Below are 57671 nucleotides of genomic sequence, written 5' to 3'. Positions count from 1 at the left end.
ATTGCTCCTAGCATATAAATCCCTCCAAACCAGAAAATATAATAAGTCTGTTCAACTTAATTTATGTTCGCACCCTCATTTTGACGTTCGGCTTTTTCCATATCAAATAAAGAGTGGGAATCATGAGTACATATACAATCGGAAAAATACTGAACGAAATAGGCAGCAGGGCCTCCAGGTCAAAATACTTCCTCATCGTTAAAAATAACACCACACCAATCATCCTGCCAACTCCCAATGGAATTTCACGGATAATGATGTAATCAAGTCTTTTTTCCCGATAATCAGGATCTCGTTCAATCGACTCGTAAATCATCGCATTCATCGAGGTGCTGATCATATTCATGGCGATCGGTGACAGAATTCCAAAGATCACTAATGAAATAAATACAGGATACGCTGAAATCAGTATAGAGCTCAATAATATTGTAACTGAACCAATCGCAAAAACGTTAATCCGGTCCTTGGCTTTTGAAAACTTTGCAAGCATATAAAAGGCCGCAATCGACATGATTTGTGCACCGGTATTATACAATCCAAGGTTCAACTCACCGCCAGCCACCTTGAAGGTCATCATCGTGATTAAAAAAGTGGTGAATGCACCGGATACGATTCCATCAGCAAACATGATCGAGTACATCTTTTTCCACTCTTGGGATGGATTTTTAATGACTTCCCAAAAATGACTTTTGGTCGTAACCGGGTTCCCTTTTACACGCAGGGAAACGGTAAAGGCCAAGAACAGAAATACGCAAGTTGCCATAAAGACAACGTAATAGCCAATCATCCCCGCAAAACGTGAGATCATTAGACCGGATAGAAGCGGTGCAATCACTCCGCCAATCGTAAATAGGATTCCCTGAATATATAAAAACTGATCGCGCTTATCATTTGTCGTCAAATCCAGCACGGCCATATGCATACCGACATAATACAGACTCATGGCCAGTCCATTGGAGATGCCAAGCAGCATGATATGCTTATCCAATGTGTCATGGAAGAAAAGCATGATCAAATACGTAATCAGGTAAAACACAAACCCAAGGCGCATGGTGATCATCGGGCTGGTCTTTCTGGCCAGCCATGCACAAAGTCCGAAGCTGATGATGATTGCAACCGACCAATACATGCTGTAATAGGCCAACAGGGAATACGTTTTATCAAGCTTCCATAAAAACACACTTTGGAATATACCAGATAAGGATGTGCCAAACGCAAAAAGTGCATTCATCAGCAGATAAAACTTCAATTCTGTTGAAAAAGATTTAAAAATAGAAAGCATCTATTATCACCCTCTAAAAACGAGGGCTTTCACCACCTCTGCTGATTTTCAATCCCTGCAATGCAGCTGCTTTCATCATCATCGGGCCTCAGTCATCTTCGTTGTTACACTATTAATTGCTTTTACTTTCAAGGTATCCCACGGAATATCTTTCCCTTGAGCCTGGCTGACTTTAATCGTTGCCGCCACATTAGGCTGCAGGTCAAAAAAGTTATCCTCAAGTACAAGCTGTTCGATATCCATCTCAATTGTAACCATCCGCGCCAGAGCATTAGTTGATAGCGTAATTTCATTCTTTTCCATGCTGAATTCTACAGTCAGCTCAGCACCTGGCAGCGTTACATCCTTTTGATCACAGAAGTAATAAGTATTTTCATAGGTTTTATCCTGCAATGAACGGAGAACGATCACTGCCTCTTCCGGTTTTAATCCTCCTAAAGCTTCCTCCTCGAGAACCGTGTCTAACTGATAAGCAACATTTGCCTTAACAGAGACATTCCATCTTTTCGAAAAAGCTTTTTTCCCATGAAAGTCATATACAGCAAGCTCGATTTCATCCTCATAGCCTGCTAATCTGTCATTCACGATCCATACATTCAGATCAGAACCTGGCTCATGATCGATGGTTAATAAAACAGGATGATAGAATTTTTTCGCATAATGATAGGAAGCCTTCGGAAGCAAGTAATAGTCAATGACAGACCAGCTTGTTCCAGGCCAGCAATCGTTCAGCTGCCAGAACAGCGTACCGCTCGTTTTCGATTTATTCCGGCGGTAATGCTCAATGCCATATTTCAGCCCTTCCGCCTGCGTCAGCATCGAATAGGAAATATACTCATCCAAGTCGTTTGGCACTCCGGTGTACCCTTCCATCAGCAAAATCCCTTTAGGATGATGGATATCTTTATTCCGGTAGGCCATTTCTTCACTGCCCCAGAAAAATTGGTCATTAGGGATATTTCGCTCCAGTGTATAGCGGTTAGAAGACGCATGCATGCCAAACTCACTCACAAATGCCGTATGATCGTTTTTAAAGTTTTTAAAAGAAAGGCCTTCGACGGTGTAGTTCACAGTCTGCGGCTCGCCAAAGGTCCGCGGCTCAATGTTGCCGTGCCAGACCTGCCAGTTATGTGTATCTCCCTGTTCCCTTGAGTTATGGTCATTCCCTCCGAATGGAGAGCTTGGCCAAAACAGCCGGGTAGGATCCAATTCTTCCAGGATTTCCGGCATCAGTTCATGATAGATTTTTTCCCCGTAAAAAGGATCGGTGATTTCACCTGAAGAAAACAAGGCTTCATAAAGCCAGTCGTTCTCATTATTCCCGCACCATAACGCGACAGATGGATGATTGCGCAGCCGTTTGACGACCTGAATAATTTCATTCCGGACATTGTCCATGAAATTTTTATTGTAGTCGGGGTAAAGAGCGCATGCAAACATGAAATCCTGCCAGACCAAAATCCCGAGGCGATTGCACTCGTCATAAAAAACATCTCGTTCATAGATGCCGCCGCCCCAAACACGAAGCATATTCATGTTCGCGTCCTTTGACAGCTTGATTAAGTGCTTGTATCGGGAATCCGGAACAGACGCTATGAAGCTGTCAATCGGAATCCAGTTCGCGCCCTTGGCAAAAAGCTTTTTACCATTGAGCACAAAGGTAAAGCAATGATCCCCTTTCTCATCAACGCGGAGGACTTCGATCGTCCTGATTCCAAATTCTTCTTGCCTTTCATCGATTTTATCGCCATCAGCATACAATTCCACATTCAATTGGTAGAGATTCGGCGTACCCAGGTCATGTGTCCACCAGAGCTTCGGATTGTCAATTCCAAGGGTGACTATAGCCTTTTTTCCTTGAACCGCCGCACTGCCAGTGAATTTTTCTTCTCCGAAAGAGAGCTCTACCCCAACTTGATAGTCTTTTCCTCTCCTAAAAGAATCCACCTCAATCTCGATGTCCACAAATGCCTTGTCTTCAGTAATCGAGGTCGTTTTAGCAAATACAGAATCAATGCTGGCATTCATCCGTTTCTTCAAATGGACATCCTTCCAGATACCCGCTGTCACAAGACGCGGGCCCCAGTCCCAGCCCCAATGGCTTTGGTTCTTCCTTGTCCAGATCCGCTCCTTGCTGAACCCTGACCAATAATATTGGACCTTCTCCTTGACATGCACATCAATCGGATCGAATTTTACAGCAAGGACGTTCTTGCCCTTCTTCAATTCCCTTGTCACTTCAAAGCCATGACTGATAAACATATTATCCGTTGAACCGAGCTCGACGCCATTCAGATAAACTGTCGCAAACGTATCGAGACCTTCGAAAAGCAAATCATACCGCTCATCTTTATGGTCTGCTCCATTGAATTCAAAGGTGGTTCGGTACCACCAGACCTTTTCCTCTACCCACTGGCATTTCAAATCATTATGGCCATAGAAGGGATCGTCGATCAGCTTGCGCTGTATCAGGGTTGAATGGACGTCACCCGGAACCGCAGCCGTCATCCAAAAATAATCAATATATTCCGGGGAGGCCACTTCCAGGTCACGTGCAGCACCCACATCGAAATGCTTAATCTTCCAGTTTTTATTAAGCTTCATAGAAACCGAACCTTTCATCAAAGAGTCTCGACAGAACACAAAACCTTTACTAAGATAAAAGGCCAAAATCATTACCCGATTTTGGCACTAATAGTGGAATTATTTTATATAAGTTAATGAATCCAGGATTTCCTGCAAACTTAGCTCAGCGCATGCCATTGAAGTATCGGCAACACCGTAATACATTTTTACAACATCGCCTTCAACGACCGCGCCGCATGAGAACACGACATTTCCGAAGAATCCTTCGACTTCATAGTCTGCTTCTGGCTCAAGGATTGGCTTGTCAGAGCGAGCAATGACCTTTGTTGGGTCTTCTAGGTCAAGCAATACAGCACCCATGCAATAGCGATGATCCGTCGTTGCGCCATGGTAAAGCTCGAGCCAGCCTTTTTCCGTTTTGAACGGAACAGCTCCGCCACCCATGCGGGCACTATCCCACATGCCCTCGCGCAGGCCTAATAAGTATTTGTGATTTCCCCAGTGCAATAGATTAGTAGATTCAGCAATCCACATCTCCGGCTCACCAACACTTCTTGGTACTGGGCGATGAAGGGCATAGTACTTGCCGTTGATTTTCTCAGGGAATATTAACACGTCCTTATTTTCCGGCGCGAAAATCATGCCATGGTGCTCTGTTGTGACAAAATCCTTTGTTGAAACCATGGATTCGCCAACACCAACAGGTGATACAGCACTGAAATAAATATAATAAGTATCTTCAATCTTTGTAATCCTTGGGTCTTCAATTCCAAATGTCTCAAGCTCATTTGAAGGGTACACAAAAGGCTTTTCGTCAATCGTAAAGTTGTGGCCATCCTTACTGCGTGCAATCCTCAAATACGATAATGAAGTCAGATAAGCGAGACGGTTCGACTCTCCTGCCTTTTGAATCGTCCGCGGATCTGAAAAATTATAAGCAGGATCATTTAAATTGAATTCCAAAATTTCAAGCTTGTTTGTTTCTGGATTGTAAACAGGTGATTTCACAATTTCAGGATCCTCACTGATCGGACGCTCTGCGACACGCAGCAGCATGATGATTTCATCATTAAATGTCGTAATCCCCGCATTGAATGCGCCAATCACTTCAAAGTCTTCACGATGCGGTTTTACATCCATCGGTGTCACTAACGGATTCTCTTCATATCTATATACATTCATGTTGTAATCCCCTCAATTCAGTCAGTTTTTTTGCTCGTATTGTAAAAATGGGTCTGCAATCGTGATTTTTTGCGCTTCGGCATCACTGATTCCTGCATAGATATCAGCTGTGCCGTCCGCTTTCCGGACAATTCCGCCGCTGAACACAACATCAGCCAAGTCTGGTCGCTTTGAGGCACCCGGAAGGAAATTGCTTCTCGTTGCGATCAGCTCCATATCTGAAAATACGCCTGTTTCCGGATCAAGCGCGAACATCATCGGATAATAATGGCGGTCTCCTGCTTCATCGAACGAAGCAATGTGGCCAAGTACACCAACCAGGCCATTTGCAAGCAGGTGTGGCTCGTTCGCTCCACCCCACTCTTCATCAATGAACTGATCTTCAAATATAGGAGCCTCATTGATGACCTCGAGCGTCAATTCCTCCAAGGAAGAAATGCGTGCCCAGCCAATCTTCCCTCTGCCGCCCTTTTCACCCTGCGGTCTTGTCAGCACACCAATGCTGCCATCAGCCAGCTCAACAAGGCGCAGATCCTTCATGCCATCCGGCCCCTTCGCAAACTCCTTTAAACTTGCAATGTTCTTTCCTTTATAAAACACTGTACGCCATCCAAGTGCATCTTCGATTGCCGGATGCGGGAAAATCTGTACGCCGCCGAGGACCAGCTCACCAGCAATCCTTGTGTAAAAAGGATCCTGCAATTCAAATACAGGTGCGTTTTCTCGCGGAACCCATTCACCGCTTCTTTGGACGAAGAAATAAACGCTGGAATGCTCGCTGTCACGTGATTCCACGCGTCCTGCAATGACAAGCTCACCCTCATCTTCAAAAGGAGCTGAAATATTATAGACATCCTTATCACCAACACCGGTGAAAACGATTTTCTCCGGATTAACCGGCTGTACTTTTGAAGAAAACTCCTCCAAAAGCTGTTTGCAAGTTTTTACCTTACCTTTCGTTAAGACCATCATTCCCAGCATCCTCCTTTAAAATAATGACTTCATTTGCTGATATTGTAAGTACATCATTGTCTCCAAGCGTTGACCGCTTGTTCGAAATCAGCAGTTCCTTGTTTTTCAGCTCTAACTCAAGAGATTTCTCTTCCTCAGAAAAGTTCAGAGCAACAAAGGTCCGTTCCTTGTCGTTGCTTCTCATATAAGAAATCATCTTATCCTCATAGCGCAAGAATTCATACTCTCCCGTTTGAAGGGAAGTATGTTCTCTACTCAGCTTCAACATTCTTTTATAGAAAGAAAGCATGGAATCAGGATTGCCCTCCTGGATTTCCACGTTTGTATGGACAGCATCCTCAGGCACCGTAATCCAAGGTACTGTTTCAGAAAAGCCAGCATGTGTTCCCGAACTCCATTGCATTGGAGTACGAGATTTATCACGGCATCGTTCGTTTGCGGCAACCAGAGCTTCCTCTTGGGATTTACCAGCCTTCAAGGCCTCTTCATAGACGAGGCGCCCCTGGACATCAATCATCTTCGCAATATCATCTGTCACCCAATCCCTCATGCCAAGCTCATCCCCCTGGTAAAGGAACGGCACGCCCTTTGCCGTAAGCATCAGCGCAGCAGCCAGCTTCGCACGCTCCTCATCACCGCCAAATCGTGAAATATGGCGTGACATATCGTGACTAGAGAAGAACAGTGTAGCAATTTGCTCGGAATCATATGCTTTCTCTGTTTCCACTAATTGCTCGAAAATCTTTTCTGCATCAAACTCGGCAATACTTCCAATGTTGAAATTAAAGGATACATCAAGCTTGTTCCGCCCTGAGTACCGTTTTAATATCTCAATATCCTCAGAACCGACCTCACCAACGAGGAATTTATTCTGATATTGATGGACCACCTGGGCAATTTCCTCAATAACGGTTAAGATCCCGTCCTGGTCCTTATCGTACAAATGGATTTGCTCATTCTTTTCATGGTCAAAAGGATTATCGATAAAGGAATCGTTGATGGTCAGGAAGTTGATGACATCAAGCCTGAATCCGTCCACACCTTTATCCAGCCAAAACCTCATGACATCATACATGGCATTCCTGACTTCGGGGTTTGCCCAGTTTAGGTCAACCTGCTCTTTCGCAAAAGCATGGTAATAATATTGGCCGGTCGCCTCATCGTATTCCCATGCTGAACCGCTGAAAAACGATTCCCAGTTATTCGGTTTGTCTCTCCAGATATACCAATCACGCTTTGGATGATCCTTCGATGACCTTGATTCCTTGAACCATTCATGCTCGGAAGAAGTGTGATTCAAGACAATATCAACAATGACTTTGATATCGCGCTTGTGCGCCTCAGATATAAAAGCTTCAAAATTCTCCATCGTCCCATAAGCGGGATCGATTGAATAATAATCAGAAATATCATAGCCGTTATCCACTTTTGGAGAAGGATAAAAGGGAGTGAGCCACAGCCCATCTACTCCCAGATCCTTGAGGTAATCCAGCTTGGAGGTGATTCCCGTGAAATCCCCCAGGCCATCTCCATTTCCGTCCTTGAAACTAGGCATATATATTTCATAGAAAACTGATTGCTTCCACCATTTAACCATTTGCCAGAACTCCAATCCCTGGTTACTTAAGTGTGAATTGCATTCCCTCTCGGAACTTCTTCGCGAAAAGCAAGAAGATGATGATGATCGGCAATGTCAATAATACGGATGCCGCATACATCGGTCCTGGATAGCCGCCATAAGGGCCAAACATTTGTGATAAGAGTACGTTTAGCGTAAGCATGTTATCGCTCTTTGCAACAAGCATGTCCCATAACAGCTCTGTCCATCTTTCCATGAACAAGAACAAGAATATAACCGTAGTGATTGACTTTGACATCGGCAGGACAATTTTGAACATGATTTGCAGTTCGCTCGCACCATCCAATTTTGCCGCTTCAATGAATGTATCCGGGATTGCCTTGAAGAAGTTCGTATACATGAACACTGCCCATAGACTCATCGCTTTTGGCAGGATCATTCCCCAGTAGGAGTCGTACATTCCAACCTTTTGAATCACTAAGAAAGTAGGAATCAGCAGGATGATCGCCGGGAAGAACATCTGGAACAAGATTACGTTGTTGACTGTGTCTCTTCCTTTAAATTGAATTTTAGCTAATGCATAAGAAACCATAACCGCTGAGACCATCATTAAAATGGTCGAGCCGGCAGATACTAGAAAGCTGTTAAAAAAGGCGTTAATCCATGGACGCGGGATGACAGATTCCCCGCCGCCAAGCAGCCATTCCCATGACTTTAACGAGTATTCAGTCGGGAAGAATTTCTTATCGACCTGACTCCAATCAGCAAAGGAATTCAACACCATGTAGATATATGGGTAAATCATAATCAGCAATAGGACAATCGCAAACAGGTAACGAAAAACCAATCCTTTTTTCTTAGGTCCAACCATTTCGTTTCCCCCACAGTTCCAAGAGTTTTCTAATGATGTAAATCGCAATGAACGTTACAATCGATGCGATGATGGCAATAGCAGAAGCATAGCCGGCTTGCAGGTTAGAGAAGGCTTTTGTGAAAATCTCCATCTGCCATGTATTCGTCGCAAAATTCGGTCCGCCGCCAGTTAATTGATAAACCTCTGTGAAAATACCAAACGTAACACCAATCGATAAAATCAATACAGTAAATAACGCTGGATAGAGAAGCGGAAAAGTAATTTTCCAAAAACGCTGCCAAGGCGTCACTCCGTCAATCAGCGCAGCTTCATAGACATCTTTACTGATGCTTTCAAATCCAGATGTTAAAATCAGCGCATAATATCCGGTGAATTTCCAGGCAATGATCAACGCTACAACAAATAGTGCAGCGAATGGTGATCCAAGCCAGTTAATATCAATGCCAAATCCTCGCAGGAATTCATTCAGCGGACTATTGTAGGACAAAATCCCTTTCACGATCAGAGAGGAAACAACCCCTGATGCCAAATAAGGAAGGAAAAATCCGATTAAGAACAGTCCTTTGAATCTTGGAAGCCCCTGGACAATCAGGGCGACAATGATGGAAAAGGCAATGACTAAAGGTACAAATACAGCCATGAATTTAAAGGTTACAAAAAAGGCACTCTGTACACCCTGGCTTTTCAAGGCTGCGGTATAGTTATCAATTCCAACAAAGCTGTAAGTCGGTGATATTAAGTTCCAGTCCGTCACAGATAGAAACAGTGACCAGACGAGTGGTAACAGAAAGAAAATGATCGCGTATAAAAGATAAGGACTGGCAAAAAGCCAGCCCAACCATCCTTGGTTCTTACTCATTATTTGAGAGCCCCCTCAATGGCCTCTTGCATATCCTTCCATGCAGTTTTCGGATCTTTCTCTCCTTTTACAACTGGATTGAAGGCATGCTGGCCAATAAATGTCTGGATATCATTGTATTTAGAGTTATCCATTGGCGGTATTGCATTTGGAACGGCAGCAGCATATGGCTGTAATTCTGGGTTGTTTTCAAAGAACTCTTTGAAAGTGTCATTTGTTGTCAAGTCATCACGTGCTGGCGGCAAGCTAGTCTTTTCAAGCCATTTCAGGTCATTTTCAGGATTTGAGTAGACCCATTTAATGAATTCTGCAGCCGCTTTTTGCTGCTCTTTCGTTGCTGAAGCATACACAACAAGACCTTTTGTATCTGCGAATGTCTTAACGTTTTCTGTATCCATTCCGTCTGGAACAGGAGGCAATGCTAAGGCATACGTTTCATTCAATTTCATTTCAGGGAATTTATCAGCCCAATAAGGAATTGTCCAAGGACCAATATCCGTAAAGATTCCCAATCCGGTTTCGAATGGATCTTTAGACTGTCTAGTCATTAACGCATCTGCTTTTTGCAGCTCTTCCACAAATCCAAGAACTTGTTCCCCTGCCTTCTTATCGCCAGTGAACTCAGTTCCCTCTACGAATTTGTTGCCATCAGATGCTGCATTATAAAGCATGAAGAAGTCGAACCATCTCTTCCAAGCTGTAGGGTCAGCAAGGTCCGGTTTAGCCCATACATATTTGTCCGGGTACTTCTCTTTCAATTTCTTCGCTACTTCAAGCATTTCACTGTATGTTTTCGGCGGCTCATTAAAGCCAAGTTCCTTCAGGACATCCAATCTCCAGCCAAACAACATCGCATTCGAGTAGATTGGCAATACGTATTGGTGGCCGTCAGCAAACTCCCAGCCCTTCATTGTATCTTCCATATTTCTGTTCTTCTTGATTTCATCCCAGCCCTCTAGCTCGTCCAATGGTAAAAGCGCTTTACTTTCAGACAGCTGAGCCGCGAAACCACGGTTAATGTTTTCTGACATCGTTGGTGCGCTGCCCCCGGCAATCGCTGATTGAATTCCAGCTTCAGATGTCGGGCTTTCCTTCATCGGGCTTACGTTCACCTTGATATCCGGATTTTCTTTTGTGAACTCTTCCGCTATTTCCTTCCAATACACTTGCTGTGTTGGGTTTGGAGCCGCCCAGAATTCAATTGTCGTTACGCCGTCTTTCGTGCTTTCATTGCTCTTATCGCCATTACTACAAGCTGCAAGACCTGAAACAGTCAATGATGCAGCAAGGACTAGAGAAGCCGCTTTTTTGAATTTCATCCGATATTCCCCCAATTATTAGTATGATTTCCTAACTTTGTGTTTTCAGTAATGATTCTTGAAGAAATGTAAAACTATGAGTCTAGCTTTCTTGAAACGGATGTTATGGCAGCGCTATCATAACCTTACAAAAAAAAGTATAATTAATTGTATCCGGGTTGCGTTTTATAGATAATTTACCTTACCCCTCATTTCTAAAGATTTTTTAAAAAAATCATTACAAACAAATAAGTAATTAATAAGTAATGCGAATAGTAACTTTACAAATACATTATTGCACCTTACTGGTTTTATGTCAAACAGAAATTACATAAATTTTAAATTGTTAAAAAATATATGCTTTTATACATAGTTGTTGATTTCCGTTCCAGGCGTTTGACATACTTGGAACGCATTCGCCTGGCTTCCTTTTCGTTGTGTTTCTGCGAGGTCAACTGAACTGATAATCCCTCAAGAGTTAAGCGCCTCCCACTGATCAACAGGTTTAGTTACCTTATTTGCATTAGAAATTGAATACCATGATAATAATATTGCTAAAACCAAATTGTAACGTTACAATATAATTACAAGCAAAATTACAACTATTCACTTTCATTAAGGAGAAGTTTTATATATGAAGAAAAAAGTGACCATGCAAGATATTGCGGATCGCCTGAATATTTCTAAAAATTCCGTTTCGCAGGCTTTGACGGGTAAGCCAGGGGTAAGTGAAGAAACACGGCTAATGGTTCAAAGAGCTGCAGATGAACTGGGGTATACGTATTCAAACAATCGAAACAGCCAAAAGCTCGTCAAGAAAAAGGGTATCAACATTGCGCTTATTGCTTCTGACTATGCTTTTTCGCTCAAAAGCTTTTTCGGGGAGATCTACCTGAGCGTAGAAAAGGAAGTAAGGGCACGGGGATGGAACTTATTCATTGAATCGATCGACAAGGATGCCAAGGATCAGTTAACCCTTCCTTCCCTGCTTTCGAATCATCAAATAGATGGAATCTTAATTCTATCTCATATCAGCACCGAGTATATCTCCAAGATTATTGAGACTGGAATCCCGACTGTGCTGATTGACCACCATTCACCTTACCTGCAGGTGGATGCAATCTTGACGAATAATCGCTTTGGGGCTTATAAGGCCGTTGAACATCTGATCCAATTAGGACATCGGGACATTGCCTTTGTTGGAGACATCGAGGTTTCCCCAAGCTACCAGGAGAGACTCGAAGGCTATATGCTTGCCATGAAGAAACATGGGATTGAACCAAACCACTCTCTGTTATTTACAAGTGCAAAGGAAACCCAGGAAGAAATAAGCGGGTTTGCAGATCAACTTCCTGAAATGCCTACTGCATGGTTTTGTGTGAACGATGGCCATGGATTCCTTGTCCAGTCGGTCCTTCTTCAAAAAGGATACAAGATTCCGGAAGACATATCGATCTGCAGCTTCGACAATGGGCAGCTATCGCAAATTGCTACACCAAAAATAACAACAGTTAATATCGATTTAAATTACTATGGTAAAAAAGCAGTCGAACAGCTGAGCTGGAGGATAAAACATAAGGCAGAACCAATCCATGAAATCCTCCTGCCGACTACTTTGATTGTCAGAGAATCTACCGCTGCTAATAAATAATGGAACCAAAGGGACCTTTCTCTTGCTTCCCTTTGCTTTATACAGGAACTAATTAACTAATTCAGGCCTCTCAGATTCAACTGAGAGGCCCTTTTACATTGGCTGTTTTCGAATGGAGGAGTTAAAATGTTGATTCTAATTACTTCCTTATTAGATGACACTAAATTTCTTATTCTTTCACTTCAATACTGAATTCAGTAACAAGACTTTCTCTGCCATTAATCATGACAAGCTCTTCCTTACGGTTCAATTCATCGGTTTTCGCCATCCACGGCTCTACACAAACAAAATCTTTTCCACTTTCCGTCCATAAAACGATGTATTTAAAAGGCTCTCCATAGCTTAACTTAATCCTCTTCTTCAATGCTGGACCACCAAATGAAATAGAAGGATCCTCAGAACCTAAAAACACGACTGATTCTTTTAAGTCAGTTAGATCAACCTTGCCGGTAAACTGTTTTACTTTATCGTCATTGTAATCATAGTATTCCGTGGCATCTGTTTCATAGGCCAGATTCTTTTCACTTGTTTTGAAATATGGATGAAAGCCTGGATAAATCGGCATTGATGTGTTGCCAGTATTGTTATATTCCTGCTTTATCGTAAGTTTCCCGCCCACTAGTACATATGTAAAAACAACAGTAAAGTCAAAGGGATAAGAGCGTTTCGTCTGTTCATTGCTTGTAAGCCTGATCGACAGAGACGCCCTGTTATCCGCCTCCTGGCCAATCACTTCCCATGAAGCATTGCGCGCAAAGCCATGGTTCGCCATCGTATATGTTTTCCCATTCCACTCATACGTCCCGTTGGCCAGCTGACCTGAAATCGGGAACAGAATCGGAATGCCGCCTCTTACGTTTTTGTCTTTGTTAAAAAACGTTTCTTCATTCAGGTACAGCAGCTCTTCACCTTTTACTCCATAAGAAAAGATGATTCCGCCACGTTCAGGCGCGACCTTCACCCATGAATTGGTCTCAGTATCGATTAGTTCATAAATTTTATATTTCTGTTCGAAAGACTCTTTGACATTGTACATTTTGCCACTCCTTTTGATAAAAAAGTAAGGCTGTTTTCGCAAAGTTAGTTGCTATTTATATTATATTTACTGAGTTGATTGTAGTGGAAGGTGCGAGATCTTCTAAAATGCATTCGCATTTTCTTCGTGCGGTGTTTACTCAAGGTAGCCTATTCAACGTCCTACGGGAGTAGCGGGACAGGTGAGACCCCACAGACGCGCAGCGTCGAGGATGCTCACCGCCCGCCCCATGGTTCGCTGAGCATCCTCTCACTGCAATCAACGGACAACATTAATAAGCGAAAACAACTATTTATACGAAAAGAGCCAAAAGTAAAAAGGCACCTTCATGAACAATCCGGCTGATTTTCAAGAAGGGCCTTTTCTAATAATTATGCTAAGACTTCATTTACCTTGTTCATGACTGCTTGCTGCAATGCTCTCAATTTAACCTGGCTCTCTTCAAAGCTTTCAGCCTTAACCCCAAAATAAAACTTCGCCTTAGGCTCGGTTCCCGATGGGCGCAGGCAGAACCATGATCCATCTGCTAAATGATATTTAAGGACATTCGATTCCGGTAAATCAATCTGGCTATTGAAGTTCTCCTTCAAATCCATCCTAACCTGATTCAAATAATCCTCGATGACAGTTACCCTACTGCCTGCCATTTCAGTAATTTTCTCTTCACGGAATGCATTCATGAGCATGGCGATTTTCTCTGCGCCGTCTTTCCCCTTTAGGGTAATTGTTTGCAGCCCTTCTTGATAGAACCCGTACTTTTCAAAGAGATCAAGCAGACCCTCATATAATGTTTTCCCTTTTGCTTTATAATATGCAGCAACCTCAGCTGCAAAAATCGCCGATTGAACCGCATCCTTATCACGGACAAAGTCACCAATCAGGTACCCGTAGCTTTCTTCATAGCCAAAAAGGAAGGTGTGCTCCCCAGTTTGTTCAAATTCATTAATCTTTTCACCAATGAATTTGAAGCCAGTCAGTGTATCAATCGTCGGAATCCCATATTGATCTGCAATCGCGCGGCCAACTTCAGAAGTAACAATCGTTTTAATGACAACACCATTATCGGGCAGCGTGCCTTTTTCCTGCTTCTGAGAAAGCAAATACTCAAGCATTAATGCTCCCATCTGATTACCGGTAAGCACAATATATTCACCCTGAAGGTTCTTCACTGCCACACCTAAACGGTCTGCATCCGGGTCTGTCGCCATCAATATGTCTGCGTCGATTTCTTTTGCATAACGAATGGCAATTTCAAAGGCCGCATGCTCTTCCGGGTTTGGCGATGCAACGGTAGAAAAATTGGCATCAGGAAGCTCCTGCTCCTTTACCACCGTGACATTTTTAAAACCGAAAGCAGCAAGCCCATTCCTTACCGGCTTATTACCTGTCCCATGCAATGGAGAAAAGACAATTTTTAAATCCTTCGCCACGCTGCTCACAACATCTGCATTCAATTGCAGCGTTGTCAGTTTAGCGGTATATTCACGGTCAATTTCTTCACCAATATACGTCAATAATCCGTTACGCACTAACTCTTCTTCAGACGCAACCTCAATCGTCAGTTCATTTTCAACGGCATTCACATAGCCGATGATGGTGTCTGCAGCGAGAGGAGGAATCTGGCCGCCGTCTTCACCATACACTTTGAACCCATTGTATTCAGGCGGATTATGGCTTGCTGTCACAACAACACCTGCAAATGCATTTAGGTACCTGACGGCAAAAGATAGTTCGGGTGTCGGTTTCAATTCTTCAAACAAATAGGCTTTAATCCCATGCTTCCCTACTGTTTTCGCAACCTCAAGCGCAAATTCGGGAGACTTGTGGCGAGAATCATAGGCGATTGCCACTCCGCGGTTTTTCGCAGTTTCTCCCTGCTTCGAAATGTAAAGAGCCAAACCCTCAGCCGCGCGACGGATCGTATAAATGTTCATCCGGTTCGTGCCAGGACCGATCTCCCCGCGCATGCCGCCAGTACCGAACTCTAGATGCTTATAAAATACATCTTCTAGTCCCTTTTCAGATCCATTCATTCCCTTCAATTGTTCCGCCAGTTCCTGGTCCATAGCTGAAAATGAAGTCCATTTTTCTGCTGCTGTTTTCCAATCCATATGTTTTCCCCTCAATTCTATTTGTCTTTTCTTCGCCAATCGTTTGAAGTTAAGCAAGTTTGCTTCCCTTCTTTTCATCTAGTGATTTGTTACCTGGCTTATTTCTGACCCGGACGTATTCTTCGTGATTTCTAAAGTAATGCCCTCATTTTCTCGCTTGATGATTAAATCAAACTGTCCATTTCCTGCATGAATTCCTGTGAATTCCATCCAATCAATGTTTTCAGGTAAAATCGGATTCAAGCGGATGACCTTGTTTAGCGAATCGACTTGCAATCCCAGCAATGCCTGGGCTAAAGCGAATGGTGTACCGGCTGCCCAAGCTTGAGGGGAACAGGCTACAGGATAAGGCACAATCGTCTCTTCCTGATCAACTCCATATCCACAGAATAACTCTGGAAGTCGATTATCTTCAAATTGCTCTGCGCTGGCAAATAAGGCACTTGCAAGTTGATTCACCTGTTCTTTAAATCCATATTTCGCTAGTCCCAAGGCAATGATTGAGTTATCATGCGGCCAAACCGTCCCATTGTGGTAGGCAACAGGACTATATACCTTTTCATCCTTACTCATTGTCCGGATTCCCCAACCTGAAAATAACCCTTCACCTAGTAACGTATTAGCGATTTCAATACCTTTTTCAGGAGGGACAATTCCTGACCATAGAGCATGTCCGGGATCTGAAGTAATCGTTTGGACCTGCTTTTTCTCTTTATCGAGTGCTAAGGCATAATACTTTTCATTTTCCATCCAGAATTTAGCATTAAATTTTTCTTGTAGCTCCACTGCTTCTTTTCTAAGCTGATCGGCTTGTTCCATGTTCCCCATATAGTCATAAAGCTCTGCCATTTTCTGTTTGGCGTCATAGAGGTAACCTTGTACTTCAACAACTGCCATTGGCGATTCTGAATGGGTTCCATCCTTATGGACCATAGAGTGGGTGGAATCCTTCCAGCTTTGTACCGCAAGTCCCCCGCTTACTTGATTGTGATACTCAATAAACGTATCGCCATCAAGATCAGCATACTCCTCTAAATAAGCAAGGGCTCTTTCCACTGAAGGCAAGAGTTCATTCAACAAATTCTGATCCCCTGTCCACCGTATTGTTTCTGTAAACAAGACAATAAATAATGGGGTAGCATCAATGCTTCCATAATATCGTTTATACGGAACTTCCCCTAAGTTTGCCATTTCCCCATTGCGCATTTCATGAAGAATCTTACCTGGAGCTTCCTCATTGGAGCTATTTATTGTTTCTCCTTGCACGGCTGCCAACGTTCGCAGCGTATTTTTGGCTAAAGAGGGGTCCAACACTAGTGTTTGGATAGCTGCAAGTATGGAATCACGGCCAAATGGGACACTGTACCAGGGAATACCTGCTATCGGAAAATGGCCATGGCCGGTATCAGTCGATAACATATATAGATCCAACTCAGCTTGTTTTAATGTCCTATTTATGGTTGGATTGCTGGTTGTAATTTTGGTTTGGCGGGCAAACCAGGCGTACAGCTTTTGCTCAAGCTTATATCTGGCATCCTGATAACTTAATGCTTCATTCGCAGGTTGGGCATCTAGTAAGACTTCGATTCTAAGCTCAACTATATCCTTCTCTCCGGGAGCAAGGGACACATTGAATTTTATTTCATTTTCAGTTATTTGAACGCCATTTGTTCCAGTAATATGAAGCTTTCTTTCCAGCCCGTCCAGTCCTCTATAAGAAAATAGCAGTGTATTTTCGGTTATTGAACACTCTTTCATTTTTCCTCGTTTTTCTCTTTTTGCTCCTCTTACTTCGAAAATATCTTCAAAAGCCGCTTCTACAGAAAAGCTTAAACAGCAATTGATATCCTTTTGACTTCCATTAGCTACTTCTACTTTGTCATAAAAAGTTTCATTATAGATTAATTGGGATCTATTAATCTCAAGATCCATCTTTTCATAACGAGAATCCCCATTTTGAATATCGCTATTACTAAGCTTAAAGCTATTTTCAATGCCTTTGGTCTGTTTTTTCGTCAGAAAAATACAAGGCTGATTATTTACTTTCATTACATAACGTTTTAGATATCGAGTATCTTTATAATAAATACCTGTACCATTCAGTGTTTCTTCGATATCACCATAATGGTTAGTAACGGAAAATGTTTCACCATGTTTTAAAGATATATACGACATCTAAACTCCCCCATTTAGAAAACCCTTACAAAAGGACTCATAAAATCACCTATGAAGCTGATATTTACCCAAAATCGTATAAAATGCTAATAAAAACCCACTGGAATCTTGCGCACATTTGTCAAGTTAATGTAAAGTTACAATACTTGAATTATATTTTCCTTCGTGTATTTTTGTCAATTAGAAATGAGATACAGCACAAAGAATTTGAGTTTTAAAAAAATCCTAAGAAAACCCGCCAGGCAACCTTCCTTGGCGGGTTCTTGAAAAGACACTCCGAATACATCCTTTTTTAGGAATGCAGGCTTCAACTCTTCTTTCGCACAGTCTCCCTCTCAATGAGTTCCGTCTTCAATAAAATCTTTTCAAAAACAGGAGTCGGCTGCTGCATCCTAGTATATAGCTGAATCACAGAACGCTTAGCAAAATACTGTTTATCGATTGACATCGTTGTTAAGCGGGGTGCTGCGATCGTGGCGTACAGCGAGTCATCAAAGCCGCATATGGCTGCTTGCTCCGGAATGGCATATCCCATTCCAGATAGAACTTGTGTCAGCAAAAAACCATAATGGTCATTCACACAAAACCATGCATCTGGAAGAGTAGATAGCGTCCGGATGTACTCAGCCAATTCCTCCACGATTTCATCCTGGTCGCTGATGATGCACGAAGTTTCTATCGATATGCCTGCCTCTTTTAAGGCTTCCGTATACCCCTCGAACCGTTCCTTATAACTAGGTGATTTTTCCACTCTGCCAATAAATCCTACAGATCTCGCACCTTCTTGAATGAGGTGTTTAGTTGCAAGATAACTTCCTGTACGGTTATCGGTCAATACAGAGTCAACCTCTAATTCAGGATCATGGTGATCTACAAGCACGACCGGAATTTCCAAAGCAAGAATCTTCTTTAGGTACTCCGTTCTTAAATGGGACAAAACAATTAACCCATCTACCTTTTGGTTTTGTAAAAAGGAAGGCAGCAGCAGTTCTCTTTCACTATCTTTATCCACAGCATGAAGCAGAAGATTGCCCCCCCTGCTTTTAATCTCTTTTTCAATGTGCAAATTAATTACGCCAAAAAATTCATGTTCTGAAAAGACTTCTTCTCTTGCGATCAATCCAATGAAATGAGAATCCGATGGCTGATTCTTTTTATGAATGTGATAACCTAACCGCTTCGCTTCTGCGAACACCCTTTCACGCAACTCAGCACTTACTCCCGGACGGCCTGATAAAGCAAGGGATACTGCATTTTTTGAAATCCCTAAATTCCCGGCAATGTCCTGCATTGATGGTTTTTTCATATCATTAGCCCCAATATCATCATAATGATAATAGCTTAATCCCCTTGTCAAGTAGTTGTCAAGTAAGTGTTCAAGGGTTGAGTGGCGATTTTTAAAAAAAAGCGACTTTCCAATGAGAATCGCCCAAACAACATCTAACATTGCCTTAATAACAGATACATCATTGGCTTTTCGTTTATTTAAATAAGATTTTGTTATTCACTCGAAATATATTAGTATTTAATATGACAATCGTACTTGAAGGATGTGTTAACTTGCGTATTAATAAATATATAAGTGAAGCCGGAAAAGCTTCTAGACGGGGTGCGGATAAATTAGTAGCCGATGGAAGGGTTACAATTAACGGGAAGCGTGCCGATATAGGCACCCAGGTTGAGCCTGGAGATGACGTTAAAGTAGATGGAAATCCAGTCCGGGTAGCGAGGAATAATGTCTATATTGCTTTAAATAAACCTGTAGGCATTACAAGCACAACAGAAAAAGGTGTCAAAGGAAATATCGTTGACTTGGTCAACCACCCATTAAGAATATTTAATATTGGGCGTCTGGATAAAGACTCGGAAGGCCTGATACTTCTTACGAACGATGGCGACATCGTTAACGAAATCCTGCGCTCTGAAAATAAGCATGAAAAGGAATATATCGTTTCAGTAGACAAACCGATTACTCCTGAATTTTTGAAGAAGATGTCAGAGGGTGTCAAAATATTGGGTACAAAAACACTTCCATGTAAACTCGTTCAATTATCCAAATTTGATTTCCAAATCACCCTGACACAGGGCCTAAATCGGCAAATTCGCCGCATGTGCGCTGAATTAGGATACGAAGTTTACCGATTGCAAAGAACAAGAATCATGAACATTCATTTAGGCAACCTCCCTCCTGGACAATGGAGAGATTTATCCAAGAAAGAGCGCAATCAGTTATTTAGAGAATTAAATTATGAGCCTAAAGAATGGTAAATACGTTGGATTAGAAAATTTATGCAGATACCTTGAGTATGCAGCTGCAGTAAAGGAAGAGGCAAGGCTTTCAGTTTGTAAATAAGTGCTTAAAAAAGTCAGCACCCACTGAGTAACAGAGGTGCTGACTTTTTATGTTGATAACACCATATATTTACTGTGGCAATGTTCATAGATGACGTTAACATAGCCTTTATAACCTATAAGGCTATGAAAAAAGATCTACAAAAATAAAAAGTAAGGACTCCAAAATGTTTATTTTTATAATATTTACAATATTTTAACTTTAAAGGAAATAAGAGATGTAATATCATGGTAAGCGAAGGTTTACTCCATTAATCTGCCTGCTATTATCAATTTCTATCACGCCTTTTTCTGCACTCCATTTGGTTTCAACTATTAACATCTCATTCAATAAAAAGATGTTAGTAGCAAAAAATACATAGGAGGCTTTACCATGCTGAAGAAATCAATGATGTTTGTCTTTGCGGTAGTCCTATCGTTTGCTGTTTTTCAATTTGACATGTCGACTGCATCTGCTCTCCCGAACGGAATTCCTTCCAAGTCCACCGCCCAATCTGAATTAAACTCGCTGACTGTGAAGGCCGAGGGGTCTATGACTGGCTATTCGCGTGATCTATTCCCTCACTGGATCAGTCAAGGCGGCGGCTGTGACACCCGACAGGTGGTGCTCAAGCGTGATGCTGATTCCTACAGCGGGGATTGCCCTGTAACGTCCGGTAAGTGGTACAGCTATTATGATGGTGTCACTTTTACCTCTCCGTCCGATCTCGACATCGATCATGTTGTTCCATTGGCCGAGGCATGGCGTTCTGGCGCGAGCAGCTGGACCACCTCCAAACGCCAGAGCTTTGCCAATGATCTTAGTGGCCCGCAGCTGATTGCCGTGTCTGCCAGCTCCAACCGCTCAAAGGGAGACCAGGATCCTTCAACATGGCAGCCGCCCCGTTCTGGTGCCCGCTGTGCATACGCAAAAATGTGGATTGACACTAAATACCGCTGGGGGTTAACCCTGCAGTCATCCGAGAAGACGGCATTACAAAGCATGCTTAACTCTTGCTCCTACTAAGTTCATCAATGCTTTAAGCTGGTACTGCCAACCGGCGTTTGACATACTTACAGTGCAGCCACCTAGCCACAGAAGGGAGTCATTCTATTGGAAAAGAAGACATCAATCTTTACCGCAACTCATGGTGTAATGACGAATGAAGTCGGTGTGATCAGCGGGGAGCTCGAATTGATCACTACATGCGATGATGATGGTGCCCTCAATCTCTCCATCACGTATGTTGGCGCTAAAGAGTGGTACACGCTGCCGGGGAAGGACTACCGTCTGCACGACCCTCGTGACCACGAGGTTGTTCACCGTATGCTTGCCACCGTGCTGGAGCGTCCTTAAGAGGAATTCACCTTCTGCTGCTATTAGTAGAAGCCAAAAAGAGCAAGCTTTTTTCCTGGCTTGCTCTTTTGGCTTTTAGTATTGCTATTCAAAATTTAGAAACTAAGATCTTCCCCATTCGTTGCTATCACTTTCTTATACCAATCAAATGATTTCTTCTTTGTTCTGTTTAAGGTTCCATTTCCTTCGTCGTCCATGTCTACATAAATAAACCCATACCGCTTTTTCATTTCTCCCGTTCCGGCTGAAACTAAATCAATGCATCCCCACGGTGTATAGCCCATTAAATCCACGCCATCTAAGGTTACGGCTTTTTTCATTTCGGCAATATGATCACGGAAATATTGAATACGATAATCATCCTCCACATATCCATTTTCATCCACTTCATCAATAGTGCCCAACCCATTTTCAACAATAAAAAGCGGTTTTTGATATCGATCATAAAGTTCAGATAGTGTGTATCTGAGCCCCACCGGGTCAATCGCCCAGCCCCACTCTGTTTTTTCCACGAATGGATTGGCATCACCCATTTGGCCGCCTGTATCCGTATTCTGGACGATACCTGTATGGTAAACACTGCTGCGGTAATAACTAAAGGATAAAAAGTCTGAAGGATGTGCCCTGATGACCTCATCATCCCCTGGTTCTTTTTCTATGGTTACTCCCAGCTGTTCAAAAAAATGGTCCGCGTAAGAAGGATAGTAACCTCTCATCATAATATCGGAATAAATCAAAGCGCCTCTTCTGTAGTCCAAGGCTCCAAATACATTTTCAGGCTTACAATCCTTTGGATAGATGCAGCTTAAAGCAACCATGCAGCCAATCTTTGCATCCGGGATCATTTCGTGACAAAGCTTATTTGCACGGGCGCTCGCAACAAACATATGATGCTTTGCCTGATAGCGCACCTGTGCTGCAGCCTCCCTCGTTCCCATAAAAGCGTAGCCATTGAGTACATTAATTTCATTAATGGTGATCCAATACTTCACTAAATCCTTATATCTTGTAAAAACTTCTTTGCACATTCTTAAGAAACATTCAATCGTTTCACGGCCGCCCCAGCCATTAAAATTCTCCGCCAAATACGCAGGTGTTTCAAAATGATACAAGGTGACTAAAGGTTCAATATTGTATTTTCTGCACTCTTTAAAGACATCTTCGTAAAATTTCAACCCCTCTTCATTCGGCTGTTCTCCTTCAATGCCGCCTTTTGGGAAGATACGGGACCAGCTAAGAGATAACCGGAAGCATTTAAACCCCATTTCTCCATATAGTGCAATATCTTCTTTGTAACGGTGGTAAAAATCAACGGCCTTATGGCTTGGATAATAAACATTATCGTCAATATAGCCTGTTCCCCCTTCTGGAATCGTATCTAATTGGGGATCACCAGTTGGCCGTCTGTTTACCATTGTTTTTCTGCCATCTTTTAACTTGATCGTAATCTTTCTTGGACGGTCTGCAGAACCATTTGTAATAAAATCGCTGGTCGCCAGCCCTCTGCCGCCTTTATTGTACCCGCCTTCATATTGATTTGCAGCGGTTGCCCCGCCCCATAAAAAGTTCTCCGGAAATGTTTTTCTCATCTAGGTCCATTCCTTTCAATATTCAAGAGTAGGTCACGAAACCATATTTATAAAAAAAAGCCCAGAATGTTGGGCTTTTACATGACCAATTTTTTTGTTTGCAGGTTTGAAAGCACTAAATAATTTACTTCCAGGTGAGGAGTTCGTTCTTAATCCTTTTTGATCAGCTTATGCAAATCTATTATCTCCCTGGCTAACTCTTTAAGAGTTAATGCAGTCATTAAGTGGTCCTGTGCATGAATCATAATGAGGGGAATCTCAAATTCAGATCCGCCTGCCTCTTTTTGAATTAAATCCGTTTGGACATGATGTGCTTCGTTGAAGGCTGAATCTGCTTCGTTCAATTTTGCTTCCGCTTCATCAAAATTTCCTTTTTTCGCTACTTGCATCGCTTCCATCGCGAGGCTTCTTGCATTCCCAGCATGCAGGATTAATTGAAATGCAAGACTGTAAAGTTCTTCTTTATTCATGATGATTAACAGCCTTTCATATAATTTACTAGGAAAAAGAAGATTCCCTTTCCTGCCATTTTGGTTAACCATTAAATGTTTAAGCGATATGTTCTTTTCCGCCTGTGTTCATCGCATCTTCTTCTCTCTTCTTCGCTCGATCATATATTTTGAAGAATGGTGTATAGATTAAGAAAGAAATAAGAATGTTCACCACATTCATCACGGCCCCTGAAATATGCCCGCCACTAGCCAGATAACCGGAGATAATAGGCGGCATTGTCCAAGGTACGGCTATACCTACTGGCTTTGCTACCAATCCCATATCCATTCCAATGAAAGTTACAATAACCGTTACGATTGAAGTAAGGACGAAAGGAAGGATCATGATTGGGTTTAACACAATTGGCATACCAAAGATTAATGGCTCATTAATATTAAAGATACCAGGTCCAAGTGCCAAGCGGCCAAGATTTTTCATTTGCTTGGACTTAGCAAACAATACCATTGAGAGAACCAATCCAAACGTTACGCCCGTTCCGCCGATGTGAATAAAGTTATCCCAGAATTGCTGCGTAACAATGTGAGGCAGAGGTTCACCCGCCTGATAGGCAGTCATATTATCACCCATGGCACCAAACCAGATTGGTTCCATTACACTTTTTACAATGTTTGTACCATGTAATCCGGTAGACCATAGAACCGTTACGAATAACTCAGCAACAATCGTTCCGCCGAGAGTAAGGCCAACCATTTTTAATGGGTCACCTAACACGATGGTTACTAAATCATTGATACTTTCATAAGGAGTCATTTCAACAAGTAAGCGGATCACCCAAACCGTCACCAATACAAAAAGCCCCGGAATTAACGAAGCAAATGATTTACCCACACTTGGAGGTACACCTGCCGGCATTTTTATCACAATATCTTTTTTGACGACCCAGCGATAAATTTCCGTTGATAAAATAGCAAAAAGTAAGGCAACAAACAATCCTTTACTGCTCAAGAAAGCTTTTGAAATGGCTCCCGTTACCAGAACTCCTTCAGCATCAGCTGGGGTAAAGGTGAAACTGAACGGTGTTGTTAACAGGAACGCAGCAATGGAAATAGTACCAGCACTCATCGCATCAAGCTTATAACTTTCTGCTAATCGATAGGCTACCGCGAAAGCTGCAATAATGGACATGATATTGAAGGTGGCATCAACTGGGTAGGATAGTTTGACAGCCCAGCTGGGACCAAAAATGGACGTCATCCAATCGGCATATCCCGGAATTGGAAAGTTAGCAATGATTAAGAAAATAGAACCGATCACAATGAATGGCATCGTTGCAATTAGACCATCGCGAAGAGCCAATAAGTGTCTTTGCCCGCCAATCTTTGCTGCAACAGGCATAACTTTCTCTTCTAGAAAGCTATTGAATTTGCTCATCTTGTTACTTCCCCTCTTAAACTATTTTTTATTTACAAGGTTTATAGCTGTTTTCAGAACTTCAGCGCCATCACACATCCCGTAGTGAACTGGATTAATTGCCTCAACTGGAATATTCTTTTCTTCCCCTAATGTTTTCATTTTTGGAAGCAGAAACCGGACTTGTGGCCCTAAAAGGAGGACATCTGCGTCGTCAACGTGGAGATTGATCTGATTGGCTGGAACTGCCCAGATTTTCCCTTCTACACCCTGTTCTTCTGCTGCCTTTTCCATCTTAGTCACCAGCAAACTTGTACTCATTCCCGCTGCACAGCATAGTAAAATATTCATTCCTTTTTACCTCCTATATAATAAAAATGTTTTTTGAAAAGTATGTAGCTATTTCTCTAAGCTGAATAGATTGCTTTTCTTTTGTCTCTTCCTATTTACAGTTTATTTTGAAAGCGTTTTATTTTACAGAAAGGATTTTTCCGTTACGTAACGGAAAAAGGCTAAACGTCCTTGTTTATTCCGGCAAAAAGGAGTATTCCGTTTGGAATACTCCTTTGCAAAACTACTGTTTTAACAATCATTTAATAGTTTTATTATTTCTTCTGCTGAACCGCACTTTAGCACCTTTTGGACCATAGAACTGTTTTCAATTAGCGTAATAAGCCTTCGATACATCCGTTCCAGGTCATCACCAGGTTCTTTTCGAACATTTAATAAACAGACAAATTGAACCATCTGTTTATCAGCCCATTCAACAGGCTTTTTTAATGTGCACACAGTCCAAAATGTTTCTTCTGTTTCCGGTGTAAGCGGGTGAGGGACGGCGACAAGGTTTCCAAAGCTGGTTGGAGCCAATGCCTCCCTCTCGAGCACTGAATCTGCATAATTTTCGGATACCAAGTTTTGTTTGTATAACTCTTCACACATAAAACGGATGACGCTTTCTTTATCCTCAAACTTTTTATGAATAAAAACTCTGGATTTATCTAAGTAGCCTTTTTCCTCGTACCCGTTTACAGACGATAAGCCCTCCCGGATACTGGCAATATCACCTTCACCTAAAAAAGTATTGACGACCTGCACAGGGACGCCCAAATCTCCTTTTAACGGTATTGTACTAATAATAAAATCTATTGAGGACAAGTCGTGTTCATTCAGCTGATAATAATTAGTGGTTGCCACAATATCGAGTTCATCTTTAAATTCATTTTTCAAACGGTAGAATAATAGCCTGGCGCTTCCCACGCCTGAAGCACACACAACAATGACCCGTTTGGCCTCCTTTTGCAATGTCTTCATTCTTTCTAATGCTACTCCTATATGAATGGCAATATAGGCAATTTCATGTTCTCCTACTTCAACTCCCAAATACTCTCCAATACATTTGCTGGCTATGGCCGCTCCCTCAAATGCGCTTGGATATTTCCTTTTGATGTCGTCCAATAAAGGGTTCCGAATGTTCATATTGTAGCGTAATCGATTCATCGCAGGCCGAATGTGCAAAGTTAGCGCTTGAATGAATTCCGAGTCATCATGAAAATCCCAATTCAGCTCCGTTTTCAATCTTTCCAGGATGCATTGAATAATCGTACCCAGCTCATCGAATTTACTAAATTCATTCAAGGTATTCTTATGAATTAATTTAGTCCCTAACAAATGGACAATAATATAATCAATTTCAGCAAGGGGGAAATGCTGTCCGGTAAATTCCTCTACTTCTTTCACAATCTCATTTGCTACTATACTTTCAAAAGGATATTTTCCCGTTAGGTCATGTTCCAGGTTTTTAATAACAAACCCTTCTTCAATTCTCTTACATCCAATGGTGATATGGGTCGCCAAATTCTCGAGGGCTATATCAGAGATTTCAAATTTGTATTCATTTACCTTTTTGATGATGATTTCCTTTATCTTTTCAAACAGCGTTTTGTCCAAAAGCTGCAAAGACTTGCTGTCAATGTTTAAGTTGCTGCTTCTGCTGATAATATGATTTGAAAAGCATAGCCGCCTCATATATTCGTCGCCTTCCACACGCGTGCCATGATGAGGCCTGGATATTAATTTCAGCTGATAGCTTTCCAATATTTCGCGGACGATTTTCAAGTCACTTTGCAGTTTAGGCTTAGAGACAAACAGATCTTCCTCAAGGCTTTCTAATTTGATTAAATCCTTTTCCTGCAAAAAACGCTTTAATATATATAAGACCCGATTTTCCTGTATGGAAAAATCTGATTTGGAGTCATCAATCGATTCCGCTGCATTAAGTGTGAACACACTCTCAAACAGGCTATAATCCTTTATTTCTAATAGATAGCCTTTACCGCGAACCGATTCAATATTGATACCTAATAAACTTTGTGATTGAAGTTCTTTAATCTCAGTTCGAATCGTCCTATCACTTACACCAAGTTCTTTTGCTATCCATTCTGCTGTAACAGGTTCAGTTGATTTCATTAAAGACAGCACAATATCCTTTTGCCGTTTTGTAACCACCTATCTATCCCCCTTTCGTTACTCTTATTAATGGCTCTTTCTGTATATATTATTGTTGTGTTTTGACACTATAAATGAAAAAATATATCTGATGATCTTGCACCTTCCACTACGAACCCAAACCCTTGATAAGGGCCTTTTTAAATAGATTCCATCCTACTTTATATTTTCCTATCCATATCGTTCTGTCAAGGTCAATGAAAGAGAGGCCCCTCATATAAACAGCTTCCTATTGCTCGGATACATCCTCTTGATCCCATTCTCTGAAGAATCACCTCCTGGAATTGGGATTGCAGGCTTAGTCATTTATCTGCTATCCGTTTTTAAACCAGTAGGCAGACAAACGAACTAACCCAATAGCCTACCCGCCAAGTCACTTTGGTAAATGCAAAGTGACTTGGCAGCAGATATAGAGTACAATCTGCCTAAATACTTCGATAAGTGCTCATCTTGAAAGAATAGTTTTACCAAAATGAAAAAGGAGTGGAGATATGAGGATTATTGTATTTGGTGCAACCGGGGGCGTTGGCCAACATGTCGTGAAGCAATCATTAGAAAAAGGGATTGCGGTTACTGCTTTCATACGCACCCCTTCAAAGATAGAAATCGCACATGAACAGCTTCAAATTGTACAGGGAGATGCCTTTAATAAAGAAGAAGTCGCCGCAGCCATTGCAGGTCATGATGCTGTTGTGTCATGTTTAGGCTCTAATCAGGGAATGAAAAAAACAGCAGAACTTGAAGAAATGACAAAAAATATCGTAGATGGCATGCAGGCACACGGCATCCAGCGCATCGTCTACACAGCTTCTGCAGGCATTAACAAGGAAATTCCAGGAATCAGCGGAAAACTGATCATGCAAATGCTGAGAAACCCTCTCGCAGATCATCGGAATGCCGTGGATTATATTCAAGCATATGGATTAAACTACACAATCGTCAGGCCGATGGGATTAACGAACAATGCTTTAACAGGAATGTACAGGGAGTCAGAAACGGGCGTACCAGAAAAAGCAAGAACGATTCCGCGCGCCGATGTAGCACATTTCATTGTGAAAGCATTAAGCGATGAACAGTACCAGAACTCATCCATTGGCATTGCTACCTAGGTGTCCTATTTAAAAAAAGAAGCTGAATTTAAAGGCGTTTCACTTACTGACTTTAAATTCAGCTTCTTTGTCTGAGTGTGTCATCTTTTACTATCCCTTCACTCCTCACTATCTGGCTGGGCAATTGACTGCAAATGAAATATACGAGAAAATATAAAACAAGATTGTAGCAAGAAAGGCTGATCTCAGTGGAACAACGCTCGCTTATTCTACTTGGGCTACTCATGAGCCAAAGTCAGCATGGGTACCAGATTAATGAATTTATAGAGAGAAACTTAAGTGCTGTAACGGACATGAAAAAACCTACTGCTTATGCAACATTGGATAAACTCAGTCAAAAAGGATATATTGACATCCAGTTGAAGCAAGAAGGAAACAGGCCGACTAGAAAGGTGTACTCCATCAATGAGAGCGGCAAGCAATACTTTTACCAGTTATTGCTGAACAACTTATCTTCAGCTGAAAAAGTAAATTACAATGGAGATATCGGGTTGATGTTCAGTGATTTTCTTCCTCTGGAAAAAACCATTCCTGCATTGGAAGAACGTTTAAAAAATAATAAAGAATTATTGGAAACGATGAAACAAACACCTTCCCACGGAGTAAGGTCTGGAGTCAACCTGGCAGTAGAACACAAAATGGCGATGCTGGAAGCAGAAGTCTCTTTTCTTGAAAAGACTATAAAAAATCTTTCTCTTTATTCGGAGTAAATTCTTTATGGCCAGTTCAATATAAAAAAACTGATAATTACACTTAATTGGTCACTTTTGACTAATCATGCTATTTTAGAGACTGCCTTTATTTCTGTGGTGATTCATCATTCAACCTAATTGAAGGGTTATCCATAAACAAAAAACCTCCCTGATTGTAAGATGAATCTGGAAGGTTTTTTGTATGGATTCATATCCCTTACAAGAAATGCGAAGGGTACTTTGTTAGTAAAAGTTCCTTTATCTCTTCTGGATCTTTATCTTTGATTTCATCAATAAAATGATCAGATAGAATTTTCCTTCGAGAACTGCTTGAGAAGCCTATTTTCAGCAATTTATCAATATCCCTCTGATTTAGATAGAAATTTAATTTTACACAGGAGTAACTATTTTCTGCTAATAATGCGGCAATTCGATTGGAGAAAGTAATAATTAAATCATATTCAATCTGTTCAAGTTCATACAGTTCATTTATATTATACGTTCCTGCCACTGTAACGTCTAAGTGATGGCGAAGATTTTCTGCAAAATAGCTGGTTTTTTCTATTGCAGAGTTACTTACAATCACAATTTTCCTGCTATTCCTTCCAATCACTTTATTTTTCATCGTAAATTTTCGAACTAGCAAGGTCAGGGCTGAGATTTGCAGTTTTGAAAACTGAACATCCATTTTTGATTCAATAATGGGAGTTGCCTTACTCACCGTTCTGTACAACTTAGGCAGTACTTTATGAGTATCATCTAACTTTTTATCATAGAGATTATAATCAAGCTTATTTCGAATATAGCATTTGTAAATATAGGAGTACACCTCATTAAAAATTGCTTCATAGTCATAAAAAGTCGTAACTATATGGTCTTGTACTTGATTGATAAAAGCGAGCACAGCCATCTTTAATCTCGTGTCCATAGGCGGCGGTGAAAACGACATATAGTCAAGAGACGCGGCCAAATACGTGAAAAATAAATCCTCCCTTTTTTGATTTATGAGTAGCTGATAGTTTGGGACCTTTAAATCAAGTTCCATTTCTGCTTCCAGCCTATATCCCTGTCTTAACCGGTATAGGCTAAGAACTAAGCATAACAAGCAGAATTTCTTAGAAGGATATGACATTCTTACTTGATTCTCTTTGATAAACTTATTTAGTAAGTCCTTTGCCTCTGCTATTTCCACTTTGGCCATTTCAGCAAAAACCTCGAAAATCATTTTTTGCAGCGGATTATTGGCTTTCCGATTCATTAGATTCCCAGCCGAATCGATCTCTACAAGAGAAACTAAAATTGATGCAGTTAAAATTCGATAGGACCTTTCGGAACCTGTAACTTTCATTCCCTTTTTCGGGACAACCTCAAATCGGAGATTCCTTTTATTCAGATACTCAGTAAGCGCCTTATTATCCTTTTTCTTTGTCGTTAGGCTCATCCCCATCTTCTCATACAGCTTCGAGACATTGAGAACAGGGTAAAAAAAAGAAAAAACAATAATAGCTGTAATCCGTTCCTTTTGTGATGAAATATAATGTTCAAGCTGCAGATTGCTTACAAACCCAATATAGTCATTATATTTTAACTGACTAATAATAGTGTTTTTCTCTATCCTAAGCTGTTTCTCATCTGGAAGATGCAAGTTAATATTCATCACATGTCTTTTTAAGCTATTTGAACTTCGCCCGAAAAGCTGATCGGAATCTTTTAAATCTAACTTTCCTTTTTCCTGAAGAAAACCAATAAGTTTTAAGTCAAGACTATTAATACTTATTGGGACCAGCTCCTTTCAACTAAAGAATAGTATAAAAAAATCATACCTAACAAGACAGTAAATTAAAATGCTGATTTGGTGCTTATTTTTCACTCCGGAGTAATGAACCAATGTCCAGGTATCTTTTTGGAGCAGTTTCAGACCATAAAGTTGCCTTGAACCTGACCCTATTAAAAAATAAAATCAAAATGAACAACACTAAGCAATTAATACCTATTTAATAAATTCTATGAAGAGTTCCCTACGCTTTTATAGTGGTTGGTTTAGGGTGCTCAAAAAAAAGGCAGGAGAGGATAGCATGTTTAAAAAACTTTTTAAGAAACAAACGGCTTCAGAAGAGATTGTAAGCCCTGCTAACGGGGAATTAATGAAAATAGAGGATGTCCCAGATCCTGTATTCAGTCAAAAGTTAATGGGAGAAGGAATTGCTGTTTTGCCATCAGATGGAAGGATTGTGGCCCCTGCTAGCGGCGAAATCATCCAGTTAGCTGAAACTAAGCACGCCTTTGGCATTAAAACGGACCTGGGCGCTGAGATACTTGTTCATATTGGGTTAGAAACTGTAGCTTTAAAAGGCCAGGGTTTCAATCCAGCAGTAAAAGTGGGGGATAAGGTGTCAAAGGGACAGCTCATTATAGAAGCTGACCTGGAGTTTATTTCTAAAAATGCGGCAAGTACAATTATACCAATGGTCGTAACGAATAGCTCAGAGGACTTATTCACGTTTACATGGAAAACGTCCACTGACGTTACCAGGGGAGAAAGTGAAGTCTTAGCGATTACATTAAAATAAAGAGAAATTACGCAGAATCTACTAAAACGGCTGCAGATAGCATCCGTTTTTTCAACATGTTCTGTGATTTGCTTTTACTATAAATGAGGAAGCAGGGATGTCATTGAAACTATTTGCACTTGATCTGGACGGCACACTGCTGTCTCCTGACAAACAAATTTCACAAGACGATATAGAGGCTATCCAGGAGATACAGAGAGATGGACATATTGTGATGGTCTGCTCCGGACGGGCTCCTGAAGATATTAAAGCCATTCTCAGCAAATATAATCTTACGTGTCCAATAGCGGGAAGCAATGGGACTGTTGTAGAGGCTGAAAATCACATAATAAGCCAGATTTCAATGGAACAGAATGATGTAATCTCCATTATTCAGAGATTGAACGAAATGGTTTTCCCCTACTGTCTCTATACGAATAATGGAATCTACTTCCCGGATGATTGGTCAGAACGGGTAAAACAAAGTATCAAAGGTTTAGGAAATACAGATTTTCACCGGTTTATCGAAAGGCCACAAATCTCTGTGCATGTAAATGTTTTTACAGACCATACCAAACTACTGCTTGATAAGCATATAAATGTAAACAAACTGTACATTCTCACGTTTGGTCCAGATCGAAGAAACAAGCTCGTTCCCTTTTTGAATGATTATTCAACTATTGCGGTTACTTCATCAAGCTCTATAAATGTTGAAATTATGCATAAAGGTGGACATAAAGCCGTTGGCCTGAAAAGAATGGCGGAATATTATAATATCCCTTTAGAAAATACTGTGGCTATTGGAGATAATCTTAATGACATTCCAATGCTTGAATGTGCCGGCTATTCGATTGCAATGGACAATGCAGACAAGGAAGTTAAGAAAATATGTGACTCTGTCACACTGTCCAATTCCGAAAGCGGTGTCTCACATGCTTTAAAGCAATTCAGGTAATACCCGTACGCTCTAACCCCTTACAGAAAGGAGAATGGCTATGAAAATACTAAAGGTAAAAGATTATGATGAAATGAGCAGAAAAGCGGCTGAGTTTGTTGCAGAAAAGGTACGCTCTAATCCAAGTCTAAAACTTGGATTGGCAACAGGCGGAACTCCAGTTGGCTTATATGATTATTTAATAAAAGATTATTACAATAATCATACTTCCTATCGACACGTCACTACGTTTAACTTAGACGAATACATTGGGCTTTCGGGAGAAAATCCTTATAGCTATCGTTATTTTATGAATGAACACTTGTTTGACCATATTGATATTGAAAAGGCCAATACATACGTTCCTCAGGGAGATGGGAATAATCCAGAGAAGCAATGTATCGAATACGAAAAGCTGATCAAGAAGCATGGAGGAGTGGACCTTCAAATTTTAGGAATTGGAAGCAACGGTCATATCGGTTTTAACGAACCGGGGACATCTTTTCAATCGGAAACACATATTACGGAGCTAACCCAATCAACACGAGAAGCAAATGCACGCTTTTTTAACCATATAAACAACGTTCCATCCCACGCCATCACAATGGGAATTGCCAGTATAATGAGAAGTAAGGAGATTTTACTGCTAATTTCAGGAATTAATAAAAAAGACGCTTTAACTCAACTGTTAACAGGTGAACCGAATGAAAATTTCCCTGCATCCATATTGGAAACACACCCCCACGTTACACTAATTGCAGATGCTGAGGCGCTGGGAAACGCAGCTGTTTAATCACAAAAAAGCCATGAAACGAATGGAGTATTCCTGTTCGATTCATGGCTTTCGTACTGAATCACGTTATAGTGGCATCAGTACTTCTATTAGTTGTTTTTATCACTTTTTAACAAGGATAACTGATGAATGAGCATATCGACGATGACAAAGAAGCCAATTCTTGAAATTTTGTCGTTTCTTTTGGTGTCGGAGGTATGTGTATACACATATAAATTATCATTCGTGTAACTGGCTAATTTATTGGACTGGAAAGACGTTAAGCTGATGATGTCAGCCTTTTTAATATGTACTTTTTTTGCTGTCTCAACAATCTTTTCGGTATTGCCAGACAATGAAATAAAAATAACCAAATCGCCTTCCCTGACGAAATTCGTGAAAAGTTCTGATAAATTATAATCCTTTATGAATACACATTGGATCCCAATGGACAATAACAAATGTTCTAAATAGCTCCCCACTGCTTTACTTGTCCCTCTCGCCATCACAAAGACGTTGTTGGCTGAAAGAATTTTTTTCGAGCAGCTCTCTAATGCTTCTTCGCTTACAAGTGTAAATGTTTTATCCACACTATCCCTTAACATGTCTCGAAACGACAGCCCCTGGCTGGATTCATCAATTTCTTCTTTTGCAAGCGTACTAAAATGATATTTAAGTTCTTTAAACCCGCTAAATCCGAGCTTTTGGGCCAAATTAATGATGATGGTTTTGGATACGAAGGCAGCATCCGCTAGTTCATTTATTTTCAGATATGGAATGACTTCTTTATTATTTAAAATATAATTGAGGACTTTTCTTTCACTGGCAGTCATCTCGTCATAGTTCTCTAAATAATTCATCATATAATCCCTCAATTATGGCAGTAGTTAAATTCACAGATTATTATACCATGACAAAAATAGAATAAACATCAGCAAAAAACCTTCCATAAAGCTATGGAAGGTTTCTTGGCTAAATCAACACTTTTTCTGCTTCTTGATATTCTGTGAAAATTCTGTCTGCCGTATCTTTCGCCCTCGATGCCTCTGTTTCAGCAATAAAAGAGGACAACCCGGTGTAATTCCTTGGATCAATCATCTCCTGGATTTCTTCATCGATAAATTCGCTGGCAATTAACTCATTTGCCTTCAGGTTGGTATAGAAATCCTCCCCCTCAGATGCAGTTTTCATGGCAATCTGATACATCAAACTATGTGCTTGATCTTTCCCTAATTTACTCGATAACTTCATCATCACATATTCACTATTGTCTAGGCCTTTATTACGTAATGCATTATGGAGCATACGCTCTTTATGGACAACCATTGTCCTTGTTAATTCCTCACAGCGCAATAGAACCTCTGTTGTCAGTTCCAGCGCTTCTTCAAGGATTCCATCAAACAGCATATAGGAACTGCTATCCCCCTCATATGGCCGGACAGCCGAGTACATGCCCACTCCAGGCAAGGAATAAAGCTTTTGAGAGTTTGCAATAATTCCCTTTGCCAATTTCGGATTTATTTTATGTGGCATTGTGCTGCTTCCTACTGTGCCTTTGCTAAATCCCTCAGATACTTCTGCAATTTCCTCGAGTGTCGTGCTATAAACTTCCTCTCCAATTTTATGGCAGACATTCGCAAGAAGGCTTAAGTTCATCATGTACTCAAGTTTATGTGTACTGATGTTTCTTGAAGGGACTTGCATAGGATACATCCCGACTAGTTCTGCCACTCGCTTTTGCACACCAATTCCCACTTCGGGCATGGAGCTAAACGCACCAACGGCGCCACCCATCATCACTTGGAATACTCTTTTTTCAGCTTCTGCCATCCGCTCAAATGCATTTATAAATTCACTAATCCAAACGGACACCTTATAACCATAGGTGATCGGGATGGCGTGACGGCCATGCGTGCGTCCAGGCATCACTGTATCTTTATTTTCGAGTGCCAGCTTGCTCAAATTATTTAGTATTTGTCCGATAAGATTCATAAATTTCGAATGTACTTTTTTCATAATATAGAGCTGGGAGCTTTGCTGGATATTTTGTGTAGTAATCCCATAATGAACGTATTTCCCGCTTTCACCAGGGCAAGCCTTCACCAATACCTTTAAAAAGGGAACAAACCCATGGCCGATTTCCCGATAGATCCGGTCCATTTCCTCGAAATCAATATTTTCAACTTTGGCTGCTTCTTTAATATCATTGGCAGCAGCTTCAGGAATAAACCCTGCTTCTGCCTGTGCCTGGGCTAATGCTGCCTCAAATAATAGCCATGCTTTATATTTTTCTTCTTGTGTAAACAAATGTTTAATGCCTTGGTCATCTATCGTTTTGCTTTTTGAGTCATATAACGCCCGCATTTTTATTTCCTGCCCCTCTCATGTTATCATCCACTGCATTTCTGACAAATTCCACCTGAGGACCAAATACAATATGAATGTGTTTATCCGAAGGGAAGAAAAAGCCTGTACAACCAGATTTCTGCAGCGAATCTTTATCGATGTTTTTCACATCACCTAAGTCGATTCTTAACCGCGTAATACAGTTATCTACATTTAAAATATTCGATCGTCCGCCTAATGCGTTGACAACGATATCTGCAATTTCCCCGTAGCGTTTTTCTTTAATCAGAGTATTATCCAAAGCTTGATCTTCTTCTCTTCCTGGCGTCTTTAAATCAAACTTAATAATTGCCCAATAGAAGATAAAGTATGTGGCAACAGCTAATCCTGTCCCAATGAGCACCAGATAGATCCAACTTGTATTTTCGTATAGGAGCCCGAAAATCGCAAAATCAAAAACAGTTCCGCGAATGTAGCCGATTGCGACTCCTGCAAAGGATAAAAGGACAGCTCCAATACCGACTATACATGCATATAAAACGTATAATAATGGTGCGATAAATACGAAAGTGAATTCTAATGGTTCAGTTACATTCCCTAATAGAGCAGTTAATACCATTGTCACCAGCATCGATTTAACATATGGTTTATTATCCTTATGTGCCGCTTTATACATAGCAAATGCAATGGCCGGGAATAAAAACATTGTGACCAGCATTTGCTGCTGTGCCATAAACCTGGTTAACTGAGGCATCATGCTCCAATACTGACTGTCAGGTCCTTGATTAAAGAGAACTTCGGTCAGTGCAGGAAGAACCCCCACATAAGTTTTTCCCTCTATAACATAGGTTCCGCCAGCTTCTGTGAATCTAAATAAAGCATTCCACACATGATGAAGCCCAAACGGAATAAATAACCTCTCACCCGCAGCCGTAAAAAATGGCCCTGCAACACTTAAAAATACGACTGATAATTTCATTAACACTCCGACCATGAATTCCCAAATGAACGGAAGCAAAAGGCCTACTGCCGTCATCATTCCTATCGTGATGATGGGCACTGATTTTTTTCCGGAAAAGAAGGCCAATGCTGTTGGCAGCTCTAAATTTATATATTTGTCAGTTGCCCAGGCAGCCACCAGACCTGTGATGATTCCCCCAGCAGCACTAATATTCATTGTTTGAATTCCTAAAACGCTAATTTGACCATACTGGGTCATAACCTCAGGATCTGCCATTTTTCCTGTTATGGTCAGCCAAACATTCATCGCAACAATTAAGGTTAAATACCCTGCCGTTGCGGCAAAAACGGAAATCCCCTTGTCTTTTTTGCTCATACCATAAGCTACACCCATCGCAAATAGTAAAGGAATATTATCAAAGATTATACTGGCAATCGTACGAATGCTTACTAAAGCAGTATTGATCCCTTCATTCCCTAGAAATGGGAATCTTTCGATCATATATGATTGAACTAAAGCGCCACTTATACCCAAAATCATCCCAATTGGTGCTAATACCCCAATAGGCAGGAGAAGGGTTCTGCCAAATGTTTGAATTGAGCTACTGACTTTTCTCTTACTCACCGAGCTGCCTCCTTTAAATTTTATATGGCAATCTTAACAAGAGAGAATAACATTTGAAAGCGCTTTTGATTATTACTTCATGACTTAGGTCACCAAATCTGACTTAGGTCATTTTTAGGCATTTAACCTCCTATCGCCTTCATAGAAATAAAAACTTTATTGGATTAACTAAAGGTTGTGTAAAAAGAAGCAAATTAACCAAGATTTTTGAGTTCCAAGCGCGACTCAAATTTACTTTACGATTAGTCACGTTTGACTAATCAATTAGAAAATAATATAATTTTATTAAATTAGTCACGCATGACTAATCAAGAAAAGCTAAACTATCTCAGTGTATAAGGCTTTAAACAGTGATTTTCTCTTTCCGTGGAACAAAGAAGAGTTTGTACTTTTCTTCTTTAGCAGTTCTCATTAAAAAAATCTTTAGCAGGGGGAATATGAAATGATTATCGTAACAAACCGCATTAAGCTAAAGTCAGGATTCGCAGAAAAAATGGCGCCCATGTTCACAAGACCAGGTGCCCTGCAGAAAATGAATGGCTTTGTAAAAGTCGAAGTATTAGTGACTAAAGACCTTCCTGAATATGACGAACTTAATGTAAATATGTATTGGGATACAATGGAAGACTTTACTCAATGGAAAAACAGCGATGCTTTCAAAGAAGCCCATTCAGGCCCAGGTAACGGAGGTCAGGATTCACCTCTTCTTGGAAGTGAAATCATTATTTCTGAAGTGGCTTCGACTTTAGAGGCCATTAAATAAGGACCTGTATTAGGAGCCTTTCATTCGTTGACTTGTGCGCTAAATATATAGCAGGCATTATCTACTGGGCTCTATCTGGTGTAGTGACCATGGCCCTTTTGAAAAGAATCCGATTAGATCTGCTCCTAAAAAAGAGCCAAAAATAAGCAATGTATTACTTGCTATTTTTGGCTCTTATTCTTTTGCGTATTATGCAGACAAACTATTTTCTGCCGCTCATCATCATTACATTTCCCATTTTATTCAATTTAATCCACGTTTGATATTTAGGTTTGGCTCTTTTCGTATAAATGGTTGTTTTTCGCTTATCAATGTTGTCCGTTGATTGCAGTGAGAGGATGCTCAGCGAACCACTACAATCAACTCAGTAAATATAATATAAATAGCAACAAACTTTGCGAAAACAGCCTTAGGTTTTGATTTCAAGTTGTCCGCCATCCTATTACTAATCTATTTTTACCTATGGATAAATTCCCCTGTTATTTCTCTTTTATTTTTTCCATTTCCCGTTTAAATACTTCTATGCTTTTGCTCATATAATCATTGATGATTTTAAACTCTTCAGGAGTATAATTTGAGGTGACTTTCCCCATTTCCTGCCCAAACGAGTGAAAATAAGGACCTATTTCAGAGGCAACCTTTTCAAAATTTGCTTTAATGTTTACCTTTCTCCTATCATTACTATCTCTTTCCCTATAAACAAAGTCTTTTTTTTCAAGCCGGTCGACAACCGTAGTCACCATTCCTGTTGACAACCCTGAAATAGATGCTATCTGTCCAGCAGTGAGTCCTTCGAATGGAATGATCCCCAAGACTTTATAATCGGTTAAATTTAAGCCTGCTTTTTCTGCGATCATTTGGTGAAACATGATTATGGCCAAGCTGAACTCTTGTCCCAAATTAGTTGGTTCTTGTTCTCGCGAATCATGATTTGCAGTTGACAATTTCATCAGACCCTTCTAATATAAAATTAACTCTAAATTAGAGATACTTTATTTTGGAGATACTTTATTTTTAAGCATAAATAAATTATAAGAAAATAATGAGGAGGTGACAATAATGCCAGACGATTATATAAATATCTTTTCCTATAGCATTCTGCTGCCTATAAAGGAAGGATTTCAAGTATTTGTTTGGTCCAATAAATTTTATTTTACCCACCATTTGCTTTTACTTCTTTCAATACCCATTTCAATTACCCGATTCTACCAGGTAATAAATAAACGAAGCATCAAATATTATGGGCTTATCGAAATAGGAGTGTGGTTATGTAGACTGCTGCAATATTCATTAATCGTGTTTATTGGCAATGACAGATCTATGGAGAATATATTTTCTAAACATGAGTGGAGTAACATCATTCAGGGCTTCCATTTTATTGATTTCGATCAATTAATCTGGGATCTTATTGGATATGCCATCATCTTTGGAATGTATAACATTCTATTGCTTATAGTTATATCGAAAAAAAGGACAAAAAAAGCATTTCCTCATCATACCCATAGGGAGACTATTCACTCCGCACTGATATTAAGCTTTAAGAATTTATTCCTGATCCCTGTTGGAGTCATTTATCTATTAACCATTATTAAAATTATCTAATTACCTTAAAGAAGGGACCTGATATTATTAAAACTTTAGGATTTGAGCACTTTGGAAAAATAGGGATAAAAACTTTCCTATCCTCTATTCTCTTTTTCTACAGCCATTTAGCTTTAGTGATAGTTTCGCTTATTCCTTCTATCATCCGCGCATATCAAATGTGGAATTCAGATACACCACTTTGGTTAGAAGGGATTGTTGGAATTACGAGGGCCTTTCTCTTCCTGCTGATTATCAGCATCCTGTCAGGCGCTAGTATAAGAGAACTCCAGCAAAAAAGTTTTTGGGAAAAGCTCGCCAATTCGTGTTCCCATACTTTTAATAAAAACTGGCCATATGGTTTTATTGCTCAAATTACAGCCTTCATCGTTCTGTTATATGGATTAGGAAATGGAATAATCATCATAATCAGCGCACTTTTTCTACCCTTCATCACATGGATGGGCATAAGCCCGCAGGATCCTAATGCCGCCTATAATGCCTGTGTATACTTTCTAAAAAACCTGAGTGTTATTCCTCTGGCTATGGTTTATATACTCAACATATGCGGAGTAAGATCCACGAACTAGTAGTGTGAAAGCTCCGTCAATTAACAAAAAAATGCGGACTTCACTCTTTCCACCAAGAAACGGAGCAATGCCCTTTCCCCTTCACCTCGGAATAGGCCGGTAATAACAGATCACGTCGATTCATATTATTTTTATAAGAAGGTAAATACAAGGAGCGTGAAGCTGTTGAAAAAAGTAAGGGTTCGTTTACGGCCCATTGTCAGCAGGATTAATTTGCCTACCGTTTTAAGAACAGCTAAACTTCCGGGTGACTCTGTTGAAAGATTGTTTATTGCAACCCAGGTGGGGGAGATCTTTTACATAGTAAGAGGAGATATTCGAACCTTTTTAGATATTCGGCCGAACGTAATCGAACTGGGAGCTTCTGGTGGCGGGTATGATGAGCGGGGATTGCTGGGGCTGGCATTTCACCCGAATTTTTATTATAACGGGCTGTTTTATCTTCATTATTCCGTAAATGGGACACAAGGACCTGGTGCATTGCAGGATTCTTTTAAACCTGACCCGTGTGATCCTAAAACGTTAAACCTGAGGTGGGAAAATAGAAATACTCAATTTGATCATATTGATACAGTTGAAGAATGGATTTTACAATCAAACGGTCCCCAAAAACGGCGGACCTTGCTTAACTTAAGAAGACCTTTTGCCAATCATAATGGGGTCAATAGCTTAAACTTTTCACCTGAATCGGGAAAACTTGTTTTAACAACCGGTGATGGCGGATCAGGCTATGATCCTTTTAATTTAAGTCAGGATCTTATGGAGATTGCAGGTAAAATCATTGAAATTGACGTATCTCAGAATATTTTTATCGCTAACCCACCCGCTGTCACACGTTTTGATGAGCTGCCTGTTCTTATTCAGGAGTCCCTTTCGGTAATGGCCAAAGGGGTTCGCAATATTCCTGGCATTTCATTTCAAAGATTTAACTATCAATATATAAAATACGCAGGAAATGTCGGACAGGATTTAGTAGAATCCATTTTTTCATTTATTCATTATAAACCCATACCTGTTACCCAGCTCACTCAAGCTTCTTTACGGAACACTGAACCTAACCAAAGGGGATTGATTAACTTTGGCTGGCGGGGATGGGAAGGTGCACTTCCCACATCGTTTATAAAGGGCTGCGCGAATGATTCAAGTCTGGATGAGAAAACACTGGCTTTTTACAATGAAGCCATCAAAACTTCAGTGATTCGTCTTCCGCCATTAACCTGTTATTATCACCAGGATCCCAGACCCGATAAGTTTGAAGGAACTGCCCTTACAGGAGTCGTGCCTTATATGGGGTATGAAATCCCCGATTTAACGGGAGCTGTTTTGTTTACCGACCTTGTTCGGAAAGGAGCTCAGCCTCCTGCTAGAGGAGTTTTAGCTTATACCAGAGTAAGAACAGATGGCGTACTGAATGATTACAGTATGATTGATATCGATGATCCATTTGGCTCCCAGCCTGCTTTTTATGTCAGTCTGGGATCTAACCAGGATCAAACCAGATTATTTTTAGGGGTAAATGGTTCTATGAGAGTGACTGACTTTAACCAAGGGACTGTTTTTGAAATTGTTCCATAGGCCTGAAAAAAAGCGGAGCTAATCGTCCCCTTCTTATCCATCCAGTTGAACATCAATCAAGGTTATGTCACTTGTCTGCTTTATAGCTTCCTCTAATCCGTGTTGTAATTCATTCAATTGCTTTGGCCGTATGCCCTTCACGCCAAAACTGCTGGCCAATTGCGCAAAATCAGGGTTGCCAAAAGCAGTTCCAAAGCTGCTATTGAATTTTGCCTGCATCATTTGTTTTTCTAATTGTAATTCACCGTTATTTAACACAATGATGACAAACGATAGGCCTAATCGTTTAGCGGTTTCCAATTCGGTTATATTCATCAGGGCCCCTCCATCTCCAGTGATACAAATCACCGGTGCATCCGGGCAAGCTAATTTGGCACCAATGGCACCTGGAATGGCAACTCCCATTGAGGCTAATCCATTGGATATAATCAGCCGGCCTGCTTGTTTAGGCTGGAAAGTGCGGGCAATAGATATCTTGTGGGCACCTACATCAGAAAGGATTATGGTTTGTTCTGTTGAGATTGTTTCAATAACCTTTAAGACATTACTTATCGTTAAAAATTGATTTTTTTGGAAATCTGTATCAATTTGGTAAGCAGATTTAATCTGTTCTTTTACATTCCCGGCCGGAACCCATGGCTTTGACGGAATATCCAGTTTATTGAGTTCCTGTAAAGTCTGATACAAATCACCAGCCAATTCTCCTTTTAAAGGATAGTATTCATCCATTTCGGCAGGAAGTGAATCGATATGTAAAACGGGACGCTGCTTTTTATTCCAATCCTTTGGAGGTTTTTCAACAAAGTCATACCCTATGACAATTAACAGATCCGCTTCCTCTATAATTGGTAAAACTTCATCCTGTTCACTGAATCCAAAAGTAAAAAAGTTTTGCGGATGATCTTTAGGTAACACCCCTTTTGCCATAAAACTATGGATAACAGGAGATCTCAGCTTTTCCGCAAATGCTGCGAATTCCTTTACCGCTCCCTGCCTGATCACCCCATTGCCTGCGATGATCAGCGGTTTTTGATATTGCCCTAATAAAGAGCAAACACTGTCCAGAGCTTGTGAATCAGGGGTACTTGTTGGAATAGGGGTAACAGGAAGTGGGCGATTAGGTACCATCTGTGCAGCTAAATTCTCTGGTAACTCAATCAAAACAGCTCCTTTTTTCTCCATTTGTGCCAGTCTAAATGCCCTTCTAATGATCTTTGGGATCGTTTGAGCATCTTTTATTTGTACACTCCACTTTGTTACAGGCTCAAATACTTTAACGATATCAATATATTGATGGGATTCCTGATGCTGCTTTTCAAAGCCCGCTTGCCCTGTAATGGCTACAACTGGAGAATGGTCCAATTGAGCGCTTGAAATGCCTGTCAGCAGGTTAGCAGCACCGGGCCCTAATGTTGCTGTGCAGACACCAGTCTTTTTCGATAATCGGGCATAGATATCAGCCATAAAAGCGGCACCCTGTTCATGACGAACATTTACAAACTTAATTTTTGACTTTGACAATGAATGAACCAGGTCCAGAGTTTCCTTCCCCACCATTCCAAAAATGTATTCGACTCCCTCATTCTCTAAACATTGAACAAGTAAATCTGTTGCTTTCATACAACTCCTCTTTTCCAGAACAGAATTTTACTTATTTTTCCCATTACATAGTAAAATAACCCTTTAATCCTGGTTGGAAAGGGCGTTCGAATATCTGCAAAGAGTGCCTAGGGTGTCCCTTTGCCAAGTATTAAAGGATAAAAGAGGTGAAGCCCATGTCTGTTTCCATAGACGTCAAATCTCTTCATCGTACTTTCAAAGACATGCCTAAAATAAAACAAATAGTCTTCGGCTCCATTCTTAGCAGTTTAGCAACAATCTTTCACATAGCAGGGGGTGCTGTTCCGATTATTGGCTATTTTTTGAGCCCATTGGCAACTGCTCCTATTATTTTTTGTACTATCTTTTCAAAGTCTCTCGGACTTGCTGCTTATACGGTGACGATTATATCCTTATTTATACTTATGCCAAGTGAGCTTATTATTTTCCCATTCACTACCGGCTTGTTAGGATTGGGAATTGGGCTAGCCTTGCACTTTATTGAGAGAAGAATAAACATAATTGTATGTGGAGCTTTTTTCTTATCGATGGGGATTTTAATCTTATTATACGGAATACATTTTCCTGTATTAGGGCCTGGTATTTCTCAAACATTTCATTTTCAAACGGTAGTTTTGATATTCTTATTTTCTATTTTTTATAGCTGGATTTGGGTTGTTATTAGCTTGGCATCTCTTAGAAGATTAGAGGTTTATTTAGGTAAGGTAAGCTTAGCTAATTAATAAAAAGTGGTCTGGCCCCTATCAGGCACTGTTTCAGGTTCAAGAAAAAACCTTGAAAGGCATTTAGCCAATCAAGGTTCGTTCACAATATCACCCAATAAAATCAACGCTTAATCTATCTACCCGAATTTGCACGTTTTGATTATGAAGATATCCATAGTCGAAAAGAAATTCTCTATCTACCTCGAATATTATGCCTGCGTCTATATTGCCAGTATCAATATTCAAGGTACCTCTTATAAAATGCGAAAAACTATCTCCTATCTGTTCAATACCTTTTTCACCTGAATCAATCTTAGAAATTACGAAGTCATCAAGTATAGCCAATTCCATTTCTACTGAGTAATGTCCTCCTTGAATTATCTCAAAAGGACAGTTATTGATAAAAGCAACTATTCTTTGTCCATTAATTTCAAGTACAGCTTCTTCTTCAATTAAAGGACTTATTTCTATTAATTCTGCAGTATATTGCATGAAAAGAACTCTCCTTATTCCATAGGATTAATTGTTTTATCGCGTTTATTGTTATTTAGCAATTTCCATAAGTCCTCACCACGTTTGACATGGTATGTGGTAACATCACCATTGGCATTGGTTCTTACAAACTCAAATTTTGCTTCTCCCTTACGAGAGTTACCCATAAACTTCACGTGCCTGTTCGAGTTTCACCTTTATATTGATACTCTACCTTTGTGCCACTGCTCATAACATCCCTTGCACCTTGCATATATTCATCTGCATTACTATAAGCACCATGGAATTCATTGTTTTTAACGGCATGCTTTTCGTAATGAGACCCTAGTAAATCTCTAGAAGCAAAATTCTTATTAGCAAAGTTACCCTTAACCCCAAACACATCATCAGTCACCGTCTTAATCTTCGTCAACGGATCATTAATTACATTATAAGGCACAAGGTCCCCCGGTAAGTCCACTACCAGCCAATGCTAGCATATCCAGAGCCTTTCGCACTTTTCCTATAGGGTCATTTATAATATCCAAATAAAATTCCTGGTGCTTCCTTTGGTTTTCGAGCAGCTGGTTACGGTTAAACAGCAATTCACTTCCTAAATACAGCGGACTAAATGGGCCCATGATGGTTCGGCCCAGCTCATAGGTCAAATTTATTGCTCGTCTCGTCGATTCCTGCCAACAATGAATCTGCTTCTAAAACCTTCAACAAAATCAGCTCTGCATTATGAATTCCATTTTCTTCTATTTCCATCTTAATAGACTCTGGGATGTAGTTGAATAGGAATTTCGGCATAAATAGTGTAAAAAGTGCCTTTGAAAAAGGTTGCTATACCGCTTATCAAAGCCATAATGATAAACTAGTAATTGTAATAATATGCTGTCCGGAGGTTCTTTTATGAAAAAAATGATAGAGAAAATCACACAGTTTCGGGATGAGAGAGGCTGGCAGCCTTATCATAATGAGAAGGATTTGGCTATTTCCATTTCTCTTGAGGCCAATGAACTGCTTGAAAACTTTCAATGGAAAGGCAGTGAAGAGGCCTTGGAATCATCAGCTGAAAACATTAAGGAAGAGATGGCAGATGTCCTTATCTATCTGCTGCAGTTGGCCGATAAAATGGATATAGACTTAGAAGAGGAAGTTTTTAAAAAGATGGAGAAAAACGCAATAAAGTACCCAATCAATAAATGAATATAAGGAGCCGGCTATGATCATATATGAAACTACCAAAACAGAATTCATATCCGATGTAATTAATGAACTGCTGGTTGAACGCCTTTATCAATCCTATCAGGAAAAAGTGGGACGTACATCAAAGCAGGAAATTGTCTCATGGGAAAATTCCCTGCAGAGAATGTGCAATGTAATGCAGGACAAGGAGATTCCTCATGATGCCAGTGTGGTCATTGAGTTTAAGATTCCTAATACATCAAAGAGAGTAGACTTCATTGTAGCCGGCAGTAATGGGGCGCAGGACCATGTAGTCATTGTAGAGCTTAAACAATGGTCGGAGGTTGAAAAAATAACCTCACAGGATGGCGTCGTGAAGACATTCGTTGGCGGAAGGATGAATACTCTGCCTCATCCGTCCTATCAAGCCTGGTCCTACGCAGCTCTCATTAAAGATTTCAACGAAAATGTCCAAGCAAAGCAAATACAGCTGGAACCGTGCGCTTATTTGCATAATTATAGGAAAATGGAGAGTGATCCTCTAATCGATGCTCATTACGAGGAGCATCTCAAAAAAGCACCGGTATTCACTAAAGGTGAAATCCAAAATCTAAGGGACTTCATAAAGAAATATGTAAAAAAAGGCGACCATCATCAGCTCATATACCAGATTGAGCATGGCCGGATTCGCCCCTCTAAATCTTTGCAGGATTCCCTGACAAGTATGTTAAAAGGCAATGAAGAGTTTGTGATGATCGATGAGCAAAAGGTATTTTATGAAGAAGCACTTCATCTCGCCCTCGAATGTGTCAAAAATGGCGATAAGCAAGTGATGGTCATTGAAGGTGGCCCTGGCACCGGTAAATCGGTCATGGCGATCAACCTGCTGGTCAACTTAATAAACCAGGAGCTTATGACACTATATGTTTCCAAAAACTCTGCTCCGAGAGATGTGTATGCCTCTAAATTAAAAGGCACAATCCGCAAAACAGAGATTGATAACTTATTTAAGGGCTCCGGCAGCTTTACGGAATCCACTTTAAATGAGTTTGATGTCATTATTGTCGATGAAGCCCACCGTTTAAATCAAAAGTCGGGGTTTTACGGAAATCAGGGAGAAAATCAGGTTAAGGAGCTAATCAATGCTGCCAAATTCACCTTATTTTTCATCGATGAGAACCAGAGGGTAACATTGAAAGATATCGGGAGCATCGATTTAATCAAGAAATTTGCAGAGGAAGCTAATGCTGAATTAATCACTGGCCAGCTGACATCCCAATTCCGCTGTGACGGTTCAGATGCCTATATATCCTGGCTGGATGATGTTCTCCAAATTAAAGAAACAGCAAACTCTCATTATTATGGCGTTGATTATGACTTTCAAATCTACAATGACCCGCATGAAATGCTAAGAGAAATTGAGAGACTTAATCAGATCAATAATAAGTCCAGATTGCTGGCAGGATACTGCTGGGAATGGCCAACTGCCGGCCGTTATGATACGAAGCATAAAGATATCAGCATTCCGGAACATAAATTTGAAATAAGCTGGAATCTTTCAGATAGCATTTGGGCAATTGATCCAAATTCAGTCAATGAAGCAGGGTGCATTCACACATCCCAAGGATTAGAATTCGATTATACGGGAGTCATCATCGGCCCCGACTTGCGTTATGAAAATAGCCAGGTAATCACTGATTACACAAAACGCGCCAAGACAGACCAATCCTTAAAGGGCATCAAAACCCTTGCCAAAAAAGACCCTGAAAAGGCTCAAGCAGTAGCTGACCAAATTATACGCAATACTTACCGGACACTTATGACTAGAGGTCAAAAAGGCTGTTTTGTATTTTGTACGGATCCTGAGCTGAATGCTTACTTTGAAGAACGGCTGCAGCGAGCAAGGACTTATAATGATGTTTCGCCTGGAAGAGTGTTGAGAGTGGCTGAGAATCCGGGGGATTATTAGATAGAGAAATAATAGTGCCTTTTCCCTTTATGACATTGGGTGGGCACTTTTCATTTACTTATGATGCGGCACTCCGCGATATATCAAGATGAGGCTTCATATCTTTCGGGATTTTACCCAAAACTACAATCTTAAGAAAACAACCTTTTAAAATAATACCCGATTTGTCCAGCATTTTTCAAGTATAATGAACCATATTCAGATATGCATATAATATATCCTGGAGAGGATTCTATACATATGAATAAAAAACCAAAAATGAGGTTGAATAATGAGTAAAAGTAGTTTTGCGGATTATCATGTAAGTGACGAAATAAAAAGAGCACTAGCTGTGTTAAAATACGAAACTCCAACAGAAGTTCAAAGTAAAGTCATTCCATTAGTAATGGAAAATCAAGATCTTGTCGTAAAAGCTCAAACAGGAAGTGGTAAGACTGCGTCCTTTGGTATTCCTGTTTCCGATATGATTGACTGGGAGGAAAAAAAACCACAGGTCTTAATTCTTACCCCAACTAGAGAGCTTGCGGTTCAAGTCCGAGACGATATTACAAATATCGGAAGGTTTAAACGTATTAAAGCAGTGGCCATCTATGGAAAGGAACCTTTTACGAAACAAAAGGATGAATTGAAACAAAAAACTCATGTAGTCGTTGGTACGCCTGGACGGGTCATGGACCATATTGAACGAGAGACCCTTGTTTTGGATCAAATAAAGTATCTTATCATAGATGAAGCTGATGAGATGCTTAATAGAGGTTTCATCGATGAAGTGGAAACGATCATTAAAGAGGTTCCTTCAACCCGAGTAACAATGGTTTTTTCTGCTACCTTGCCTAAAGATATTGAAAGTCTTTGCCATAAATATATGAAAGATCCTATTCATGTTGAGATTGAATCAACTGGGGTAACCGCCGATACCATTGAACATTTTCTAATTGAAGTGAGTGAAGAAGAAAAGGTTTCACTTCTTAAAGACATCACGGTTGTAGAAAATCCGGACAGCTGCCTAATTTTCTGCCGAACCAAAGAACATGTAGATGCTGTGTATGGTGAATTGGATAAAGCGGGATATTCCTGTGAGAGGCTCCATGGAGGACTAGAACAAGAAGACCGGTTTGCTGTTATGGAAGGTTTCAAATCGGGGAACTTCCGTTATCTGGTGGCCACCGATGTAGCTGCAAGAGGTATTGATATTGATAATGTAAATCTTGTCATCAACTTTGATGTTCCTATGGAAAAAGAGAGCTATGTGCACAGAACTGGAAGAACCGGCCGGGCTGGAAATAAAGGAAAAGCCATTACGTTTTCGACACCTTTTGAAGGAAAATTCATTAAAGCAATTGAAAAATACATCGGCTTTGAGATACCTACTATAGAAGCTCCTAGCCATCTGAAAGTGGCTGCTGGAAAAGCTGCTTTCGAAGAAAAACTTAGCAGCAGACGAGTAATAAGAAATAATAAAACAGCCCGAATCAATCAAGATATTATGAAACTCCATTTTAACGGTGGTAAAAAGAAAAAAATACGTGCTATTGATTTTGTTGGAACAATCGCAAAAATCCCTGGAGTCACCGCAGATGATATCGGCATCATAACCATCCAGGATCATATGTCATATGTTGATATTCTGAATGGAAAAGGCTCACTTGTTTTACAAGCCATGGAGAATACGACTATCAAAGGAAAAAAGCTAAAGGTGAGCAAAGCAATTAAATAAAAGACTTTATAGAAAAACCAAATATCCCCCTCACTCTAAAAGGGTGAGGGGGATATTTGGTTTCATTAGAATGACAAGTTCGCAGAAAGACTCTAATGGTATTTAAATAAACCTCTTTTACTTATGATACGGTTCCCCCCGATTAATCCGAAACGCCCGATACACCTGCTCCAGCAAGATCAGCTTCATCAATTGATGCGGAAACGTCATCTTCGAAAAAGACAGCTTCTCATCCGCTCGCTGCAAAATCTCCTGGCTCAGCCCAAGAGACCCGCCAATGACAAACGCAATCTTGCTCTTTCCGTATGTAGCCAGTTTATCAAGAGTATCTGCGAGTTCTTCCGACGATTTCATCTTTCCTTCAATCGCCAATGCTATGACATGGGCATCCGGGTGGATCTTCGCCAGGATCCTCTCGCCTTCTTTTTGCTTGACCTGGATCATTTCTGTTTCGCTTAGTTCTTCGGGGGCCTTTTCGTCGGGGACTTCAATAATGTCCATTTTGGCGTAAGCCGACAGTCTTTTCAGGTATTCGTCAATTCCTTGCTTCAGGTATTTTTCTTTTAGTTTTCCGACCGTAATAATTGAGATATTCACAGCATGTCCTCACTTTACAAACAAGATATCCACAGAAGTTATCCACATGTCCACATTTTTAATCCACATGTTGTATGAGATCATTCGTTCGCTACAACATATATTGCGGTATTTTGACAATATTCACAGGTTGTTGATAACTTTTTATCCTCTTCAAGTTTTGTTAATTGCGGGAATGTTTCGTACTCATCCACCACTATATCTATTGCCAGATCAACATGTTCGTCACAGCAGTAAATCATTTTCAGCATTCTCCTTTTTAGGCCGGCAGCCTGTTTTTTTATCCGATCTGTGGATAAATTTTATTTTCGGTTATGTATATAAGTTATCCACATCTCATACTAACAAAACAATAAAAAACAGGAAAGCGATAATCGCTTTCCCATTTCATTAAAATGTCTCGCCGCTCAGCTTCATCGTTACTTCTTTGACTTTGCCATCACGGTAAAACTTAATTTTCATCTGTTCGCCAACTGATTTCTTCGTATAGAGATGCTGGCGCAGTTCAATGATGTCTTTGATTTCCTTTCCATCCATCTCAACAATGACATCCATTTCCTTCAGTCCTGCCTGTGCCGCTGGAGAGTTCGGTTCTACAGATGTGATGGCTACGCCTGATTTTACATCCTTCGGCAATTTCAATGCTTCCTGCTGGTAGTATCCAGGAATCTCGTTAACAGATGCCAGCTGCACACCCATATACGGACGTTTTACTTCTCCGAACTTTTCGAGGTCATCAATGACCGGTCTTGCGTAGTTAATCGGAATCGCTAATCCAATTCCCTCTACCGCACTTTCAGCAATTTTCATGGAGTTGATGCCGATGAGCTGGCCGCTGATATTCACCAGTGCCCCGCCGCTGTTACCCGGGTTGATTGCGGCATCTGTCTGCAGAACCTCTGCCTGCCAGTCTACTGTTCCATTCTGGTCAATATCAACCGGTATGGCACGCTCCAGTCCAGAGATAATTCCCTGTGTGACTGAGCCGGAGAACTGGCCGAGAGGGTTCCCGATGGCAATGACAGGCTCGCCCGGCTTCAGTTTGTCTGAATCGCCGAATTCGACTACCGTTTTAATTTCCTTTGCTTCTACTTCAAGCACGGCAAGATCCGTCCAAATATCGCTGCCTACCAGTCTTGCCGGCAGCTTGGTGCCATCCTCGAGGCTTACTTCCAATTCCTTAGCACCTTCGACCACATGGTGGTTTGTAACGATGAAGGCTGTATTTCCTTCCTTCTTATAAATAACGCCTGAACCGGTGCCTGCCGGCTGTCCGCCTCCGTTATTTCGTTCATTGGACCAAAAGCCTGCTGTCTGGATGTTCGTAATGCTTACAACTGCACCCCCGGCTTTGTCGACCGCCTTTGTTACATCGGTTGTCACATCGACTGAGACACTCTGAGTCCTGGCATTATTGTCCCCGGCTGCCTCATCCTGCAGATTTTCATCTGGTTTAACCGTATAAGGGAGCACGTCGTAGTCAGCAAGCTTTGGAATTGCAACCACGACCAGGATGGCCCCTAATATGATGCCAACAAGACTGGCCAGAAAGTATCCGCCCCTGTTGCCCTTTTGCTCTTTATAACGGTTCTGATGATCTTGATCATAATAGCCCAAACTGCACCCATCCTTTCTTTCTTTTACAAAAAAACGTCTGTTTTTTTAATATGAATGCTAAAACTTAGTCTTCCTTTATATCCAATATTATACTCTTCTGTTTTTAGAAATCTAACAAAAACGCACTCACTGACGCAATCTTACGACTTTGTTCATATTTTATTAAAATTTCCTCAAAAAGAAAAAGAGGAATACACAAAAGACAGCTGTCTCTATGTGTATTCCTCTTATGTTTAAACAGCTGTTAAAATGGTCGGGACCTTCGGATCGGTATCCAAAAGGTCAAATTGTTCACCGACAATGATGCCGCGGCTTTCCAGTGTCTGGGTGACAGACATTCTCGCCAGATCCTTAATATTGTTATCCTGGCTTAAATGAGCCAGATAAAAGCTCTTCGTCCGGTCGCCGGCCACTTCACTCATCGCCAGCGCTGCATCCTCATTGGATACATGGCCGACATCGCTTAAAATCCTTCTTTTAATATTCCACGGGTAGCGGCCCATGCGAAGCATCTGAACATCGTGATTGCTTTCAAAGACGTAAGCCTCTGCATTGGAAATCAGGCCTTTCATACGGTCGCTGACATAGCCTGTATCGGTAATCAGGACAAGCTTTTTCCCGTTATGATGGAACACATAAAACATTGGGTCGGCTGCATCATGGGACACACCGAAGGATTGAATATCTAGGGATCCGAATGTTTTCACGGCTTCCATATCAAAATGAAACTTCTGGTCAACCGGCACTTGCCCAATCAATCCGTCCATGGCCAGCCACGTTTTTTCATTGGCATAGATCGGCAGCTTATACTTCCGGGCAAGAATCCCGACCCCCTTGATATGGTCACTATGCTCATGGGTCACCAGTATGCCTGAAAGCTTGCCGATATCCCTGCCAATATGCTGAAATAATCCTTCCATTTGCTTCCCGCTTAAACCGGCATCAACCAGAAAGGAATGTCCCTCTGTCTCGACAAAGATCGCATTCCCCGTACTGCCGCTCGCAAGAACGCTGAATTGTAAAGACATGTTTTCCTCACTCCATTATTTTTTTCTCTTCGTTGCTAAGCTGAATAATTTTGCCCTCAAAAGCATCCACGAATAAATTCTCCTCGCCATTAATGACAAAACGCCAGGCAGGCGTCAATAATTGTGAAGAGCTCAAATGCACGAAGTTAAAATAACCCAACTCTACATTTGTGATTTTTGATTTAGGCAGAAGCGAGCCATTCTTGTAAAGGGTCTCGACAGCCTTAATCGGCTGAATAACTTTTTCGCTCTCTTCCTTCGATTCAATCTTTTCCAGAAGTGTCTGCTTGTAAGAGACGATTTCATTTTCATCATTCAAATAGAATGTGAGCTCGCCATTTAAATTCATATAAAACATCTTGTCTTCAAATTCCTGATAATACGTGATTTTATTGCTGTCCCGAGGCTTTTCCCAAAATCGGTACTGATCTCCGAATAACACCCTGTTTTTGATAAAAGCGGATAATTCGGATGGACTGAACTTGTCACTGATCTTGATCGGCTCATCCAGAACTGAATTCAGGGTGGTTCCTTCTGAAATCGTAATCTCCTGGCCTTCAAGCTTTGTTTCTTTCAAGTTCTCAAGCTCTTCAATATCAAATTCCATCGGCTTAGCCCTAAGGTAACGGTCTTTCGGGTTGCTTTTCGGAAGCGGTGACTCAAATGTGATCTCTGCACTCTTAAGCTGTTTTTCCAGAGATGCCTGGGCGACCGGTTCAAATTCACTGGCTTCCTTTAATTTGAAAAACTCGTACATCAAGTAAATATCCAGCACCAGGAAGGTTAAAATAAAGATTGTTTTGATTTTACTCCAATCCATTATTCATACCCCCTGTCTCACCAAGCGAAATGCTTTTCCACGTTCCTTCATAACGGTAAAACCAGGAAGGCTCCAAACGGATGAAGGTGGTCTGCGCTTCCTTGACCAGCATCATCTGATATCCCAATTTTACATTCTCCAGCAATTCTGGATCAAATCCGTCCAGTGCTAACAGGTACTCCATGACTCGGTCTCCGGAACTAAGAGAGACTACAGTTGGCGGTTCCGTACTGAGGCCAAGCTGGAAGTTGCTTCGAACATACTCATAAATTTCATTTTGACCCCAAATCTGGCGGATTTCAGACAGTTTCGGGTCATCGCTGAAAATAGGATAGCCCGATGAATCATACATCCGGAATACAACCCGATGATTCACTTCATCTATTTCGGCAAATTGGTAATTATCTGTCCATCCTGAATGTCCGTTAATGTAATCAATGCTCCTTTTTAGGAGGTCGCCTGACGAAAATGCCGGATTATCCCCGGCTGCCGGTTTAATATAATGAAGGGTATTTTTATCAGAATTCACCCTCAGCAGGCTTAAGGTATCATTATATTCATGCTCTGATTGCTGAAAGCTTTTCTGCACGACACCCGGATCGCTGAACAAGGCATTTTTGTATTGTTCAGAGTTTAATTTTTTCTCGAGATATTGATATCTTGGCATTTTGGTATCCTGTGCGGGCAAATAAATGGTTCTTTTATCTGATGGCTTATAAGCAAGATAGGCTCTGTATTCCGGGTTATATTCCGACAGGTTGAAGTATTGACTTTTGAAATTCTGAATAAAGGAAACAGGCACATGGCTACGATAAATCTGCCGGTTATCCAATGAGACAAAATCAACAATCCCTTCCTTTTTACCCGTTTGCCTGGTATCAATGACAATATGATCAAATTGAAAGTCAATGAGATTTTTATCGCCAATTTTAATGACGGATTTATATAAGTCAATGGGAACAGAATCAGGAAATGCCAGAACCGCTTTTCCTTCATCATGAACAAACGATGGAAGGTTGTCTGCTTCCTCTTTGATATTTTCAAAGTCAGTAAAGTTCCAATCGCTGATTTCGTTTATAACCTTATCAATTTCACTAGGACTTGCCGTGCCGAAGGTTTGTTTTTCATTGAGATGGAATAAGAGGGTATCCGGTCTTACAATCTGACTTACTTCCTTTTTCTCAGCAATTGTCACTTCCTGAATGGTGTTTGCTTCTTTTTCAATTCGCTCAAAAGCGGGCTGGTAGGTCCAGAGATTCCAGGTCAGGATGACACTTGTCACAACTAGAATGGTCAATATGATGGATTTTATATTTTCATATTTCATTCCCAATCATCCTCTTCCGAGCGAACATATGGAAGGCTGAATGAAATCGTTGTCCCTTTCCCTTCTGTACTCGCTGCCCAAATTTTCCCGCCATGAGCCTCCACCATTTCTTTCGCAATAGCTAAACCAAGGCCTGTTCCGCCAAGCTTTCTTGTGCGGGCCTTATCCACACGGTAAAAACGCTCAAAAATCTGCTCGATATTTTCTTTTGGTATCCCCACACCCTGGTCCGAAACGCTGACGATAATGAATTCATCTTTTTCCTCAATGCCAAACGTCACCTTTCCGCCTTCAGGAGAGTATTTCAGTGCATTGGATATGATGTTGTCCAGTACCTGGGTGAGCTTGTCCTTATCTATTTCCACAAAAGCCGAATGGTCCGGAAGCCTTCTTTCAAACGTAACATTCTGCTGCTTCGTCATTTCAAAACGGTCTATAATTCTATTATAAAAGAAAATGAAATCAATCCAGTCCTTGCTTAAACTGTAATCCTTGCTGTCCATTTTTGAAAGTTGAAGCAGATCATTAACCAGACGGATCATCCGCTCTGTTTCATTTTGGGTAACATCCAGAAAGTTCGGGGCAATCTCCTCATCTTTCCAGGCACCATCTGCCAGAGCTTCAAGATAGCTTCTCATCGTCGTGAGCGGCGTTCTGAGTTCATGTGATACATTCGCTACAAATTCGCGGCGTTCCATATCAATTTTCTCCTGCTCAGTGATATCATGCAAAACGGTAATTAAACCGTTCACAAAGCCGGTTTCTTTTTGGATAACCGAGAAATTTGCACGGAGAATCAGCGTTTTCGTTTTGCTGCTGTAGTCCAAGATGACTGAATCCCGTTCATTTAAAAGCTCTTCAAAGGTATATTCCTCTTCAAGGCCTAAGAGGGATACAATTGGTGAAGAAAGGACCGTTTCACGTGAAACATTCAGCATTTTTGCTGCAGGTTCATTAATGAGAATGACACGTCCTTTGCGGTCGGTTGCGATAACTCCATCGGTCATATAGGAAAGAACAGAGGATAATTTCCGCCGTTCGCCTTCCGTTGTGGCATGAGCTTCCTGAAGTTTCTTTGTTAAGCTGTTAAAGGTAATGGCCAGCTGGCCAATTTCGTCATACCCATACACTTTAACCTTGCGGGAGAAGTTCCCTTTTGCCATGGCCAGCGCCTGTTTCCGCATATCGGAAATTGGGCGTGTTACCGTCTGGGCAAGAAGTATTCCCAGAATCGCTGTGATAGCTAACGCAATGGCTATGCCGGATGTGAAAATATTATTTATCTGCCTCATCTGATCATAGATGTTTTCTATTTTAGCAACCAGATAGATGGCTCCATTGACTTCCCCATTATTATTTTTAATAGGAGTGACGAGAACCCATATCCGCTGTCCCTGGTCAACAAAATCCTCTTTTACCGGCTGTTTAGTGGCGATGGCCATCTTAATCAGATTATCAGTGGACCTTCCCCCGACAACTCCCTGATTATCAGGATCAGAGGTGCCAAGGATCCTCAGTGATTCTCCTTCAATGACACGGACTTCGGATATATCCTCAGAATTGTAATCACTTAACAGCCTTCTGATATCTTCCTCGAGAGAAGGGGCCTCCTCATCGGGAAGCCTTACCTTGGTCATCTGTTCCTCCACATAATAGCTGAGAAGATTAACCCTCTCCTCAATGGCATCTTTGAAATTTTCCTGTAAGGTCGATTCCAGCTGCCTGACAAAGTAGACTCCGATAATCTGCATCGCTACCAGGATGAGAAGAACGTAAATGATCACAAACTTCAAATGAATGGACCGAAAAAAACCCACCTTTTCCATGTACCCTGTTACTCCTGTTCAGGATTCCGCAAGTAATAACCGACTCCTCTTCTTGTCACGATCCATGTCGGGTGGCTTGGATTATCCTCGATTTTTTCCCGCAGTCTCCTGACGGTTACGTCAACTGTGCGGACATCACCATAATAATCATAGCCCCATACGGTTTGAAGAAGATGTTCCCTCGTCATGACTTGTCCAATATGCTTGGCCAGATAGTGAAGGAGCTCAAACTCACGGTGTGTTAATTCAATCGTCTCACCGCGTTTGGAAACCACGTAGGCATCCGGATGGATTGTCAGTGAACCCACTTCGATTTCGTTGGATTCATCTTCTTCCTCTGCCTTGGCAACCTGCTGATGGCGCCTCATATTAGCCTTCACACGGGCAATCAGTTCTCTCGTGCTGAACGGCTTTGTTACATAATCATCTGCACCCAGCTCAAGACCCAGAACTTTATCAATTTCAGAATCCTTAGCCGTCAGCATAATGATCGGCATATCGTATTTCTTGCGCACCTCGCGGCAAACCTCAATCCCATCCCTCTGCGGAAGCATGATATCAAGCAAAATCAAATCCGGCTTGATTTCTTCCACCTTTTCTAGTGCTTCATTGCCGTCATAGGCACACACCACATCAAAGCCTTCTTTTTTTAAATTGAACTGCAGAATGTCTGCAATTGGTTTCTCATCGTCTACAACCAGAATCTTTTTATCCATACCTATCTCCTTTTTCTTGCTCATTTATTTACTTTTGGAGCAGTAGAAGTCAGTTTCATGCATATGTTCTCCACTTTACTTTACCATGTTAACCGTGAGAATTCACCTATTACGAAAAGCGGGAGCGCCCTGCATGCCTCTGACACATATTTCTTATTCTTAACCACAAAAGTCTCTAGCATGAAAACTAGAGACTTCAGACTGTCGACAAACTCGATGAAAATCGTACTTGTCGGGAGTCTTTTTTGATTTAAAATAGAAGTAATACAATGCTTGAGGTGATTAATATGCTTTCTAAACATAATCCAATTCAACGGGATCA

At 40.9% G+C, this 57671-nt stretch carries 52 protein-coding genes (1 of these 52 running past the window's edge); 16 read left to right on the top strand and 36 right to left on the bottom strand.

The features are described from left to right. The 9 genes from M3205_RS09720 to M3205_RS09680 all read right to left on the bottom strand — a co-directional run. Nucleotides 1–14, bottom strand: the beginning of a protein-coding gene (locus tag M3205_RS09720) for an ROK family protein (protein ID WP_251169719.1). Its footprint begins 850 nt before the window's first position; only the first 14 of its 864 coding nucleotides appear in the window; the start codon lies at nt 12–14; its stop codon lies beyond the left edge, outside the window. A gap of 47 nt (nt 15–61) precedes the next feature. Continuing rightward, nucleotides 62–1282 carry an MFS transporter gene (locus tag M3205_RS09715; RefSeq protein WP_251169718.1) on the bottom strand — a complete coding sequence of 407 codons (1221 nt, stop codon included), beginning with the start codon at nt 1280–1282 and terminating at the stop codon, nt 62–64. Between the two features lie 78 nt (nt 1283–1360). After that, entirely contained in the window at nt 1361–3886 is a 2526-nt protein-coding gene (locus M3205_RS09710) for a beta-mannosidase (RefSeq protein WP_251169717.1), read from the bottom strand. A gap of 99 nt (nt 3887–3985) precedes the next feature. Next, nucleotides 3986–5050, bottom strand: a complete 1065-nt coding sequence (locus M3205_RS09705) for a BtaManbiosPhlase (protein WP_251169716.1) — start codon at nt 5048–5050, stop codon at nt 3986–3988. Nucleotides 5051–5071: 21 nt separating this feature from the next. Further along, on the bottom strand, nt 5072–6019 hold the full coding sequence (locus M3205_RS09700; protein WP_251169738.1) for an MTP-1 family protein: 948 nt from the start codon (nt 6017–6019) through the stop codon (nt 5072–5074). Further along, a complete protein-coding gene (locus M3205_RS09695) occupies nt 6000–7619 on the bottom strand; it encodes an alpha-glucosidase (protein WP_251169715.1) in 1620 nt (539 codons plus the stop codon). The genes M3205_RS09700 and M3205_RS09695 overlap by 20 nt, the downstream gene beginning before the upstream one ends. A gap of 22 nt (nt 7620–7641) precedes the next feature. After that, the gene (locus tag M3205_RS09690) at nt 7642–8472 is read right to left on the bottom strand and encodes a carbohydrate ABC transporter permease (RefSeq protein WP_251169714.1); all 831 of its coding nucleotides are present in this window, start codon (nt 8470–8472) and stop codon (nt 7642–7644) included. Continuing rightward, the gene (locus M3205_RS09685; RefSeq protein ID WP_251169713.1) at nt 8459–9334 is read right to left on the bottom strand and encodes a carbohydrate ABC transporter permease; all 876 of its coding nucleotides are present in this window, start codon (nt 9332–9334) and stop codon (nt 8459–8461) included. The genes M3205_RS09690 and M3205_RS09685 overlap by 14 nt, the downstream gene beginning before the upstream one ends. Next, nucleotides 9334–10653 carry an extracellular solute-binding protein gene (locus tag M3205_RS09680; protein WP_251169712.1) on the bottom strand — a complete coding sequence of 440 codons (1320 nt, stop codon included), beginning with the start codon at nt 10651–10653 and terminating at the stop codon, nt 9334–9336. The genes M3205_RS09685 and M3205_RS09680 overlap by 1 nt, the downstream gene beginning before the upstream one ends. Before the next feature lie 613 nt (nt 10654–11266). On the opposite strand from M3205_RS09680, the gene M3205_RS09675 reads away from it, so the two are divergent. Beyond that, nucleotides 11267–12283 (top strand): substrate-binding domain-containing protein, encoded by a 1017-nt coding sequence (locus M3205_RS09675; protein ID WP_251169711.1) that lies wholly within the window; start codon nt 11267–11269, stop codon nt 12281–12283. 169 nt (nt 12284–12452) lie between these two features. On the opposite strand, the gene M3205_RS09670 is transcribed toward M3205_RS09675, so the two are convergent. The 4 genes from M3205_RS09670 to M3205_RS09655 form a co-directional block, all read right to left on the bottom strand. Then, nucleotides 12453–13319, bottom strand: coding sequence for an aldose epimerase family protein (locus tag M3205_RS09670; protein ID WP_251169710.1), 867 nt, complete (start codon nt 13317–13319; stop codon nt 12453–12455). A 371-nt stretch (nt 13320–13690) separates the two neighbouring features. Beyond that, entirely contained in the window at nt 13691–15430 is a 1740-nt protein-coding gene (locus M3205_RS09665) for a phospho-sugar mutase (RefSeq protein WP_251169709.1), read from the bottom strand. A gap of 78 nt (nt 15431–15508) precedes the next feature. Next, the gene (locus M3205_RS09660; RefSeq protein ID WP_251169708.1) at nt 15509–17605 is read right to left on the bottom strand and encodes an amylo-alpha-1,6-glucosidase; all 2097 of its coding nucleotides are present in this window, start codon (nt 17603–17605) and stop codon (nt 15509–15511) included. Between the two features lie 307 nt (nt 17606–17912). Further along, nucleotides 17913–18911 carry a LacI family DNA-binding transcriptional regulator gene (locus M3205_RS09655; protein ID WP_251169707.1) on the bottom strand — a complete coding sequence of 333 codons (999 nt, stop codon included), beginning with the start codon at nt 18909–18911 and terminating at the stop codon, nt 17913–17915. 254 nt (nt 18912–19165) lie between these two features. Between M3205_RS09655 and rluF the strand changes: the two genes are divergently transcribed. From rluF to M3205_RS09640, 3 genes are all read left to right on the top strand, one after another. Then, nucleotides 19166–19873 (top strand): 23S rRNA pseudouridine(2604) synthase RluF, encoded by a 708-nt coding sequence (rluF, locus tag M3205_RS09650; protein ID WP_251169706.1) that lies wholly within the window; start codon nt 19166–19168, stop codon nt 19871–19873. 457 nt (nt 19874–20330) lie between these two features. Further along, complete coding sequence (locus tag M3205_RS09645; protein WP_251169705.1) at nt 20331–20963, top strand: HNH endonuclease family protein; 633 nt, start codon at nt 20331–20333, stop codon at nt 20961–20963. Nucleotides 20964–21050: 87 nt separating this feature from the next. Then, nucleotides 21051–21293, top strand: coding sequence for a hypothetical protein (locus M3205_RS09640; protein ID WP_251169704.1), 243 nt, complete (start codon nt 21051–21053; stop codon nt 21291–21293). A 95-nt stretch (nt 21294–21388) separates the two neighbouring features. On the opposite strand, the gene M3205_RS09635 is transcribed toward M3205_RS09640, so the two are convergent. The 5 genes from M3205_RS09635 to M3205_RS25810 all read right to left on the bottom strand — a co-directional run bounded on the left by M3205_RS09635 (nt 21389) and on the right by M3205_RS25810 (nt 27250). After that, a complete protein-coding gene (locus M3205_RS09635) occupies nt 21389–22882 on the bottom strand; it encodes a family 1 glycosylhydrolase (RefSeq protein WP_251169703.1) in 1494 nt (497 codons plus the stop codon). A 149-nt stretch (nt 22883–23031) separates the two neighbouring features. Continuing rightward, nucleotides 23032–23352 (bottom strand): PTS lactose/cellobiose transporter subunit IIA, encoded by a 321-nt coding sequence (locus tag M3205_RS09630; protein WP_159863591.1) that lies wholly within the window; start codon nt 23350–23352, stop codon nt 23032–23034. Nucleotides 23353–23431: 79 nt separating this feature from the next. Continuing rightward, complete coding sequence (celB, locus tag M3205_RS09625) at nt 23432–24766, bottom strand: PTS cellobiose transporter subunit IIC (protein ID WP_251169702.1); 1335 nt, start codon at nt 24764–24766, stop codon at nt 23432–23434. A 21-nt stretch (nt 24767–24787) separates the two neighbouring features. Further along, nucleotides 24788–25096: a PTS sugar transporter subunit IIB gene (locus tag M3205_RS09620; protein WP_251169701.1), complete on the bottom strand. Its 309-nt coding sequence runs from the start codon at nt 25094–25096 to the stop codon at nt 24788–24790. Between the two features lie 231 nt (nt 25097–25327). After that, nucleotides 25328–27250, bottom strand: coding sequence for a BglG family transcription antiterminator (locus M3205_RS25810; RefSeq protein WP_251169700.1), 1923 nt, complete (start codon nt 27248–27250; stop codon nt 25328–25330). A 491-nt stretch (nt 27251–27741) separates the two neighbouring features. Between M3205_RS25810 and M3205_RS09610 the strand changes: the two genes are divergently transcribed. Both M3205_RS09610 and M3205_RS09605 read left to right on the top strand, forming a co-directional pair. Further along, nucleotides 27742–28359: an NAD(P)-dependent oxidoreductase gene (locus tag M3205_RS09610; protein WP_251169699.1), complete on the top strand. Its 618-nt coding sequence runs from the start codon at nt 27742–27744 to the stop codon at nt 28357–28359. Nucleotides 28360–28547: 188 nt separating this feature from the next. Next, the gene (locus M3205_RS09605; RefSeq protein WP_311315721.1) at nt 28548–29069 is read left to right on the top strand and encodes a PadR family transcriptional regulator; all 522 of its coding nucleotides are present in this window, start codon (nt 28548–28550) and stop codon (nt 29067–29069) included. Between the two features lie 199 nt (nt 29070–29268). Here M3205_RS09605 and M3205_RS09600 read toward each other — a convergent pair whose 3' ends face one another. Then, the gene (locus M3205_RS09600; RefSeq protein WP_251169697.1) at nt 29269–30708 is read right to left on the bottom strand and encodes a PRD domain-containing protein; all 1440 of its coding nucleotides are present in this window, start codon (nt 30706–30708) and stop codon (nt 29269–29271) included. Nucleotides 30709–31126: 418 nt separating this feature from the next. Here M3205_RS09600 and M3205_RS09595 point away from each other — a divergent pair, with 418 nt between their 5' ends. The 3 genes from M3205_RS09595 to nagB all read left to right on the top strand — a co-directional run bounded on the left by M3205_RS09595 (nt 31127) and on the right by nagB (nt 33327). Further along, a complete protein-coding gene (locus tag M3205_RS09595) occupies nt 31127–31621 on the top strand; it encodes a PTS sugar transporter subunit IIA (RefSeq protein WP_251169696.1) in 495 nt (164 codons plus the stop codon). 97 nt (nt 31622–31718) lie between these two features. Continuing rightward, on the top strand, nt 31719–32555 hold the full coding sequence (locus tag M3205_RS09590) for a Cof-type HAD-IIB family hydrolase (protein ID WP_251169695.1): 837 nt from the start codon (nt 31719–31721) through the stop codon (nt 32553–32555). Between the two features lie 40 nt (nt 32556–32595). Then, nucleotides 32596–33327 carry a glucosamine-6-phosphate deaminase gene (gene nagB / locus M3205_RS09585; protein ID WP_251169694.1) on the top strand — a complete coding sequence of 244 codons (732 nt, stop codon included), beginning with the start codon at nt 32596–32598 and terminating at the stop codon, nt 33325–33327. A gap of 89 nt (nt 33328–33416) precedes the next feature. Here nagB and M3205_RS09580 read toward each other — a convergent pair whose 3' ends face one another. The 3 genes from M3205_RS09580 to M3205_RS09570 form a co-directional block, all read right to left on the bottom strand. Continuing rightward, a complete protein-coding gene (locus M3205_RS09580; protein ID WP_251169693.1) occupies nt 33417–34169 on the bottom strand; it encodes a MurR/RpiR family transcriptional regulator in 753 nt (250 codons plus the stop codon). 109 nt (nt 34170–34278) lie between these two features. Continuing rightward, a complete protein-coding gene (locus M3205_RS09575) occupies nt 34279–35670 on the bottom strand; it encodes a class-II fumarase/aspartase family protein (RefSeq protein WP_251169692.1) in 1392 nt (463 codons plus the stop codon). Continuing rightward, a complete protein-coding gene (locus M3205_RS09570) occupies nt 35654–37237 on the bottom strand; it encodes a PTS transporter subunit EIIC (RefSeq protein ID WP_251169691.1) in 1584 nt (527 codons plus the stop codon). The genes M3205_RS09575 and M3205_RS09570 overlap by 17 nt, the downstream gene beginning before the upstream one ends. A 442-nt stretch (nt 37238–37679) precedes the next feature. Here M3205_RS09570 and M3205_RS09565 point away from each other — a divergent pair, with 442 nt between their 5' ends. After that, nucleotides 37680–38000 (top strand): heme oxygenase, encoded by a 321-nt coding sequence (locus tag M3205_RS09565; RefSeq protein ID WP_251169690.1) that lies wholly within the window; start codon nt 37680–37682, stop codon nt 37998–38000. A gap of 479 nt (nt 38001–38479) precedes the next feature. Here M3205_RS09565 and M3205_RS09560 read toward each other — a convergent pair whose 3' ends face one another. Next, nucleotides 38480–38950: a MarR family winged helix-turn-helix transcriptional regulator gene (locus tag M3205_RS09560; protein ID WP_251169689.1), complete on the bottom strand. Its 471-nt coding sequence runs from the start codon at nt 38948–38950 to the stop codon at nt 38480–38482. 109 nt (nt 38951–39059) lie between these two features. On the opposite strand from M3205_RS09560, the gene M3205_RS09555 reads away from it, so the two are divergent. Both M3205_RS09555 and M3205_RS09550 read left to right on the top strand, forming a co-directional pair. Beyond that, nucleotides 39060–39602: a hypothetical protein gene (locus M3205_RS09555; RefSeq protein WP_251169688.1), complete on the top strand. Its 543-nt coding sequence runs from the start codon at nt 39060–39062 to the stop codon at nt 39600–39602. 734 nt (nt 39603–40336) lie between these two features. Then, a complete protein-coding gene (locus tag M3205_RS09550) occupies nt 40337–41746 on the top strand; it encodes a PQQ-dependent sugar dehydrogenase (protein ID WP_251169687.1) in 1410 nt (469 codons plus the stop codon). A gap of 33 nt (nt 41747–41779) precedes the next feature. Here the strand turns inward: M3205_RS09550 and M3205_RS09545 are convergent, their stop codons facing one another. Then, nucleotides 41780–43366 (bottom strand): acetolactate synthase large subunit, encoded by a 1587-nt coding sequence (locus M3205_RS09545; RefSeq protein WP_251169686.1) that lies wholly within the window; start codon nt 43364–43366, stop codon nt 41780–41782. Between the two features lie 155 nt (nt 43367–43521). Here M3205_RS09545 and M3205_RS09540 point away from each other — a divergent pair, with 155 nt between their 5' ends. Continuing rightward, entirely contained in the window at nt 43522–44088 is a 567-nt protein-coding gene (locus M3205_RS09540) for a hypothetical protein (RefSeq protein WP_251169685.1), read from the top strand. A gap of 90 nt (nt 44089–44178) precedes the next feature. Here M3205_RS09540 and M3205_RS09535 read toward each other — a convergent pair whose 3' ends face one another. The 3 genes from M3205_RS09535 to M3205_RS09525 form a co-directional block, all read right to left on the bottom strand. Further along, complete coding sequence (locus M3205_RS09535; protein WP_251169684.1) at nt 44179–44562, bottom strand: hypothetical protein; 384 nt, start codon at nt 44560–44562, stop codon at nt 44179–44181. 172 nt (nt 44563–44734) lie between these two features. Then, complete coding sequence (locus tag M3205_RS09530) at nt 44735–45022, bottom strand: hypothetical protein (protein WP_251169683.1); 288 nt, start codon at nt 45020–45022, stop codon at nt 44735–44737. A gap of 176 nt (nt 45023–45198) precedes the next feature. Next, complete coding sequence (locus M3205_RS09525) at nt 45199–45354, bottom strand: hypothetical protein (protein ID WP_251169682.1); 156 nt, start codon at nt 45352–45354, stop codon at nt 45199–45201. Between the two features lie 102 nt (nt 45355–45456). Here M3205_RS09525 and M3205_RS09520 point away from each other — a divergent pair, with 102 nt between their 5' ends. The 3 genes from M3205_RS09520 (at nt 45457) to M3205_RS09510 (ending at nt 49418) form a co-directional block, all read left to right on the top strand. Next, a complete protein-coding gene (locus M3205_RS09520) occupies nt 45457–45753 on the top strand; it encodes a nucleotide pyrophosphohydrolase (RefSeq protein WP_251169681.1) in 297 nt (98 codons plus the stop codon). Between the two features lie 16 nt (nt 45754–45769). Beyond that, complete coding sequence (locus M3205_RS09515) at nt 45770–47701, top strand: DUF2075 domain-containing protein (protein WP_251169680.1); 1932 nt, start codon at nt 45770–45772, stop codon at nt 47699–47701. A 271-nt stretch (nt 47702–47972) separates the two neighbouring features. Beyond that, entirely contained in the window at nt 47973–49418 is a 1446-nt protein-coding gene (locus M3205_RS09510; protein WP_251169679.1) for a DEAD/DEAH box helicase, read from the top strand. 117 nt (nt 49419–49535) lie between these two features. On the opposite strand, the gene rlmH is transcribed toward M3205_RS09510, so the two are convergent. The 9 genes from rlmH to M3205_RS09465 form a co-directional block, all read right to left on the bottom strand. Beyond that, entirely contained in the window at nt 49536–50015 is a 480-nt protein-coding gene (rlmH, locus tag M3205_RS09505) for a 23S rRNA (pseudouridine(1915)-N(3))-methyltransferase RlmH (protein ID WP_251169678.1), read from the bottom strand. Nucleotides 50016–50095: 80 nt separating this feature from the next. Beyond that, nucleotides 50096–50257 (bottom strand): CxxH/CxxC protein, encoded by a 162-nt coding sequence (locus M3205_RS09500; RefSeq protein WP_082804532.1) that lies wholly within the window; start codon nt 50255–50257, stop codon nt 50096–50098. Between the two features lie 148 nt (nt 50258–50405). After that, the gene (locus M3205_RS09495) at nt 50406–51632 is read right to left on the bottom strand and encodes a S1C family serine protease (protein ID WP_251169677.1); all 1227 of its coding nucleotides are present in this window, start codon (nt 51630–51632) and stop codon (nt 50406–50408) included. 233 nt (nt 51633–51865) lie between these two features. Beyond that, a complete protein-coding gene (locus M3205_RS09490; RefSeq protein ID WP_251169676.1) occupies nt 51866–52660 on the bottom strand; it encodes an MBL fold metallo-hydrolase in 795 nt (264 codons plus the stop codon). Between the two features lie 7 nt (nt 52661–52667). Continuing rightward, entirely contained in the window at nt 52668–53480 is an 813-nt protein-coding gene (locus M3205_RS09485) for a two-component system regulatory protein YycI (RefSeq protein WP_251169675.1), read from the bottom strand. Beyond that, the gene (locus tag M3205_RS09480; RefSeq protein WP_251169674.1) at nt 53467–54807 is read right to left on the bottom strand and encodes a YycH family regulatory protein; all 1341 of its coding nucleotides are present in this window, start codon (nt 54805–54807) and stop codon (nt 53467–53469) included. Before M3205_RS09480 ends, M3205_RS09485 begins: the two co-directional genes overlap by 14 nt. Next, complete coding sequence (gene walK / locus M3205_RS09475) at nt 54804–56633, bottom strand: cell wall metabolism sensor histidine kinase WalK (protein WP_251169673.1); 1830 nt, start codon at nt 56631–56633, stop codon at nt 54804–54806. Before walK ends, M3205_RS09480 begins: the two co-directional genes overlap by 4 nt. Before the next feature lie 8 nt (nt 56634–56641). Beyond that, nucleotides 56642–57349, bottom strand: a complete 708-nt coding sequence (gene yycF / locus M3205_RS09470) for a response regulator YycF (protein ID WP_251169672.1) — start codon at nt 57347–57349, stop codon at nt 56642–56644. A gap of 80 nt (nt 57350–57429) precedes the next feature. Continuing rightward, nucleotides 57430–57671: hypothetical protein (locus M3205_RS09465; RefSeq protein ID WP_251169671.1), on the bottom strand; the 242-nt coding region annotated here is incomplete at its 5' end.

Source organism: Cytobacillus firmus (assembly GCF_023715565.1).
Taxonomy (GTDB): Bacteria; Bacillota; Bacilli; order Bacillales; family Cytobacillaceae; genus Cytobacillus; species Cytobacillus firmus_C.
This window is presented reverse-complemented; position numbering and strand designations above follow the sequence as displayed.

Bases quoted from the DNA above. Each gene is read 5' to 3' on its own strand.
- M3205_RS09515 (WP_251169680.1), top strand. From the start codon at position 45,770: ATGATCATATATGAAACTACCAAAACAGAATTCATATCCGATGTAATT.
- M3205_RS09480 (WP_251169674.1), bottom strand. From the start codon at position 54,807: ATGAAATATGAAAATATAAAATCCATCATATTGACCATTCTAGTTGTG.
- M3205_RS09500 (WP_082804532.1), bottom strand. From the start codon at position 50,257: ATGATTTACTGCTGTGACGAACATGTTGATCTGGCAATAGATATAGTG.
- M3205_RS09700 (WP_251169738.1), bottom strand. From the start codon at position 6,019: ATGGTCTTAACGAAAGGTAAGGTAAAAACTTGCAAACAGCTTTTGGAG.
- M3205_RS09580 (WP_251169693.1), bottom strand. From the start codon at position 34,169: ATGATGAATTATTTAGAGAACTATGACGAGATGACTGCCAGTGAAAGA.
- yycF (WP_251169672.1), bottom strand. From the start codon at position 57,349: ATGGATAAAAAGATTCTGGTTGTAGACGATGAGAAACCAATTGCAGAC.
- M3205_RS09540 (WP_251169685.1), top strand. From the start codon at position 43,522: ATGTCTGTTTCCATAGACGTCAAATCTCTTCATCGTACTTTCAAAGAC.
- M3205_RS09510 (WP_251169679.1), top strand. From the start codon at position 47,973: ATGAGTAAAAGTAGTTTTGCGGATTATCATGTAAGTGACGAAATAAAA.
- M3205_RS09690 (WP_251169714.1), bottom strand. From the start codon at position 8,472: ATGGTTGGACCTAAGAAAAAAGGATTGGTTTTTCGTTACCTGTTTGCG.
- M3205_RS09635 (WP_251169703.1), bottom strand. From the start codon at position 22,882: ATGAGAAAAACATTTCCGGAGAACTTTTTATGGGGCGGGGCAACCGCT.
- M3205_RS09600 (WP_251169697.1), bottom strand. From the start codon at position 30,708: ATGAATATTAACTTGCATCTTCCAGATGAGAAACAGCTTAGGATAGAG.
- M3205_RS09485 (WP_251169675.1), bottom strand. From the start codon at position 53,480: ATGGATTGGAGTAAAATCAAAACAATCTTTATTTTAACCTTCCTGGTG.
- M3205_RS09555 (WP_251169688.1), top strand. From the start codon at position 39,060: ATGCCAGACGATTATATAAATATCTTTTCCTATAGCATTCTGCTGCCT.
- M3205_RS09490 (WP_251169676.1), bottom strand. From the start codon at position 52,660: ATGTCTTTACAATTCAGCGTTCTTGCGAGCGGCAGTACGGGGAATGCG.
- walK (WP_251169673.1), bottom strand. From the start codon at position 56,633: ATGGAAAAGGTGGGTTTTTTTCGGTCCATTCATTTGAAGTTTGTGATC.
- M3205_RS09680 (WP_251169712.1), bottom strand. From the start codon at position 10,653: ATGAAATTCAAAAAAGCGGCTTCTCTAGTCCTTGCTGCATCATTGACT.
- M3205_RS09620 (WP_251169701.1), bottom strand. From the start codon at position 25,096: ATGAATATTTTACTATGCTGTGCAGCGGGAATGAGTACAAGTTTGCTG.
- M3205_RS09565 (WP_251169690.1), top strand. From the start codon at position 37,680: ATGATTATCGTAACAAACCGCATTAAGCTAAAGTCAGGATTCGCAGAA.
- M3205_RS09575 (WP_251169692.1), bottom strand. From the start codon at position 35,670: ATGCGGGCGTTATATGACTCAAAAAGCAAAACGATAGATGACCAAGGC.
- M3205_RS09610 (WP_251169699.1), top strand. From the start codon at position 27,742: ATGAGGATTATTGTATTTGGTGCAACCGGGGGCGTTGGCCAACATGTC.
- M3205_RS09595 (WP_251169696.1), top strand. From the start codon at position 31,127: ATGTTTAAAAAACTTTTTAAGAAACAAACGGCTTCAGAAGAGATTGTA.
- M3205_RS09710 (WP_251169717.1), bottom strand. From the start codon at position 3,886: ATGAAGCTTAATAAAAACTGGAAGATTAAGCATTTCGATGTGGGTGCT.
- M3205_RS09545 (WP_251169686.1), bottom strand. From the start codon at position 43,366: ATGAAAGCAACAGATTTACTTGTTCAATGTTTAGAGAATGAGGGAGTC.
- M3205_RS09645 (WP_251169705.1), top strand. From the start codon at position 20,331: ATGCTGAAGAAATCAATGATGTTTGTCTTTGCGGTAGTCCTATCGTTT.
- M3205_RS09695 (WP_251169715.1), bottom strand. From the start codon at position 7,619: ATGGTTAAATGGTGGAAGCAATCAGTTTTCTATGAAATATATATGCCT.
- M3205_RS09705 (WP_251169716.1), bottom strand. From the start codon at position 5,050: ATGAATGTATATAGATATGAAGAGAATCCGTTAGTGACACCGATGGAT.
- M3205_RS09560 (WP_251169689.1), bottom strand. From the start codon at position 38,950: ATGAAATTGTCAACTGCAAATCATGATTCGCGAGAACAAGAACCAACT.
- M3205_RS09520 (WP_251169681.1), top strand. From the start codon at position 45,457: ATGAAAAAAATGATAGAGAAAATCACACAGTTTCGGGATGAGAGAGGC.
- M3205_RS09670 (WP_251169710.1), bottom strand. From the start codon at position 13,319: ATGTACAATGTCAAAGAGTCTTTCGAACAGAAATATAAAATTTATGAA.
- nagB (WP_251169694.1), top strand. From the start codon at position 32,596: ATGAAAATACTAAAGGTAAAAGATTATGATGAAATGAGCAGAAAAGCG.
- M3205_RS09665 (WP_251169709.1), bottom strand. From the start codon at position 15,430: ATGGATTGGAAAACAGCAGCAGAAAAATGGACTTCATTTTCAGCTATG.
- M3205_RS09525 (WP_251169682.1), bottom strand. From the start codon at position 45,354: ATGCCGAAATTCCTATTCAACTACATCCCAGAGTCTATTAAGATGGAA.
- M3205_RS09675 (WP_251169711.1), top strand. From the start codon at position 11,267: ATGAAGAAAAAAGTGACCATGCAAGATATTGCGGATCGCCTGAATATT.
- M3205_RS09685 (WP_251169713.1), bottom strand. From the start codon at position 9,334: ATGAGTAAGAACCAAGGATGGTTGGGCTGGCTTTTTGCCAGTCCTTAT.
- M3205_RS09535 (WP_251169684.1), bottom strand. From the start codon at position 44,562: ATGCAATATACTGCAGAATTAATAGAAATAAGTCCTTTAATTGAAGAA.
- M3205_RS09630 (WP_159863591.1), bottom strand. From the start codon at position 23,352: ATGAATAAAGAAGAACTTTACAGTCTTGCATTTCAATTAATCCTGCAT.
- M3205_RS09655 (WP_251169707.1), bottom strand. From the start codon at position 18,911: ATGAAAAAACCATCAATGCAGGACATTGCCGGGAATTTAGGGATTTCA.
- M3205_RS09660 (WP_251169708.1), bottom strand. From the start codon at position 17,605: ATGTCGTATATATCTTTAAAACATGGTGAAACATTTTCCGTTACTAAC.
- M3205_RS09715 (WP_251169718.1), bottom strand. From the start codon at position 1,282: ATGCTTTCTATTTTTAAATCTTTTTCAACAGAATTGAAGTTTTATCTG.
- celB (WP_251169702.1), bottom strand. From the start codon at position 24,766: ATGAGCAAATTCAATAGCTTTCTAGAAGAGAAAGTTATGCCTGTTGCA.
- M3205_RS09590 (WP_251169695.1), top strand. From the start codon at position 31,719: ATGTCATTGAAACTATTTGCACTTGATCTGGACGGCACACTGCTGTCT.